Origin of the sequence: Rhodovarius crocodyli (genome assembly GCF_004005855.1) — a bacterium.
In the GTDB taxonomy this organism is placed as follows: Bacteria; Pseudomonadota; Alphaproteobacteria; order Acetobacterales; family Acetobacteraceae; genus Rhodovarius; species Rhodovarius crocodyli.
In genome coordinates, this window is record NZ_SACL01000002.1 from 276,095 (window position 1) to 331,038 (window position 54,944).

Sequence of the window (54,944 nt, forward strand, 5' to 3'; positions counted from 1 at the left end):
TCGTGGAGCTGGAGCTGCTGTACGCGCATCTGGCCGAGGGGCTGCATCCGCAGGGCAGTTTCGTCAGCTGCGACATGATGGGCCGCAACGGGCACATGCGCTGGCCGGAGGTGCTGCCGGCGGTCCGTGCCCTGTGGCAGCACCTGCCGGAGCGCTTTCGCCACGACCATGTCTGGCACCGGCCGATGCCGCATTTTCAGGATTGGGACTGCGCGATCGAGGGCTTCGAGGGCGTTCGCGCGCAGGAGGTGCTTCCCCTGCTGGCCGAGCGCTTCGTGCCCGCGCGTCTGGTCACGCGCGGCGCGGTGATGGAGGTATTCACCAGCGACCGCGTCGGGCCCGGCTTGGACCCTTTCACCTGCGAGGACGACCGGGTCTTCCTGGGCGCGCTGGCCGAGTGGGAGCGGGGGCTGCTCGCCCGGCGGGAGACGACGCCGACCGAATTCGTGGGCGAGTTCCGCCGCCGCGACAGCGGCTTCGTGCCGCCCGCCGAGATCGCGGAGGCGATGCGCCTGGCCCTGCGCCCGCCGGAGGAAGTTTTCCCCGCCGTGCCGGTGCCGGACCTCGCCCTGCCCTGGCCGGTTCAGCCCGGCGCCGCGCCCCTGCCGCTTCCGGTGGGCGAATTGAGCGCCTCCGAGGTGCAGGCATCCGGCGCGCTGGAGGATGGCTGGCTCATCCTCGACGACGGCGCCGTCTGGGCGATCGTGGAGGAGCAGGGGCTGGACCTGCGCTTTACCGGCCCCGTGGCCGCACTGCGCTTCGAGTTCTGGCACAACCAGCCCCAGGAGCGGGAACAGGCGATTACCGTTCTGCTCGACGGGCAGCCGGTGGCCTGCACCGGCGTGATGCCGAGCGGCGAGCTCAGCTTCCTGGACGTGCAGCACCCCGCGGGCGGTAGCAGCAGCTGGCCCCTGCGGCTGCGCTGTGCCACCTGGCGGCGCCCGGACCAGGATGGCGGGGAAGACAGGCGCCCGCTTTCCTACAGCCTGTTCCGGCTGCACGCGAAGCCGATGCCGGAGGCCGCCCAGTCCCATGGTGCCCAGTCCCATGGCACCCAGTCACAGGGCGCCCGACTGCCCCTGTGGCGCCGGGCGCTGCGGCGCCTGCTCAACCTTTCCTAAGGTTGTAGAACAGCGGCATGCCCTGCAGCATGCCGGTCACGTTCCGCCGATAGGCCGTCAGGTCCTTCCAGCGCCCGGTCGGGATATAGGCGACGTCCTGCAGGGCCTGTTCCTGGATCTGCCGCGCGAGCGCCTGGCGGGCCGGCTGGTCGGGCGCCTCCACCCAATGGTCACGCAGGGTTTCCAGCTGCGGGCTGGTCGGCCAGCCGGGCCAGGCGCTGAGCCCGTTGCCGCGCAGCGCCAGGTGCGAGGTCGGGTCCCACAGGTCGAGGCCCGGCAGCAGGGTGGTGGTGCAGCTCCAGCCGCCCTGGTCGAGCGGGGCGCGGCTGGCGCGGCGCTGCAGCCACACGCCGAAATCGACGGGGATGATCTCCACATTCATGCCCGCGCGCCGCATCTGGTCGGCCGCGACATCCACCTGCTGGCTCATGGTGTAGAAATTGGCGGCCGAGAGAAAACCGATCTTCTCCCCGTTGTATCCGGCCGCCGCCAGCTCCTGCCGGACCTTGGCGTAGTCGCGGGGCGCCGTCAGCACGGACATGCCGGCGTCGCTCGCCATGGGTGAGTTCGGGCAGAACACCCCCACCCCCGTGTCCCACAGGCTGCGGTCGGTGCCGGCGACCGCGGTCATGATCTCGCTCTGGTCGATGGCGCCCAGGATGGCGCGGCGGATGGCCGGCTTGTCGAAGGGTGGCTGCAGGTGGTTCAGCCGCAGGATGCCCATGTTGCCGGCCGGGTTGTAGCTGCCCAGCACCACGTTGCGGTCCCGCCGCAGCAGCGGCACCAGGTCGAGCAGCACATCCTCATACCAGTCGATCTCGCCGCTGATCACGGCGGCGGCGGCGGTGGGCGCGTCGGGGATGATGGTCCATTCCACGCGGTCCAGATGCGCGACCTTGGGGCCGGAGGTGAATTGCGGCGTGCCGTCCGGGCGCGGGACATAGCCGTCGAACTTCGCCCAGACGGAACGCGCGCCGTTCACGCGTTCATTGGCCAGGTAGCGGAACGGGCCGCTGCCCACCACCTCGGTCACCTGCTTCGTCGGGTCGGCCGCGATCAGGCGCTCAGGCATGATGACGGGGATGTAGCTGGTGGATTTGCCCAGCGCATTGGGCAGCAGCGGGAAGGGCCGCTTCAGCCGGAACACGATCTCCTTGTCCGAGGGCGCGGAGATCTCGTCCGTCACGGCCATCAGCAGCTGGCCCATCACGTCCACCCGGCCCCAGCGGCGGATGCTGGCCACGCAATCCCTGGCCAGCACCGGCGTGCCGTCATGGAAGCGCAGGCCGTCGCGCAGCGTGATGGTCCAGCGCCTGCCTTCATCGGCCACCACATGGCCGGCGGCCATCTGCGGGTGCGGGTTCAGGTTGTCGTCCAGGCCATAGAGCGTGTCGTAGCTCATCAGCGCCAGGTAGCGGGTGGAGAAGGCGGTGCTGAACACCGGGTCCAGGATGGTGGCATCCGCGTTGGGCTTGAACCTGAACACCCGGTTCGCCTGGGCCTGCCCCAGGGATGGGGCGGCGAAGGCTGCGGCACCGGTCGCCAGAACGTCTCTACGCTTCATGCTCAACCTCTCCTGGGTGGTGGGATGTGTCGGCCGGGGGCTACTTCCCCCAGGCCTCGGCCAGTTCCTTCGAGATCACGCCGTCTTCCAGATCGCGCTGGATCAGGGCCGCCGGGCGTTCGGCGGGCGCGCCGTAGCCGCCGCCGCCGCCCAGGCTGATGGTGACCACATCGCCCTTCAGCAGGTTGAAGGCCGCCTTGCTGGTCAGGCTGATGACCTGCCCGTCGCGCAGCACCTCGCACTTGCCCGAGGCGCCGGGACCGCCGCCGAAAATGCCCGAGGAATGGCCGGTGAAACGGTCCGAGTAGTAGGAGACCAGCGCCCCCTCGGTCAGGATCTCATAGCTGCGTGAGAAGCCCGTGCCGCCGCGCCTGGCACCCACCCCGCCGCTGTCGGTGCGCAGCGTGTAGTCGGTGACGCGGAAGAAGCTGAAATCCTGGTCCATCGCCTCGACCGGCGTGTTGGAGCAGTTGGAGAGCGGGTTATCGACCGCGTCGCAGCCGTCATTGCCGATGCCCGCGCCGTAGCCCCCGCCATACACCTCCAGATAGACCGACCACCCGGCAGGCCCGAGCCAGGAGAGGCAGAAGGCGGTGGTGGTGTCATAGCCCTGGGCGATCACCTTCTCGGGCGCCGCCTGGGAGACGGCCTGCATCACCGCGTTCCACGCGCGCGAACAGGACAGCATGCGCGCGCGCACCGGGGCCGGGTGGTTCGGGTTCAGCAGCGTGCCCTTGGGCGCCGTGACCGTGATGGGCCGCAGCGAGCCGTCATTGAACGGGATGTCCGGGCTGGTAAGCGCCGCCTTGAGGCAGGAGACGCTGGCCGAGATGACCGAGGCGAAGGGCGCGTTGATGTTGGTGCCCACCTGGGGCGCGGTGCCGGTGAAATCGACGGTGATGGAATCGCCCGCGATCGTCACCGCCGCGCGCACCGGCAGCGGCCCGCTGCCCAGCCCGTCGTCATCGAGGAAGGCCTCGCCGTGATAGGTGCCGTCCGGCACCTCGGCGATGGCGGCGCGCATCCGGCGCTCGGAATAATCCTGCAGGGCGGCCATGGTGGCCGTGACCTTGGCGCGGCCGTAGCGCGCGGCCAGTTCCTGGATGCGCAGCACGCCGATGTTGTTGGCTGCGATCTGCGCGTCGAAGTCGCCCATGGTCTGGGCGGGCACGCGCACATTGGCCCGCAGCAGCCGCTGGAAGCCGCCGCCATGCCAGTCGCGGTGGATGTTCACCTTCATGGGCGGGATGATCAGCCCTTCGGCATAGAGGTCCCGCGCGCCGGCATTCAGCCCCGGGCTGCCGCCGCCGAGGTCGAGGTGATGCGCGACGGAGGCCGCGAAGCCGATCACCTCGCCCTCGAAGAAGATCGGGTGGAAGAAGAACACGTCCTGCAGGTGCTGGCCGCCCGAATAGGGGTCGTTGATGACCAGGAAGTCGCCTTCCTCCAGCGTCTCCTTCGGGTAGAGCGCGGCACAGGGCTGGAAGATGCGCCCGATGCTGCCGAGTTGCATCGGGATCAGCTCCGCCTGGGCGACGGTGCCGCCATCGGCGTCCAGCAGCGCGGCGGAGCCGTCGCGCGCCTCACGCAGGATGGTGGAGTAGGCGGAGCGGATGAGCTTCGCGCCCATCTCGCGCGCCGCCGCGATCACGGATTGGCTGAGGATGGCATATTCGACGGGGTCCAGGGTCATGGTTCAGCCCTCCTTGCGCAGCAGCATGTTGCCGGCGGCATCCCGCGCGCCGGTCCAGCCCGGGGGTACCCAGGTGGTCGAGGAATAGCCCTCGATCAGCGCGGGGCCGGAGACGGCCTCGCCCACCGAGAGGCCCGCGGCATCGACCAGCTTCGCGGGCACCCCCATCACCTCGGCGCTCGGCGGGCGCGACAGCCCGCTGGCGCGTTCCTTCACCTCCGGCAGGGCGTCCAGCCGGCGGCGTACGCCGAAGCGCAGCCCCACCAGCTCGACCTTGCGGCCCGGCTCGCCGCCATGCAGGTAGACGCGCTGGTGGGCGGCGGCGAAACGCTCCGCCAGGTCCGCCGCCGTCAGCCCCGGCAGTTCGGCGGGGGCCACCGTGACCGGAATCTCGAAGGCCTGCCCGACGAAGCGCATGTCGAGCTCCAGGCTGTGTTCCAGCGGGCCGGTCAGGCCGAGGGCCGCGAACTCGCTTTCGGTCGCTTCCCGCAGACGGGCGCAATCGGCGGCGATGATGGCGGGCGTCTCGTCGCCGAGGCCGACCCGGCGGGTGATGCCGCGCAGCTTCACGTAATCGGCCGACAGCAGGCCGAGGGCCGAGATGACGCCCGGGTTGGGCGGCACCAGGATCTCGCGGATGCCCAGCTCCTCGGCGATCTCGGCGGCCAGCAGCGGGCCCGCGCCGCCGAAGGGCAGAAGCGCGTAGTCGCGCGGGTCGCGCCCACGCTCGGTCGAGACGAGCTGGATGGCGCGCACGATATTGGCGACCGCGAGCCTGATGGCGGCTGCCGCAGCGCCCTGCACATCCGTGCCCAGGCGTTTGGCCACATCCTCGAAGGCGCGATGGGCGGCCGCCGCGTCCAGGCTCATGCCGCCGCCCAGGAAGGCATCGGGGCGGATGGTGCCGCGCACCACATGGGCGTCGGTCACGGTGGGCTGCGTGCCGCCCTTGCCGTAGCAGGCCGGGCCCGGCTCCGCGCCCGCGCTGCGGGGGCCCACGCGCAGCATGCCGCCATCGTCGATCCAGACCAGGCTGCCGCCGCCGGCACCCACCGTCACGATATCGAGCACCGGGGTGCGGATGGGCAGCCCGTCCACTTCCGTCTCGGCGGCCAGCGACGCCTCGCCGTCCTGCACCAGCGCCACGTCGGTGGAGGTGCCGCCCATGTCGAAGGTGATGAGGTTGCCGCGATCAGAGCGCGCGGCCTGGCGGATGGCACCCACCACGCCGGCGGCGGGGCCCGACAGCAGCGCGGTGATGGCGTTCTTGCGCATGGCGATGGCCGGCATCCGCCCGCCATTGGACTGCATGACGCTGAAATGGCCGGTGAAGCCGGCCCCGGCCAGCGTGGCGCCGAACCGGTCGAGATAGCCGTCGATCACCGGCTGCACATAGGCCGACAGCGCGGTGGTGGAGGCGCGCTCGAACTCGCGGAATTCCGGGGCGACCTCGTGGCTGGCCGCGACCTTCAGGCCGGGCAGGGCGGCCTCGATCATCTCCTTCAGCCGCATCTCATGCGCGGGGGAGGCATAGGCCGAGAGCAGGCAGATCGCGACCGCCTGATAGCCGCCGGCAGCCAGAGCCGGGATCAGGTCGTGCGTCACGGCGGCCTCGTCCAGCGGCGCGATCACGCTGCCGTCGGGGGCGATGCGCTCGGGCACCTCGAAGCAGTCGCGCCGGCGCACCGGGGGCGCGGGCTTGGCGTAGTGCAGGTCATAGATGCTGCGGCGGTCGTGCCGCTGCATGAACAGGATGTCGCGAAAGCCCTTGGTGGCGACGAAGGCGATGTTGGCGCCACGCCGTTCCAGGATGGCGTTGGTCGCCACCGTGGAGCCATGCACCAGATCGGTCACGCTCTCGGGCGGAATGCCGGCCGCCCCCAGCGCGTTGAAGGCGCCGATATCCGGGCTGCGCGGGGTGGAAGGCACCTTGATGACCCGCACCTCTCCCTGATCGACCGCGACCAGGTCAGTGAAGGTTCCGCCCACCTCGATTCCAACACGCATGTTTTGCTTTCCGGCACTGTCTGGGGGTAGCTTACGCCGCCATCGCCCTTGTGCAACCAAATTGAAAATACCACGGTGATTTTTTCAATGAATGAGGAAGTGCCGGACAGCGTCACGGATAGCCCCACCCCGGTGCTGGGCCTCAGGCTGCGCGGCATGCGCCAGCGGCGCGACTGGACGCTGCAGGAACTCTCTGCCCGCAGCGGCCTGTCGGTGGGCATGCTGAGCCAGATCGAGCGCGGGATATCCTCGCCCTCCATCCGCTCCCTGCAGAAGCTGGCCGAGATCTTCGCCGTGCCGATCGGCTGGTTCTTCAGCGACGCGGGCGCCGCCGCCCAGGGCCCCGGCTGGGTGCTGCGCCGCGCCCAGCGCCGCGTGCTCGACCTCTCGGCCAAGGGCATCACCAAGGAATTGCTGGCCCCTGAAGGTGACGGCAGCATCGAGATGATGCTGATCACGGTCGAGCCCGGCGGCTCCACCGGCGAGGCCCCCTACAGCCACGCGGGCGAGGATGCGGGCACCGTCATCGAGGGCGTGCTCGGCCTGGAAGTGGACGGCACCACCAGCACCCTGCAGGCCGGCGACTCATTCCGCTTCGCCTCCACCCTGCCGCACCGCTTCTGGAACAACGGCCCGCTGCGCTGCGTCGTCGTCTGGGCCGTGACGCCGCCGCTGTACTGAGCGGGGGAAGTGGCTCTCCGGGGCGCTGCCCCGAACCCCGATCAGGGGCTTTGCCCCCGATACCCCCACCAAAGGCCGAAAGGCCTTTGGAAACCGGGAGCCGAAAGGTTGAGGAGGGGGCGGGTAGCGCTCGTCGGGCCAGGAAGGACACTCGGTGCCCCCTCCTCAACCTTTCGGATAACTCATGGGGGTCCAGGGGCCACAGGCTCCTGGCGGGTTCCAAGGGCGGCGCCCTTGGTGGGGTCCGGGGCAAGGCCCCGGCCTGCCTCACATCCCCAGCCGGTCCAGCACGCGGCCGCGCCAGACTTCGGCCCAGACGCCGAGTTTCCAGAAGCGGTGGAAGGCGATGGGTTTCAGCGGCAGGAAGGGCATGTCGAAGCCCGCCTTGTCGCCGGTGGCCAGGTGTTCGGCCAGGATGCGGCCCATGTGGCTGGACATGGCGACGCCGCGCCCGTTGTAGCCGACGCAGCTGATCAGGCCCGGCGCCAGCTCATGGATGTGCGGGTAGTGGTCCTGGGTGATGGCCACGCGGCCGTTCCAGGCCTTGGACCAGGTGGCGCCCTTCAGCTGCGGCCACAGCCGCTCGGTATGCGCGACCAGATAATCGAGCCCGGCGGTGCCCTGCAGTTCGCCCTGGGGCCCGCGCCCGCCCATCAGCAGGCGGTTTTCCTGATCGACGCGGTAATAGACGGTGATGCGCCCGGTTTCGAACACCGAGCCGCGCAGCGGCAGGATGGAGGCCGCGACGTCCGGGGCGAGGGGTTCCGTCGCGCGGATGGAGCTGAACACCGGCACCACGCTCTGTTCCAGCCCCGGCCACAGCGCGTCGGTATAGCCGTTGGTCGCCAGCAGCACCTGCCCGGCGCGGACCTTGCCGCGCGGGGTCTCGACCAGCCATCCGTCGCCCTGCGGCTTCAGGGCGGTCGCGGGCGTGTCGCCATGGATGCGCGCACCGAGGGCGAGTGCCGCGCGCGCCAGGCCGCGCGCATAGCTCAGCGGCTGCACATCGCCGCCGCGCGGGTCCAGGAAGCCGAGCTGGTAATAGCCGGTGCCAGTGGCCTGCTCCATCGCCGGGCCTTCCAGCAGGCGGGTGGGCATGCCGCGCTCGGCACAGACATCCGCCAGTTTGCGCAGCTCGGCCGCGGATTTCGCGCTGGTGGCCGCGCGCAGCGTGCCGCCCTGGCGGGCCTCGCAGCGGATCTGGTGGCGGCGGATCAGCTCGAACACATAGTCGGGGGCGGCGTGGCTGAAGGCCACCATGCGCCGGCCCAGCTCAGGGCCGAAATGGGCCTCCACCTCATCGGGGCGGTGCTTCAGCCCGGGGTTCACCTGCCCGCCATTGCGGCCTGAGGCACCCCAGCCCGGCTCATTGGCTTCCAGCACGATGCAGGAGACCCCGCGCTCGGCCAGGTGCAGGGCGGTGGAAAGTCCGGTGAAGCCCGCGCCGATGATGGCGACATCGGCCTGCGCATCACCCTCCAGCGGCGGGGTGTGGACGGCGGGGATGGCGGTGACGGCGTAGAGGCTGGGCGGCAGCGGGCGTGGCATGGCCGGAGTGTTCGCCCGCGCCGCCGCCCCGTCAAGGCGCTTCACCTGGGGTGAAAATCAGCGCGGCTTCTGGAAGCCGCCCACGATCATGTCGTGGAACTGTTCCACGATCTGCACGGCGGTCAGCGGCCCGCCGGGGCTGTACCAGCGCGTCAGCCAGTTGGTGGCGCTGCTGACCAGGCGGCCGGCCAGCGCGATGTCCAGGTCCTCGCGCATGTCGCCGTTCTCGACCGCGGCGCGCAGGATGTCGCGCAGCACGGCCTCGTATTTGTCGCGCCATTCCAGGCGCTGCTTGCGCCGGCGCACCTGCGGGTCGTTCCAGAACATCGCGGCACTGGCGAGCCACGCCCAGCGGAACTTCTCGAAGAAGCGAGCCGTCTCGACCATGAACACCTTCAGCCGGTCCATGGGCGGCAGGGCCGGATTGTCGTGCGCCGCGATGTGCAGATAGATCGACTTGGTGGTGCCCATGGAGACAAGCCGCAGGATCGCGTTCTTGTCCGGGAAGTGGTGATAGAGCGTGGCCTTGGAGATGCCGCACTCCTCCGCGATGTCGCGCATCGAGGCACCGTCGAAGCCCTTGGTGGCGAACAGCCGGCAGGCGACGGTCAGGATCTGCAGCTTGCGCTCGGAGGGTGGATGCTCCTCGTCGCCCAGTTCCAACAGTTCCGCCAGATCTCTCATTTCCGCCCCGATGCTTGCATGCAAGGCGCAAGCGCCTGCGATTATTCCGATCAGGCTGCCTTACCCGCCCAATGCATGCAACAGCACGGCCGCCGCGTTGGACACATTCAGGCTTTCGACCGGCCCGCGCGCGGGCAGCGTCACGCGCAGCGGGCAGGCGGCGATGGCGGCGGGGGTGGGGCCGTGTTCCTCATTGCCCAGCACCAGGGCGAAGGGCTTGCCGCGCGGCAGCTGGGCGGGGGGCACGCCATCGGCGGCGGTGGCCACCACCGGGGCCAGCCGGCCGGTCACCCGCCGCAGGAAGCCAGGCAGGTCCTCCACCCGGAATAGGTCCAGGTGTTCCAGCGCGCCCTCGCTGGTGCGGAACACCGCGTCAGAGAGGTCCGCCTGGCGCGGGTCGGCCGAGATGACGGCGGCCTTCGCGCCGAAGAACACCGCCGAGCGCAGGATGGCGCCCATGTTGTGCGGGTTGCCCACCCCGTCCAGCACCGGCAGCACCGCGGCGGACCACAGCACATCCGGCAGGCGTTCGGGCATGGGCAGGGCGCGGCGGGGGGCGGCGATGGCCACGATGCCGTTGTGGTGCGGCGTGCCCGCGATGCGGTCCAGCTCCTCGGACGGCACCATGCGATAGGGCAGGCGGTGGCGCGCCATGTAGCGCGCCAGCGGAATGGCGAACTGCTCCATCTCCGGCGTGTAGAACAGGCGGCCCACCTGCTCGGGGCGGCGCGTGAACAGGGCGCGGACCGCGTTGGGGCCGGTGATGCGCTGGGGGTCGGGGCTTCGCATCGGCGGCCGTTAGCGCGGCGCGGGCGCGGAAGCTAGCCCAGTATGACGTCGAAGCTCGCGCGCAGCCCATCGGCGGAGCGTGTGATCCGCGCCGTCAGCATCTCGCGCTCGGTGGGCGACAGGCCTGCCCAGACCGCGTCCTCGTCCTTGTTCGCGTCGTCGGGGAAGTAGATGGCCGTGGTCAGCGCGCGGGGCTGGCCGGGGGGGAAGATGCGCAGATGGATATGCCGCCCCCGGCCCGGAAACAGCCCCGGCACCAGCGTGGTGAAGGCATAGCGCCCGACGCCGTTGGTGGTGGTGCGGCCATAGCCCTGGAAGCCCAGATCCCTGCGGCCCAGATTGGGGTCGCGCGGGTTCATGTAGATGCCCGCGGCGTCGGGCTGCCAGATCTCCATCGCCGTGCCCGGCTGCGCCAGCCCACCGATCCGCCTGACCTGGCCCGTCAGCAGCAGGGGCGTGCCCTGGGCGGGCTGCGGGGCACCGGCCACATGCAGCAGGTCCGCATCGGCATCGCCCGGGATCTCACGCGGGTAGTAGGCGCCCTCGCGCAGCATGGGCGTGGTGCCGGCCACGGATTTGTATTCGGTGCAGCTGCCGACGGGCAGCAGCAGGCCGGCCATCATCAGGGCGCGGCGGGTGGCGAGAACGGGATCGGGCATCGGTGCCGGAATAAACGGCGGCACGCCGCCCTGCGAGTGACGAAGCGTGACGAAGCTTCACGCGCCGTGGTGTCACACCGTGAGGGCGCGGATCTTCTCCAGCAGGGCAGGGGGGATGGAAAGGCCCGCCGGCAGGGCGCCGTGGCGGGCACCGGGCAGGCGCACGCCCTCATCCTCCAGCATCGCGGCCACCAGGGTTTCCACCCGCGTGAGATAACCGGCCTCGCCTGCCAGGGCGCCGGGGTCGATCACCAGCAGCGCCTGGCCCAGGGCCGGGCGGTTGCCCTCATCCTGGAAGAAGCCGTCCGCCTCGAAGCCGAAGGCCGCACCGGTCAGCGCCACGCAGAGCAATTCGACCGCCAGCGCCAAGGCCGCGCCCTTGGGGCCGCCCAGCGCCAGCATGGCGCCGCCCATGGCGGCCTTGGGGTCGGTGGTGGGGCGGCCCTCCGCGTCCAGCGCCCAGCCTTCGGGAATGGCTTCCCCGCGCTGGGCGGCACCCGCGATCTTGGCGCGCGCCACCTGGCTGAGTGCCAGGTCGATCACCAGCGGCGCCGCATCCCGGCGGGGAAAGGCGGCGGCGACCGGGTTGGTGCCCAGCAGCGGGCGGCGCCCGCCCGGAACCGGCATGGCGAAGGGTGAGTTGGTGAAGGCCATGGCCACCAGCCCCTGCCGCGCCAGCCGCGCCACGGGCAGGCCCATGGCGCCCGCGTGGTGGCTGTTGGTGATGCCGATGAAGGCCACGCCATTGGCACGCGCGCGGGCGGCGCCCTCGGCCTCCGCCATCGCCAGTGCCGGATAGGCCAGCCCATGCCCCGCATCGATCAGCGCGGTGCCCGGGCGCTGCGCGATCACCTTCGGTTCCGCCGCGCCGTCCGCCCGGCCGTTGCGCAGGAAGGCCGCGTATTGCGGCACGCGCGACAGGCCGTGGCCCGGCTGGCCGATCGCCTCGCCGGCCACCAGCGCCTCCGCCGTCAGGGCCGCCATGCGCGGGTTGGCGCCGGCACGGGCCAGCGCGGTTTCGGCCAGGGCACGCAGGGTCTCGGTGGGGGTGGCATCGGTCATGGCGCGGAAACTGCCGTGATTCCGGCGCTTCGACCAGGGCTTGGCGCCGCCTGCCTTGCGGCCCATGCTGCCCGTCCAGGGAGTACCACCGCATGGACCACAGCAGGATCGACCGCATCGAGGCCATCATCCGCGCCCATATCGCGGAAGGCCGCCAGCACGGCGCGAGCTTCGCCATCGCCCACCGGGGCGGGGTCATCGCCCACCGGGTGCTGGGAGAGGCCCGCGCCGGCGCCCCGGCCGGCGACGACACGCTGTGGCTGCTCTATTCCAACACCAAGGTCATCACCGCCTGCGCGGTGTGGATGCTGGCCGAGGAAGGGCGCATCCGCTTCGAGGACCCGGTGGCGCTGCACATCCCCGGCTTCTCGAAATACGGCAAGGGCGGCATCACGATCATCCAGCTGCTGTCCCACCAGGGCGGCTTCCCGAACGCCGCCGTGCCGCCCGAGGCCTGGGAAGACCCGGCCCTGCTGGCGGAGGTGGTCTGCGACTTCACCCTGGAATTCACCCCCGGCAGCCGTGTGCATTACCACGCCGCCGCCGCGCATTGGGTGGCGGCCGTGCTGATCCGCCGCGTGACCGGCCAGGACCACCGCGACTTCATCCGTGAGCGCATCATCCGCCCGCTGGGGCTGGAGAAGGAGCTGTTCGTCGGCCTGCCCGACGCCGCTCACCCGCGCGCCTCGGACATGCACGACGTGACGGAGCTGGGCCTGGTGCCGCGCATGCCGGAATGCGGGCCGGCGCATCGGCGCGCCGGCGTGCCGGGCGGCGGCGGGTACGCCACCGCGCGCGCCATGGCGCTGTTCTATCAATCCCTGCTGGGGAACGGGCCGCGCCTCGTCTCCCGCCGGACCATTCAGTACGTGACCCGCAACTTCACCGGCGACAGGCCGGACCTGGCGCAGGGCGTGCCGATGCACCGGGGCCTGGGGCCGCATTCGCGCGGGGTGAGCGACACGATCCGGGGCCTGGGCACCATCGCGCATCCGCTGACCTTCGGGCATGGCGGTGTCGGCAGCAGCTATGTCTGGGGCGACCCTGACAGCGGGCTCAGCTTCGCCTTCCTGTCCAATGCGCGGCAGAGCGACGAAGACTGGCATGTGGCGCGGATGGATGTGCTCAGCAACCTGGCCCACGCGGCGCTGGGGTAGGGCGGGGGGCAAAGCCCCGGCCTTACCCTATCGCGTCGGCACCGGCGGGTTCTGGCTGTAGTCGTAGAAGCCCTTGCCGGACTTCCGGCCGTACCAGCCGGCTTCCACGTATTTCGCCAGCAGCGGGCAGGGGCGGTACTTGCTGTCGCCCATGCCGTCGTGCAGCACCTTCATGATGGCCAGGCAGGTATCCAGCCCGATCAGGTCCGCCAGTTCCAGCGGGCCCAGCGGGTGGTTGGCGCCCAGCTTCAGGCCGGTGTCGATCGAGACCACATCGCCCACGCCTTCATACAGCGCGTAGCAGGCCTCGTTGATCATCGGCACCAGGATGCGGTTGACGATGAAGGCCGGGAAATCCTCGGCGGTCGCGGTGGTCTTGCCCATCCGCTTCGCCAGCGCGTCGATGGCCTGATAGGTCGCGTCGCTGGTGGCGATGCCGCGGATGATCTCGACCAGCTTCATGACCGGCACCGGGTTCATGAAGTGCATGCCGATGAAGCGGTCCGGCCGGTCCGTGCCCGCCGCCAGCCGCGTGATGCTGATGGAGGAGGTGTTGGAGGCCAGCAGCGCCTCGGCCTTCAGGTGCGGCAGCAGCGCCTGGAAGATCTTGGCCTTGATCGCCTCGTTCTCGGTCGCGGCCTCGATCACGAGGTCCGCGTCGTTGAACAGGGCGTAGTCGGTGCCGGGCCTGATCCGCGCCAGGGCCGCGTCGCGGTCCTCGGCGGTGATCAGGCTGCGGCTGACCTGGCGGTCCATGTTCTTGGCGATGGTGGCCATCGCCTTGTCCAGGGCCTCGGCCTTGACGTCGAGCAGCACGACGTCGAGGCCGGCCAGCGCCGCCACATGGGCGATGCCGTTGCCCATCTGCCCCGCGCCGATCACGCCGAGCGACTTGATCTCCGGCACGGGGTTCGCGCTCACTTCTTGTCCAGCTCGGCTTCGAGCTCGGGGATCAGCTTGAACAGGTCACCCACCAGGCCGTAGTCGGCGACCTGGAAGATCGGTGCCTCCTCGTCCTTGTTGATGGCCACGATCACCTTGCTGTCCTTCATGCCGGCCAGGTGCTGGATGGCGCCCGAGATGCCGACGGCGATGTACAGTTCCGGCGCCACGATCTTGCCGGTCTGGCCCACCTGGAAGTCGTTGGGGGCATAGCCCGCATCGACCGCCGCACGGGACGCACCGACGGCGGCACCCAGCTTGTCGGCCACCTTCTCGATGATGGCGAAGTTCTCGGAGGAACCCATCGCGCGGCCGCCGGAGATGACGATGCGGGCGGCGGTCAGTTCCGGGCGCTCGCTCTTCTGCACCTCGGCGCCGACGAAGCTGGACAGGCCGGGGTCGGCGGCGGCCACGATCTTCTCGACCGGGGCGGAACCGCCGGTGGCGGGCACGGGGTCGAAGCTCGCGGCGCGGACCGTGATCACCTTCTTCGGGTCGGCGCTCTTCACCGTGGCCAGCGCGTTGCCGGCATAGATCGGGCGCACGAAGGTATCGGCATCCACCACGCCCGCGATGTCGCTGAGCGGCTGCACGTCGAGCAGGGCGGCCACGCGCGGCATCACGTTCTTGCCGGCGGCGGAGGCCGGGGCGAGCAGGTGGGAGTAGCTGCCGGCCATGGTCACCAGCAGGGCGGCGGTGGGCTCGGCCAGGCGCTTGGCCAGGCTCGCGTCCTCGGCCACCAGCACCTTCGCGACGGAGGGCAGCTGGGACGCGCTCTCGGCGGCGGCGGCGGCGCCCTCACCGATCAGCAGCAGGTGAACCTCGCCCAGCTTGGCGCCGGCGGCGATGGTGCTGCGGGTGGGCTGGGTGACGGCCGCGCCGTCATGGTCCGCAAGGATCAGGATGGTCATGGTTCAGATCACCTTGGCTTCGTTGCGCAGCTTGTCGACCAGCTCCGCGACGGAGCCGACCTTCACGCCGGCGGAACGCTTCGCCGGCTCCTCGACCTTCAGCACCGTCAGGCGCGGCGTGGGGTCCACGCCGAGGTCGGCGGGCTTCACCGTCTCGATCGGCTTCTTGCGGGCCTTCATGATGTTGGGCAGCGAGGCATAGCGCGGCTCGTTCAGGCGCAGGTCGGCCGTCACGATGGCGGGCAGCGTCAGCTTCACCGTCTCCAGGCCGCCGTCCACTTCGCGCGTCACGGTGGCGGAGCCGTCGGCCAGCTCGACCTTGGAGGCGAAGGTGCCCTGGGCCCAGCCCAGCAGCGCCGCCAGCATCTGGCCCGTGGCGTTCATGTCGTCGTCGATGGCCTGCTTGCCGAGGATGACCAGCTGCGGCTGCTCCTTCTCGACCAGCGCCTTCAGGATCTTGGCGACGGCGATGGGTTCCAGCGTGCCGTCATGCTCGACCAGGATGCCGCGGTCGGCGCCCATGGCCAGCGCGGTGCGGATCTGCTCCTGGCAGGCGGTCGGGCCGGCGGACACGGCGATGATCTCGGTGGCGACGCCCTTTTCCTTCAGGCGCACGGCTTCCTCGACCGCGATTTCGTCGAACGGGTTCATCGACATCTTCACATTGGCGGTTTCCACGCCAGTGCCGTCGGACTTCACCCGGACCTTCACGTTGTAGTCCACCACCCGCTTAACCGGGACCAGCAGCTTCATCGCCTGATTGCCTTCTGATGTGGCCAATTTTCGCGGTGCCGAACATACACACGGATCAGCCCGGGGCAAGTTGCCCGGCTTGGTTCGACGCCATTTAGCGCCATGCCGCCCGACCGGCCGGTAGAATCGGGGGCGCGGTTGCGGGATGCAACCGTTAGTAACAGGCCCTGATCATTGCGCCGTCGGGCCTTACATGTTCTTCATCCGGCAACGCCGGGACGCACCCCGCGTTGAGGAGCCGCATGCAAGGGGACGAGGACCAGGCAACCGCCGATCAGGGCGCCGTCATGGAGTCCGCTGAGGACACGCTGCGCTTTTCCGGGCCGTTGGGCACGGCGGAGGCTGCCTCCCTCTGGCCACGCGCCATGGAGGCCGCGCGCCGTGGCGTGCGCAGCATCGACGCGCGCGGGGTGGTCTCCCTCTCGGGCACGGGCGCCGTGCTGCTGGCCGAGGTCGCGCGGCACGCGGGCGACGCCCCGATCGAGCCCCCTGGAGAGCACAGCGCGGCCGAAACCCTGAAGCGTATGAGCGACGCGCTGGCCGCGGCGCCTGCTCCGCCGCCGCCGCCCCGCGTGGGGCTCGTCACCCGCACGGGCCAGCTCGCCATCGGCACGGTGAAGCAGTGCCAGACCCGTGTGGGCTTCCTGGGGGAGGTGATGCTGGGCTGGGCCGGGCTGCTGGCCCGCCCCTGGCGGCTGCGGATCTCGGAACTGTTCCGCCACCTGGACGAGGCCGGGACGCGGGGCTTCGCCCTGTGCATCCTGCTCGGCACGCTGATCGGCGTGATCCTGGCCTTCCAGTCGGCGATTCCCATGCGCAAGTTCGGCGCCGAAACCTTCGTGCCGCAGCTGGTCGGCATCTCCCTCGTGCGCGAATTGGGGCCGCTGATCGCGGCCATCGTGCTGGCGGGGCGCACCGCCAGCGCCTATGCGGCCGAGCTCGGCACCATGAAGGTGAATGAGGAGATCGACGCGCTGTCGGTCATGGGCATCGACCCCGTGGCCTGGCTGGTGCTGCCGCGAATCCTGGCGGCCGGGCTCGTGATGCCCGTGCTGGCGCTGGTGATGGACCTGACGGGGCTGGTCGGCATGGGCTTCGTCATGCAGGGCCTCGGCATCCCGCCCAGCATGGTGATGAATTCCCTGCAGGACTGGGTCTCGGTGGGTGATCTGTGGGGCGGGCTGTTCAAGGCGCTGATCTTCGGCCTGACCATCGGGCTGATCGGCTGCCGCTCGGGGCTCAAGACCGGGGGCGGGCCGCGCGCGGTGGGCGATGCCGCGACCTCGGCCGTGGTGGGCTCCCTGGTGGCGGTGGTGGTGCTGGACGGGCTGTTCGCGATCATCTTCTTCCGGCTGGGGTGGTAGCCATGGCGGACAACGTCATCGAGGTGGAGAAGCTGGCCGCCCGCTTCGGCAGCCGCACCGTCTTCCAGGACGTGACCTTCGAGGTGCGCCGGGGGGAGGTGTTCGTCATCCTCGGCGGATCGGGATGCGGCAAATCCACCCTGCTGAAGCTGCTGATCGGGCTGATTCCGCCCGCCGAGGGCGAGGCAAGGGTGCTGGGCAACCCGCTGAACCGGCTGCACGGCCGCCCGCGCCAGCAGGCGCTGGCCCGCATCGGGGTGATGTGGCAGCAGGGCGCGCTGCTGGGCAGCCTGAACCTGATGCAGAATGTCGCCGTGCCGCTGGAACAGCACACCAAGCTGCCGCGTGAGGCGCGCGAGGCGGTGGCGCGCGCGCGGCTGGGGCTGGTGGGGCTGGGCGATGCCGCCACTCGACTGCCGGCCGAGATCTCGGGCGGCATGCTCAAGCGCGCCGGCATCGCCCGCGCCATGGCGCTGGACCCTGAGATCCTGTTCCTGGACGAGCCAAGCGCCGGGCTCGATCCCATCACCTCGGCGGGGTTGGACGACCTGATCACGACACTGGCACGCGAGACCGGCACGACCTTCGTGGTGGTGACGCACGAACTGCAATCCATCCTGGCCATCGGGGACCGCTGCATCATGCTGGACAAGGATGCCAAGGGCATGATCGCCGAGGGCAACCCGCGCGAGCTGCGCGACAATGCAACCCACCCCAAGGTGCGCGCCTTCTTCCGGCGTGAGGTGCTGGAGCAGAAGGCATGAGGCGCAGTGCCTATTCCGTCGGCATCCTGGTGCTGACCGCCGTGGCCCTCGGCCTGGGCTTCCTGTTCTTCCTGACCGCCGACGCGTTCCGCGCGCGCGGCGGCGAGATGTACGAGACCTATTTCCGCGAATCCGTGCAGGGGCTGGATGTGGGCTCCACCGTGCGCTTCCGCGGCGTGCAGGTGGGCCGCGTGACGCAGATCGGCCTGGTCGCCGCCACCTATCGCAGCGCCGAGCGCCAGAATGAGGGCGCGGCCTTCCGGCTGGTGCTGGTGCGCTTCTCGCTGAACCGCGACCAGCTGGGGGCGGAGCTGTCGATCGAACGTTCGATCGCGAACGGGCTGCGGGCGCGGCTGTCCAGCCAGGGCATCACGGGCGTGTCCTATATCGAGCTCGATTTCGTCGATGCCCATCGCTATCCGGTCCGCGCCATCCCGTGGGAGGCCGAGTACCCGGTGATCCCGTCCATGCCCTCGACCACGGCCCAGGTGCAGTCGGCCGCCGAGGCGCTGATGACCCGGCTGGAGCAGATCGACCTGAACGGCATGCTGACCAATCTCAGCGGGCTGGTGACGGACCTGCGCACCCAGCTGGCGCCCACGGGCACGGGCGGGCAGGTGCTGACCGAGCTCGCGGTGCTGGCGCGCAGCCTGCGCCAGTCAGCCGAAGCCGCGGACCTGCCGGCACTGGCCAACGAGCTGCGCAGCACGGTCGCGGCCGCCCATGCCGTGATGGAAAGCCCCGAGCTGCGCCAGGCCCTGCGGGAAGGCAGTGCCGCCATGACCGCGCTGCGCCAGGCGTCCCAGCGGCTGCCCAACACGGTGGGGCAGCTGGAGACCGCCCTGCGCGGCGCGCGCGGCGCCACGCTGGACACCCAGGCCGAACTTGTGCCCCTGCTGCGCGACCTGCGCGCCGTGACCGGTAATCTGAGGGATGTGACCGAGATGCTTCGACGCTCGCCGAGCCAGACCTTGCTGGGCGCCCCGCCGCCGGCCGGGGGCGGCCGATGAACCGCCGCGCGATGCTGCTTGCGCTGGGCGTGCTGCCCGGCTGTTCCGTCCTGCCTGAGCGGCCCTATGTCGAGACCCGGCATTTCCCGCTGGAGCCGCGCCGCCCGGCCGGGGCACCCGCTGCCGCCGGCGGGCGGGTGCTGCTGCTGCGGGCGGTGCGCCCGGGGGCGGGGATGGACGGGCGTTCCCTGCGTTCCGTCCGCGCCGACGGCACGCTGGCGCTGGCGCCCTATGCCGAATGGGCGGCCCCGCCGGCCGAGGCGGTCGAATCGGCGCTGCGGCAGTGGCTGCAGGCCAGCGGCCTGTTCTCCGCCGTCACGGCCACCGGCAGCCGCCTGCCCAGCGACCTGGTGCTGGAGGTGGAGCTGACCGCGCTGGAAAGCCGGCCTGACCGCGCGGTGGCCGCGTTCTCCGCCCTGCTGGTGGAGGATGGGGGGCTGGTTTCCAGCCGCCTTCGCGGGCAATTCGCCCTGCGCGGAGAGGCGCCGATGCGCGGCGAAGGCGATGCCGCCGCGGCGGCCGCCATGACCGCGGCACTCGCCGCGGCCTTCACCGCGCTGGAGAGCGATATCGCCGGCGCGCTGCGGAGCCCCGCTCCCCGCCGCTGATTGTAGAAAAAATGAGACCAACGAGACGATAACCCCGCCTCGTTAACCTTTGGCTCATCATCTCCGCAGATTCTCATTTTCGAGACGAATGATCGTTTTCGGAGATGATGATGCGGGTGGCGATACACGAGAGACGGGACCTCTGGGAAGAGATCTGGCGCGAGTATGACGAAGGCCGCCCCGTCTCCCAGCCTGCACAGCCGGTTTCCGCCCCCGCCAGGCCCGCGCCGCGCCGCCGGTCGCGCCTGGTGCGGATCGCGGGGGCGTTGGGGCTGCTCGGGTTGCTCGGCACTTATCTGGCTGCGCCCTTCGTGGCGGCGGCGACACTGGGTGAGGCGCTGGCCAGGGGCGATGCCGCCCGGCTGGAGGCGCAGGTCGATTGGGCGCGGCTGGCGCCGCAATTCGCCGAAGGGCTCGGCAGCCAGCCCCTCTCGCCGCAGGCCGACCGCTTCCTGGCGGGCATGGCGCACGACGTCGCCCAGGGCATGGCCACGCCGGCGGGGCTGATTGGCGCGCTGCGGGACCGCCTGCCGCGCGATGCCGGCGGCTTCGGGATGATCGGCGCCGTGCGGCCGCTGGGCGCGAGGGAGTGGCAGGTCTCCCTGCATGCACCCGGCGAAGCCGAGCAGGCACTGAGCGTGACGCTGGCCCTGCAGGACCCGTGGCGGATGCAGTGGCAGGTGGTGGGGGTGCAGGTGGCGCCGCGCCGCGCCGATTGGGGCCTGTAACGAATCTCGCATAATTTCTTTGCATTCCCGCAGTGCGGCAGGCTTCGATGAGGGCCTCAGCCTCGGGAGACCGGCATGCGGCGCAGAAGCCTTCTTGCCTCCGGTGCGGTCCTGGCCTCGACGGGCCTGCGGGCCGAGCCCCTCGACGTGGATGTGGCGTTGGTGCTGGCTGTCGATGTCAGCCGTTCCATCGACCCGGACGAGGCGCGGCTGCAACGCGAAGGCTATCGCAACGCCCTGACGGATGAACGCGTGGTGCAGGCGATTTCACGCGGCAGCATCGGCGCGATCGGCCTGGCCTATGTCGAATGGGCGGGGGCCGAGTATCAGCGCCTGATCCTGCCCTGGACGCGCATCACCGGGGCTGCCGACACGGCCCGATGGGCGGATGCGCTGTCGGAGGCGCCGCGCGCCAGCCTCTCCTGGACCAGCGTATCGGGCGCCATCGACTTCTCCCGCCGGACCCTGGCGGATTGCCCCTTCGAGGCCACGCGGCGGGTGATCGACGTCTCGGGCGATGGGGTGAACAATTCCGGCCGCCCGGCCGAGATGGCGCGCGACGAGGCGGTGGCCGAGGGCATCGTCATCAACGGCCTGCCCATCGTGAACGACAAGCCCAATTTCGGCCGCCCGCCGCCCGTGCCGCTCGACCAGTATTTCCGCGACAGCGTGATCGGCGGGCCGGGCGCGTTCATGATCGTGGCCGAGGATTTCGAGGCGTTCGGGGGCGCTGTGCGGCGCAAGCTGATCCGGGAGATTGCGGGGGGTGGTGGGCCGATGAGAGGGTAGAAGTGATGTTCTTTTTTGTAAAAAAGAACCAAAGAACTTTTGATTATTTTTGCGTGTAATCATTAACACTAAAATTTACAAAAGTCTTTTTGCTTCTTTTTCTACAGAAAAAGAAGATTATATTGTTCCACTGGATTGAAGCCAGTTTGGGTGTTCGGGGCTTCACGCGCCCCCCGCCTCGCGCCAAGCTCCCCCCACCAACGGGAGAACATCCAATGAAGCGCCTTCAGGTCGGCGACGTGTCCATCACCTCCATCATCGAGCGCGACGGCCCCTGGCGCGTGGCCGAGACCATGTTCCCCGGCGCGCCCCCGGGCGCCGTGAACGCCCTGCTGCCGCAGATGGACCCCCGCACCTGGGAGGCTTCGACCAACAAGATGGTCATCACCTACCAGAGCTTCGTGCTGCGCACCCCGCACCACGTCATCCTGGTGGACACCTGCACCGGCGAGGACAAGGGCTATCCGGCGCCGATGGATTTCCCGAAGCAGCCCTGGCTGGACGGGCTGAAGGCCGAGGGGCTGACGGTGGAGGATGTGGACTATGTGTTCTGCACCCACCTGCACATCGACCATTGCGGCTGGAACACCGTGCTGCGCGACGGCAAATGGGTGCCGACCTTCCCCAACGCCAAATACGTGTTCCACAAGAAGGAATACGAATTCTGGGAAGCCCAGGCGAAGCTCGGCGACAGCGGCACCCATAAGCCCGAAGTGTTCCACATGAACTGCGAGCCCATCGTGGCGGCCGGCCAGGCGCTGCTGGTGGATGACGACTACTCGCTGGACGACACCATCACGCTGATCCCGACGCCGGGCCATTCGGCCTGCCACTGCTGCGTGAACATCTCCTCCAAGGGGCAGCGCGCGGTCATCACGGGCGACCTGATGCACCACCAGCTGCAGGTGAACGAGCCGAGCTGGTCCACCATCTTCTGCCACGACCCGCTGGCGGCGGCGGAATCGCGGCTGAAGATCTTCCGCGATACGGCGGATACGCCCGCGACCATCCTGCCCATCCACTTCCCGGCGCCGACGGCGGGGCGGCTGAAGCACACGGCGGATGGCTTCCGCTGGGCATTCGTCAACGATTGACGGCGCGTTCCAGGGGCGTTGTCCCCGGTCAGGGGCACCGCCCCTGACCGCCCTGATGGAAGTTCGGCGCCCACTCCCCGGGGGGGCAGGGCCGCCACGGTTCCGGCAGGGGATCGGGGGCGACGCCCTCGGGGCCGGAACCAACTTGACCGTACAGGCACCCCGGGACCATTCTCGCCCGACAGGTCACAAGGAAACGTCCCATGCTCGAAAGCAGCCGCAAGGAACTCCGCATCTCCTCGATGCGGGACAAGGTCAGCCCCGCCGAATGGCAGTGCCGCGTGGACACCGCCGCCGCCTATCGCCTGGTCGCGATGTACGGCATGGACGACATGGGGGCGAACCACATCTCCATGCGCATCCCGGGCGAGGGGCACAACTTCCTCATCAACCCGTACGGCATGCAGTATGAGGAGATCACCGCCTCCTCGCTGATCAAGATCGACGAGCACGGCAATGTACTGGCCAAGCCCGACTACGGCGATTTCGATTTCGGCATCAACCGCGCGGGCTTCGTCATCCACTCCGCGATCCATACGGCGCGTGAGGACGCGAACTGCGTCATCCACACCCATACCTGGCCGGGCATGGCGATCTCCTCGCTGGAATGCGGCCTGCTGCCGCTGACCCAGACGGCGATGCGCTTCCTCAAGATCGCGTATCACGACTTCAACGGCGTGGTGCTGGACATGTCCGAGCAGGAGCGCCTGGTGCGTGACCTGGGCACGGCGAACAGCATGATCCTGAAGAACCACGGCCTGCTGGTCACGGGCGCCACGGTGGGCGAGGCCTTCAACTGGCTGCACCGGCTGGAGAAGAGCTGCTTCGCGCAGCTGGCGGCGATGGCCTGCAACACGCCGCTGAACAAGGTGCCGGAACACGTGCTGGAGCAGACCTGGAACAACTACCAGCCCAAGACCCGCCGGCCCTTCGGCGTGATGGAATGGCCCGGCCTGCTGCGCAAGCTGGACCGGCAGAACCCCGGCTACGATACCTGAGAGAGACAACAGGGGCCCGGCATCGACCGGGCCCTTTTTCGTTCAGCCGCCCTTCTTGGCCAGCTCGGCCTTCAGCCGCGCCACCTCGGCCTTCAGCTCATCCACCTCGGAGCGCGCGCCGGTCACGCCGGCGAACGGGTTGAACATCCCCATGGCGCGCTCGATCATCGCCATGTTGTTGCGGCTGATCTCGGTGATGTCGAAGGGGTTGAAGCCGCCCATGGCGCTCTGCATCTGCTGGCGCCACTGGTCCTGCTGGCCGGTGAAGGCACCCATGGCCGCCTCCAGATAGCGCGGCACCAGCCCGCCCATCTGGTCGCCGTAGAACTGGATCAGCTGGCGCAGGAAGGGCTCGGGCAGGAGGGAGGTTCCCTTCGCCTCTTCCTCGACGATGATCTGCGTGAGGACGGACCGCGTGATGTCCTCCCCGGATTTCGCGTCATAGACCACGAAATCACGGCCCTGGCGGATCATCAGCGCCAGGTCCTCAAGCGTGACGTAGCTGCTGCTCTCGGTGTTGTAGAGGCGACGATTCGCGTATTTCTTCACCACCACAGGGGGGGTGGGAGTGTCCTTGCCCGTATCAGCCATGGAAGCAGCCTTGCCTTGTGCCATGTGTTGCCTCATCCCCCCAATTCGTTGCTGCGTGCAGGCTAGCACACGCGACGGGGTTCGTGTCATGCCCCGAAAGCCGCGCTATAAGGCCCTCTGACCCCGATTACACAGGCATGGATGACTTTCCCCCCCGATCTCGACAGCCTCGCCGAGGATTGGATCACGTTGTGGCAGAGCGAACTGGCGGCGCTGGCGACCGATCCCGAGCTGGCGGAGGCCTGGGCGGCCAGCGTTTCGCTGGCGGCGGCGTTCTGGCGCGCCCAGAGTGCGAAGGGGTTCCGGCCTGATGCCGCCGCATGGGCAGGGCTTTGGCCCGGCTTCCCCCCCGGTTTCAACCCAGGCTTTCCGGGCGCCGGGCAACCCGCCCCCGGGCCCGATGCTGCGCCGCGGCCCGCGCCCGCTCAGCCTGCACCTGATGGGCAGCATGATGCGCGCGATGGCGGCGATGCAGCCCGCCCAGGGAACGACATGGCTGACCGCCTCGCTGCCCTCGAACGCCGCCTGGCCGAGATCGAGGGCGGGGCGGGAGAAGCGGGCGGAGATCGCAAGCCGCCTCGCGGAACTCGGCGCAAGCCCTGAGGCCTTCCAGGCCGCGGTATTCGGCAAGCTGCTGGAACAGGACCGCGCGTTGCTCAAGGGCATCGCGGCCTATCGCCGTCACCCGCATGCCCGCACCCTGGCCGACCCGCCGGCCATCTGGGCCGAAGGTGCTGCCCGCATCCTGGATTTTGGCGGTACCGGAACGCCCGTGCTGTTCGTGCCGAGCCTGGTGAACCGCGCCCATGTGCTGGACCTGGATGAGGGCGCCAGCATGCTGCGCTTCCTGGCCGGGCAGGGGCTGCGGCCGCTGCTGCTGGACTGGGGCTGGCCGGGCCCCGCGGAGCGCCGCTTCACCCTGACCGACGTGGTGGCCGGCCGGCTGGAACGCGCGATCACGGCCATGCCCCAGCCCGTGGTGCTGGCCGGATACTGCATGGGCGGGCTGCTGGCGCTCGGCGCCGCATTGCGCCGGCCGGACCGCGTGCGTGCCCTCGCATTGCTCGCCACCCCCTGGGATTTCCACGCGGAGGACCCGGTGCGCGCCCGTGCGCTTGCCAGCCTGCTGCCGGGCTTCGAGCCGGTGATGGAGACCATGGGCGCGCTGCCGGTGGATGCGCTGCAGGTGCTGTTCGCGGCGCTGGAGCCCTTCGGCGTCGCGCAGAAATACCGCGCCTTCGCCCGGCTGGACCCTGACAGCGCCCGCGCGCGCCGCTTCGTCGCGCTGGAGGACTGGCTGAACGACGGCATCCCGCTGCCGGCACCCGTCGCGCGGGAGACCCTGGGCGGCTGGTATGGGCGCAACGACACCGCGCGCGGCGAATGGCTGCTCGCGGGCCTGCCGGTGCGGCCGCAATCCTGGGCGGGCCCGGCCTTCGTCGCGATCCCGGAGCGCGACCGCATCGTGCCGCCGGCGTCCTCCGCACCGCTCGCCGCGATGCCGGGCGCCACCCTTCATCGCGCGGCCTCGGGCCATATCGGCATGGTGGCCGGCGAGGGCGCGGAACGCGCCCTGTGGCGGCCCTTCCTGGACTGGGTGCGGGGGCTTTGACTGCCGCCCGCTCAGGCGCGACCTTAGCCTGACGGTCGATCGGCCCTAGGCCGCCGCTGCCTGCCTGCTGCCATGCACATGATAGCGCGACGGGTCCAGGATGCGCGTGCCCTCCGGGTTCGCATCCGAATACTCATAGACCGGGCCTTCCCAGGCGCCGAAATCGATCGGGCCGCCGCCGCCGTAGTGATAGATCTGCGTGTCGCGCGCCGCGATCACCTTGGCGCCGGTGGTCAGCGCCAGGTAGCCGCAGAAGCGTTTCCCGTCGCCCCAGGTGCCGACATTGCCGGCATAGGTATCGGCGGGCGCGCAGGCGAACAGCACGATCTCGTCCACCAGCCCCTTCCAGGTGCTGGTCAGGCCATAGTTGAACAGGTTCAGCCCCTCCCGCCCCAGCTGCAGGCCGAAGCCGCCATGGGCGGCGGGCACGCACATGCCGCTGCCCAGGTCCCAGTTGTTCTCGTAGCCGTGGCACAGGATATGCAGCTTGGTCAGCTTGCGCTTCTGCCGCGCGCGCCGGGCCACAGTCTCGGTGATGTGGCGGATGCCGGTTTGATTGTTCACCTGCATGACGAAACTGTACCAGGCGGGCGTGTCGCCGGTCAGTCGCCGGTCGTGGATCACCATCGTGGCCATGGATGTTTTCCTTTTGGACGGCGGATGCTTCACGCGCCTTCCCGGCCGAACAAAGAAGATTCGCGGTCCTCAAGCGGAGTTGATCCCCGACCGGCCGGCCCTACCTCAATTCGGATGAGAACCGGTGTGCTGGACGGCGCGCCCGCCCCAGAGCAGACTAGGCACCAGAGAAGGGAGACGCCCCCCATGACCGATATCGTGATCGCTTCCGCCGCCCGCACGCCCGTGGGCAGCTTCAACGGCGCCTTTGCCAGCCTGCCGGCCCACACGCTGGGCCAGGCGGCGATCGAGGCCGCGCTGACCCGCGCCGGCGTCGCCGCCAGTGAGGTGGACGAGGTTATCCTCGGCCAGATCCTGGCCGCGGGCGAAGGCCAGAATCCGGCCCGCCAGGCCGCGGTGCATGCGGGCATCCCGCATGAGGCCACCGCCTTCGGCATCAACCAGCTCTGCGGTTCCGGCCTGCGCGCCGTGGCCCTCGCGGCCCAGCAGATCCAGGCGGGCGACGCCACCATCGTGGTGGCCGGCGGCCAGGAGAGCATGACCCAGGCCCCGCACGCGGCCCAGATGCGCGCCGGCACCAAGATGGGCGGTCTGGAACTGACCGACACCATGCTGAAGGACGGTCTGTGGGACGCCTTCCACGGCTATCACATGGGCAACACCGCCGAGAACGTGGCCCAGAAGTACCAGATCAGCCGCGCCGAGCAGGACGAGTTCGCCGCCAACAGCCAGCGCAAGGCGGGCGAGGCCCAGAAGGCCGGCCGCTTCAAGGACGAGATCACCCCCGTCACCATCAAGACCCGCAAGGGCGACGTGGTGGTCGAGGCCGACGAGTATCCCCGCCCCGACACCACCATCGAGACCCTGGCCAAGCTGCGCCCCGCCTTCGACAAGAACGGCACCGTGACGGCCGGCAATGCCTCCGGCATCAATGACGGCGCCGCCGCCCTGGTGGTGATGAGCGCGGATGAGGCCAAGAAGCGCGGCATCACGCCGCTGGCCAGGATCGTCAGCTGGGCCACCGCCGGCGTGGACCCCGCCATCATGGGCACGGGCCCCATTCCCGCCAGCCGCAAGGCGCTGGAGAAGGCGGGCTGGACCGTGGCCGACCTCGACCTGATCGAGGCGAATGAGGCCTTCGCGGCCCAGGCCATCGCGGTGAACAAGGACCTGGGCCTGGACACCAGCAAGGTGAACGTGAACGGCGGCGCCATCGCGCTGGGCCACCCGATCGGCGCCTCGGGCGCGCGGGTGCTGACCACGCTGCTGTATGAAATGCAGCGCCGCGACGCGAAGAAGGGCCTGGCCACGCTGTGCATCGGCGGCGGCATGGGCGTGGCGATGTGCCTGGAGCGGGTGTGAGAAGGGGCTTCGCGCCCTAGACCGACCAGGGGGCATCGCCCCCTGGGCCTCCGGGAAGTCGGCGCCCGCTGCTCGGTAGCGGCGCGGGGGCAAAGCCCCCGAGACCTACCCGGCCGCGAACTCCTTCTGCTCCTTCACCACCGCCTCCGCCGCCGCCTCGGCCGCCTTGTGCAGCCAGCCCTTGGCCATGCGTTTGGCTTCCTCGCGCACGCCCGGCCAACGTTCCGCGTCGCCGGCCTGGCAATTGGCGATCTCGCGGCCCATGGCGGCCAGCATGCGCGCCTCCAGCAGCTGGGACGCGCTGTCTTTCACCTCGATCTTGCGGCTGTTGGGCGACAGGCGACGGGTGATGATCGCGCCGATCTGCCGGTAATACGGGTCCGGGGCGCGGAACCGGCCGGTGGCCACGGCCTGGGCGCTGATGGCGTCGTCTGTGGGCGCCTGGGCCAGGTTCCAGCCCGAGGGAACCAGCGCCTTCGATTCCCGCAGGACCAGCCCGCCACGCCAATCCGCCCGCGCGACGAAGCGCGGCCGCCCCAGGCTGCCGGTGCCTGCCGTGCGGGGCGAGAAGACAGGCACGCCATGGCCCGCCGGCAGCACGGCCAGCAGGGCCTGTTCATGCGCGGGCAGGGCAGGGGCGGCGGGCAGCGCCTCGAACTTCGCCCAGAAGGCGGCGCGGTCTTCCTCCGGCACCAGCACCGCCTTGCGCAGCCATTTCCAGTCCCGTTCCAGCACGATCGGGCAGGGTGCCTCCGCGCCGTCCAGGAAGCCGGACAGGATGGCATCGCAGCTCTCCCGCCCGCCGCCCGCCAGCAAGGCGCTCACGGCCAGCCGCAGGAGGTCGAGCGGCCAGGGCATGACGGCGGCCTCGTCGAAGTCGTTCACGCCCCAGACCAGGCGGCCCTCATCGTCGCGCCAGGTGCCGAAATTCTCCAGATGCACGTCCCCGACGGCGAGCACCGGGGGCGCGCCCATCAGCTCCGGGCAGAGCGTGGGGATGATCTCCGCCCAGCGCCAATAGGTGGCGCGCAGGAAGGCGAAGGGGGCGGCCCGCATCCGGCGGTGCTTCGCGTCCAGGTCCGCCGCGACGACGTCCGGGCCCAGGCGACCGCGCAACCACTCCTCGTAGCGCGCGGTCGAGGATGCGATCCTCACAGCCCCAGCGCTTCCTTGGCGGCTTGCCAGCTTGCGCGGTCCGGGGTGGCGATGATGCCGCCATAGGTTTCCAGCGGGGTATAGGCGCTGCCGTCGAAGCGCGCGGAATAGCCGCCGGCCTCCCGGTGCAGCAGCCAGCCGGGGGCGTGGTCCCAGGGCATCAGGCGATTATAGACCAGCAGCTGCAGGTTGCCCGCCGCCGCATGCCACCATTCATGCGCCGAGCAGCGCAGGTTCTGCGCGCCGCCCAGCACGCTGAGGCGCGGCAGCAGCCGGGCCTGCAGCTCACCCGACATGTAGTGCCAGGCGACCATGCCCACGGTGCGCGACAGCGGCTGCGCCGTGCCCACCCGCATGTCCCGCCGCAGCCCGTCGGGTGTTTCGGTGAAGGCGCCCTCACCGCGCAGCGCCATGGCGATGTCGCGGGTGATCGGGTCATAGATCCAGCTGGCGATGGTCTCGCCATGGCGGATGGCGGCGACCATCACGCCGAACAGCGGCAGGCCCGCGGCGAAATTGGCCGTGCCGTCCACCGGGTCCACCACGAAGGCCAGGGGCGCGTCGGCCAGCCGGGCCAGCAGCGCGGGATCGGCGGCGCAGCCTTCCTCACCCACCACCAGGCAGCCGGGGAAGATGCGGGCCAGCCCGGCGGCGATGATCTTCTCCGCTCCCTCGTCCGCGTCGGTCACCAGGTCCAGCGGGCCGGACTTGGCGCGGATGTCGGCGGGCAGCAGCTGGCGGAAGCGGGGCATGATCTCCCGCGACGCTGCCTCCTTCAGCAGCGCCGCGACATCCGCCTGCTGGGCGTGGGTGATGCTCACGGGTCGTTGGCCGAACCAGGGAGCGTTTCCTCGCCGACCGGCGGGATGCGCTCGAAGCGGGATTTCGCCGCCTCCGAGATCCGCACCCGGATCACCAGCACATCCTCCTCCGCCTCGGTCGACAGCACCTCCGCATGGCGGTGCAGCCAGGCGATGCGCGCGCCGTCCCCGGCGGGGATGTGGAATTCCGCCACCTGCTCGCTGGCGGACAGCCGGCGGTCGATCTCGGCGGTCAGCCGGTCGAGGCCTTCCTCGTTCAGCGCGGAGACCGCGATGCCCGGCAGATCGCGGCCGGGCAGCAGGTCGGCCTTGTTCAGCACCTCCAGGATGCGGTTCGGCCAATCCTCGTCCAGCGCGGCGTCGGGGCCTTCGGACATCTCCGTCAGCACCTTCAGCACATCGGCGCGCTGGGCGGCGCTGTCGGGGTGGGCCGCGTCGCGCACATGCAGGATCACGTCGGCGGCGGCCACCTCCTCCAGCGTCGCGCGGAAGGCCTCGACGAGCTGCGTCGGCAGTTCGCTGATGAAGCCCACCGTGTCGGACAGGATGGCGGTACGGCCGGAGGGCAGGCGGATCTGCCGCATGGTCGGGTCCAGCGTCGCGAACAGCTGGTTCTCGGCATAGACGCCGGCCCCGGTCAGCGCGTTGAACAGTGTGGACTTGCCGGCGTTGGTGTAGCCGACGAGGGCCACGACCGGGAACGGCACCTTCTCCCGCGCCTTGCGGTGCAGGCCGCGGGTGCGGCGCACCTGCTCCAGCTCCTTCTTCAGGCGGATGATGCGCTCGTCGATCAGCCGGCGGTCGATTTCCAGCTGCGATTCGCCAGGGCCGCCGAGGAAGCCGAAGCCGCCGCGCTGGCGCTCCAGGTGGGTCCAGGACCGCACGAGGCGCGTGCGCTGATAGGAGAGATGCGCGAGTTCGACCTGCAGCACGCCTTCGCGGGTGCGGGCGCGCTCGCCGAATATCTCCAGGATCAGGCCGGTGCGGTCGATGACCTTGGTGCCCCAGGCGCGTTCCAGGTTGCGCTGCTGCACGGGGGTCAGGGCGGCATCCACCACCACGAGGCCCACCTCCTGGTCCTCCATCGCCTGGCGCGCGGCCTCGACCTGGCCTTCGCCCATCAGGGTCGAGGGCCGGCGTTCACGCACCGGGTGGATGGCGGAATGCACGATGGTGACGCCGATGGAGGCGGCAAGGCCCACGGCTTCCGCCAGGCGGGCTTCCGCGGCGCGCACGGCGCCGGGATTGAACTCCACCACGCCGGACGGCTGCGCCGGGCGCATATAGGGCAGGATGACGGCCGCCCGGGTGGGCGGCGCGCCGGTATCAGTCGGTTGAGCCAGGAGACGTTTCCCTTGGGGTTATGGAGAGGGTCATGCGCCGGGGCGCGCCCTCCGCGGATTCGGCACCGGTCGCAGCGCCGGGCGCGGGCGCGGCCTGGCCGGCGGCGACGGGGTCGAACAGCATGATCGGCGCGCCCGGCATCACGGTGCTGATGGCGTGCTTATAGACCAGCTGGGTGTGCCCGTCGCGGCGCAGCAGCACGGAGAAGTTGTCGAACCAGGTGATGATGCCCTGCAGCTTCACGCCGTTGATCAGGAACACCGTCACGGGGGTCTTCGACTTGCGAACGTGGTTCAGGAACACGTCCTGCACGTTCTGGGATTTTTCGGCGGCCATATCGGCCTCCCTTCTTATTTTTGCCGGAAGAAGCTCGGCACCGGTCCACGGTCATGGCGTGGTCCGGTCGCTGCTTCCGGGCGTGGCTCTCCATCCGGCTTCTGAAATCCTAAGCCGGCATCATCCTATTTCGACCGAGCGGAGATACTCCGCAAGCGCCTTCGCATCTGCGAAATGCATATCCGGGTTGCAGGCGCTCAATCCGCCATCATGGGATGCATCGCCCAGCAGCACCGCGGTCACTCCCGCGTTGCGGGCGGCCACCATGTCCAGTGCGGTGTCGCCCACATACCAGGCATCGGGGCCGGGCCGCACCCCGCAGGCATCCAGCACGGCATGGATGGGCGCGGGGTCGGGCTTGTCGCTGGCCAGGTCACCGGCGCCCAGCGCCTTGTGGAAGAAGTCGTCCCAGCCGAGATGCGCGATTTCGGCGCGCAGCAGCGGGCCCTGCTTGTTGGACACGACGCCGAGCGGCGCAACATCCCGCGCCACGGCCAGCATGGCGGCCGTGCCGTCCAGCGGTCGCAGCACCTTCAGGTGCTCGGCGCGCACGGCCTGCATGAAATGGTCGCGCGCTTCCTCCCAGCGTTCCCCGAACAGGGTCGGGAAGCTCTCGCGCATGGATTTGCGGGTGTTGGCCAGCACTTCCGTCATGGTCCATTCGGGCATGGCGAAGTGCCGGAAGGCGGCGTTCAGCCCGGCCTGGATGGCGAGCCACCCGTCGGCCAGCGTGTTGTCCCAGTCGAAGACGACAGCTGTGGGGCGCAAGTCAGGCGCCCCGCTCATCCGCATGCACGCCCAGGAACTTCAGCTTGCGGTGCAGGGCGCTGCGCTCCATGCCGACGAAGGTGGCGGTGCGGCTGATATTGCCGCCGAAGCGCAGCAGCTGGGCTTCCAGGTACTGGCGCTCGAACAGCTCCCGCGCGTCGCGCAGGGGCAGGGTCATGATCTCGCTGCTGCGGTCGAGCTTCAGCATGGCGGGCGCCGCAGAGCCCACCTCGGGCGGCAGCATCTCGGACCGGATGGAGGAGCCGGCCTCGCCGGGGGCCATGATCAGCAGCCAGTCCACCAGGTTGCGCAGCTGGCGCACATTGCCGGGCCATTCATAGCTCTGCAGGGCGGCCATCGCGTCATCGCCGATCTCGCGCACCGGCATGCCGCTGGTTTCGCTGCTGCGGGCCATGAAGTGGCGCGCCAGGGCAGGGATGTCCTCACGCCGTTCCCGCAGGGCGGGCACGCGCAGGGGCACCACTGCCAGGCGATAGAACAGGTCCTCGCGGAAGCGGCCGGCCTGGATCTCGGTCTGCAGGTCGCGGTTGGTGGTGGCCAGCACGCGCACATCGACATTGATGCGGGAGGACCCGCCGATGCGCATGAAGCCCTGGTCCTGCAGCACGCGCACGATCTTGCCCTGGGTTTCGAGCGGCATGTCCGCCACCTCGTCCAGCAGCAGGGTGCCGTTATGGGCGCGTTCCAGCAGGCCCGGGCGACGGGGGGTGTCGGCGCTGGCCTCCAGGCCGAACAGCTCTTCCTCGATGCGGGCGGGGTTCATGGTCGCGCAGTTCAGCGCGACGAAGGGGGCATCGTTGCGGCGGGACCGCGAATGGATCATCCGCGCCACCACCTCCTTGCCGGCACCGGCCGGGCCCGAGATCAGCACGCGCGAACCCGTCGGCGCCACGCGGTCCACCGCCTGCTTCAGCTGGGCCACATGGCTCGAGATGCCGACAAGCTCGTTCTCGGCGCCGGCGCGCATGCGCAGCTCGCTCACCTCGCGCCGCAGCTTCGCGGCCTCCAGCGCGCGGGCGACGATCAGCAGCAGCCGGTCGGTCTTGAAGGGCTTCTCGATGAAGTCATAGGCGCCAAGCTGGATGGCCTGCACCGCCGTCTCGATGGTGCCGTGGCCCGAGATCATGACGCAGGGAAGCTCCGGGTCTTCCTTGACCATGGCCTTCAGGATGCCGAGCCCGTCGAGCTTCGACCCCTGCAGCCAGATGTCCAGGATGACCATGGACGGGCGCCGGGCATGGAAAGCGGCCAGCGCCTGGTCGCTGTTGCCTGCCTCACGCGTGTCGTAGCCCTCATCGGAGAGGATGCCCTGGATCAGCGCGCGGTTGTCCGGCTCATCGTCCACGATCAGGATGTCATGCGCCATCCCAGCTTCCCCTCACGCCCCTTTGCATCTCATCCCCGGGCATCTGCCCCGGGCGTCTCCTCCATGGCACGATCCCCGCTGTCGCGCCAGGGCAACACCAGTGATACCCGCGCACCACAGCCGCTGCCGTCCTCGGTGGGGGGGGCGTCCTCGATGACCAGGCGGCCGCCATGGTCTTCCATGATCTTCTTCACGATCGCGAGACCGAGGCCGGTGCCCTTCACCTTGTGCGTCACATAGGGCTCGGTCAGCCGGTCGCGCTCCTCGCCGCCCGGCAGGCCCACGCCGTCATCCGTGATGGCGATCACCGCCCATTCCCCCTGGCGGGAGACATCGACGCCGATGGCCCCCGGCCCCTCGCGCATCGCGATGGCGTCCGCTGCATTGGTCAGCAGGTTGGTCAGCGCCTGGCCGATCAGCCGGCGGTCGCAGGGGGCCAGGATGGGCTCCTCGGGCGAGGTCAGCGTGTAGCGGATGTGCTGGTGGGCCTCCCGCTGCAGCACCAGCGCTTCCTCGGCGATGCGGCGCAGGGGCTCGGGCCGGATCACGGGCTGGGGCATGCGCGCGAAGGCCGAGAACTCATCGACCATGCGCCCGATATCGCCCACCTGGCGCACGATGGTGTCGGTGCACTGGGTGAAGGTCTCGGGGTCCTCATGGATCTGCTTGAGGTAGCGGCGCTTCAGCCGTTCCGCCGAGAGCTGGATGGGCGTGAGCGGGTTCTTGATCTCATGCGCGATGCGGCGGGCCACATCGGCCCAGGCGGCCTGGCGCTGGGCGGTCAGCAGGGCGGTGATGTCGTCGAAGGTCAGCACATAGCCGCCCGTCGCCCCCTCCTCCTCGGTTTCCGGGGAGATACGGGCGAGCAGGGTGCGGCGTTCGCCCGGCGCGCCGATGCGGATCTCGGCGGTGGCGGTGCCGCGGCCGCGCAGGGCGGCGGCGAACAGGTCGGCGAATTCGGGCAGGACCTCGGGCAGGGGGCGGCCGGCCATGGGGTCCAGGTCGATGCCCAGCAACTCGCTCGCGCGGCGGTTGGGCAGGTGGATGGAACCATCGGCATCCAGCCCGATCACACCGGCCGAGACACCGCCCAGCACGCCCTCGGTGAAGCGCCGGCGCTCATCGTTCTGGCGATAGGCTTCCATCAGCTCATTGCGCTGGGCGGCCAGCTGGTTGGTCATGCGGTTGAAGGCGCGGGACAGGGTCTGCACCTCATCCTCGCTGGTGCCTTCCTCGACCCGCACCGACAGATCACCCGAGCGCACGCGCTCCGCAGCATGGATCAGCTTGCCGATCGGGCGCGCCAGCTGGTTGGCCAGCACCAGGCCGATCAGGATCGCGGCCAGCAGCACCAGCAGCGCCGCGATGGCGAAGATCATCACGAAGGTGATCTGCAGCCCTTCACGGTTGCGGTCGAGGTTCTGGTACGCTTCCACGGCACTTTCCGTGCGGCGCATGTGCTCGATCACCTGCGGGTCCACCGGCCGGCCGATCATCAGCAGCAGGCCGGTGGAGGGGGTGAGGGCCACCAGCGCGCGGGCGCGGTCGTTCTCGTCGCCCGTCAGCACCGCCACCTCGCCGCGCTGCGCATCCTCCACCGCCCAGGGGGGCGGGGGGTCGAGCAGGAAGGAGGTGGAGATGCCGGCATGGGCGATCACGCGGCCCAGCACCGGCTCGAACACCACGGCCTCCGTCAGGCCGCGCACGCCGGCCTGGTTGGCCAGCACGCGCGCGAAGGTCAGGGACTGGTCGGGCAGCAGCACCACGGCGCGGTTCAGGTCATTGGCCATCGCGAAGGCGTCGGCGCGGATGTTCTGCTGGTGCTCGGCCAGATAGGCGCGGGAGGCGGCGAGCGAGGCTTCGAGCGCGGTGCGCACGCGGTCGCTGAACCAGCTCTCGATGCCCAGGTTGAAGAACAGCGCGGCGAAGCCCGCCATCAGCATGGACGGCACCACCGCCACACCCGCGAACAGCAGCACCAGCCGCGTGTGCAGGCGGGAGCCGGCATAGCCGCGCCTGCGGTCCGCCCACATGCGCACCAGCCGCCCCGACAGCGCCACGAACAGCAGCAGGATCAGCGCCAGATTGCCGAAGGCCAGCGCCACGACCATGCCCGGCCGCGTGCCGCCGCCGAAGGGGCTGCCATCGGCCAGCACCACGAAGGTGCCGATGCCCATGGCCAGCGCGCCCAGCGCCAGGCTGAGCGTGACGAACTTGCCCAGCAGTATGTCGGTGATCCGGCGCAGCAAGGGGCGCCGGGGGCGAGTGCCCCCAGCCCCGGTCGCCGAGGCCGGGGCGTTCGCCATCAGCTGATGCCGCGCACCACGGGCAGGTCCAGCTCACGCAGCTTCTTGCGCAGCGTGTTGCGGTTCAGCCCGAGCATGGAGGCCGCCTTGATCTGGTTGCCCCGCGTGGCGGACAGCGCGAGCCGCAGCAGCGGGCGCTCCACCTCGGCCATCACGCGCTCATGCAGGTCGCGCACCGGCACGCCGTCCTTATGGGCGGCGACGAAGGCCTTCAGGTGGCGCTCGACGGCCTGTTCCAGCGTCTCCTGGCTGCGGGGGGCGCCATCGGGCGCCACCTCGGCCTCGGCCAGCTCCGCGGCCACCTGGGCGTCGTCCAGCGATTCCTGCGGATAGAGGGCCGCGAGGCGCCGCATCAGGTTTTCCAGCTCGCGCGCATTGCCGGGCCAGCCATGGCGCTTCAGGCGCTCGATCGCGCCCGGCGTCAGCTGCTTCAGCGGCAGGCCGGAGGCCTTGGCGCGCTCCAGGAAGTGCTTGGCCAGCAGGGGGATGTCCTCCACGCGCTCCCGCAGGGGCGGCAGGCGGATGGGCACCACGTTCAGGCGGTAGAACAGATCCTCGCGGAACAGCCCGCCGCGGATGGAGGCGCGCAGGTCGCGGTGGGTGGCGGCCACGATGCGCACATTGGCCTTGATGGGCGTGCGGCCGCCGACGGTGGTGAACTCGCCTTCCTGCAGCACGCGCAGCAGGCGGGTCTGGGCCTCGGGCGGCATGTCGCCGATCTCGTCCAGGAACAGCGTGCCGCCGGCCGCCTGCTCGAAACGGCCCACGCCGCGCGTCAGCGCGCCGGTGAAGGCGCCGCGCTCATGGCCGAACAGCTCGGATTCGATGAGCTCACGCGGGATGGCGGCCATGTTGATGGCCACGAACGGCCCCTGCCGGCGCTTGCCGTAATCGTGCAGGGCGCGCGCCACCAGCTCCTTGCCGGTGCCGCTCTCGCCCGTGATCATCACCGTCAGGTCGGTGGTCGTGAGGCGGGCGACGGTGCGGTAGATCTCCTGCATGGCCGGGCTGCGCCCGATCAGCGGCAGCTTCTCGGGCATGGCGCCGTCGGTGGCTTCTTCCTCCACCGCCTCGGCGGGCTTGGCCAGGGCGCGTTCCACCACGCCCAGCAGCTCCTTCAGGTCGAAGGGCTTGGGCAGGTATTCGAAGGCGCCGCGCTGGGCCGCCTTCACCGCGGTGGTGAAGGTGGATTGCGCGCTCATCACCAGCACGCGCAGCTCGGGGCGCACGCGCTTGATGCGGGGCAGCAGGTCCAGGCCGTTCTCGTCCGGCATCACCACATCGGTGATGACCAGGTCGCCCTCGCCATCCTCCACCCAGCGCCACAGCGTGCTGGCCGAGGAGGTGGCGCGCACCGCATAGCCAGCGCGCGACAGCGCCTGGGACAGCACGGTGCGGATGGCGCGGTCGTCATCCGCGATCAGGATGGATCGCGAGGTCGTATCGTTCATTCAACGTCACCGGCAGGGATTTCGCCCGGGGGAGGCACGGGCAGGGACAGGCGGAAGGAGGTGCGGCCCGGGCGGCTGTCGCATTCGATGAGCCCCCCATGGTTGGCCACCAGCTTGGCCACGAGCGCGAGGCCGAGGCCCTGGCCGCCGCGCTTGGTGGTGATGAAGGGCTCGAACAGGCTGGAACGCAGATGCTCGGGAATGCCGGGGCCGTTGTCGCGCACGATGATCTGCAGCGGCAGGTGCACCCGTTCCTGGGTGCCCGGCACCGCGATGCGCAGCCCGTGGTGATAGGCCGTGATCAGGTGGATCTCACCCACCGCGCCGCTGTGCCCGCCGGTGGAGACCGCCTCGGCCGCGTTCTTCACCAGGTTCAGCAGGATCTGGATCAGCATGTCGCGGTTGCCCCAGACCGGGGGCAGGGAGGGGTCGTATTCCTCGATGAAGCGCAGATGCGCCGCGAAGCCCGACTGCGCGATGCGCTTCACATGGTCCAGCACGCGGTGCGGGTTCACCGCCGTGCGCTCGATCGGCCGGTCGGAGAACATGTCCATCCGGTCGATCAGGTTGCGGATCCGGTCGGTTTCCTCCTGGATCAGCGTGGTCAGCTCGCGGTCTTCCTCGCTGGCGGATTGCTCCAGCAGCTGCGCCGCGCCCCTTATGCCCGAGAGCGGGTTCTTAATCTCATGTGCGAGCATCGAGGCCATGGCGGTGGCGCCGCGCGCCGCCCCCATGAAGTTCAGCTGGCGGTCCAGCATCTGCGCCTTGCTGCCGTCGGTCAGGGTCAGCACCACCGCACCCTGCATGTCCGCGAAGGGGGCCGCAGTGGCGGAAATGCCGGTGCGGTGCAGGCGGGGGCTTTCCAGCACCAGCTCATGGTCCGCCACGGGGGCATCCTGCAGCCGCACCTGCCGGATGACCGCGAACAGCCGCGTGTCGTTCGGCAGGAAATCGGACAGCGCCATGCCCGTCAGGTTCGCGGCCGAAAGCTGGAAGAACTGTTCCGCCGCGTGGTTCACGAAGCGGAAGCGGTCCTCTCCATCCAGCACCACGGTCGCCATGGGCAGGGCAGAGAGGATGGCCGCGGCATCGGGCGGCGGCAGGTCGGGGTTTTCGGGGATGCTGCCCCCTTTGCCGGGCAGCACCTTGCGGGCGAGGCTGGCGAGCCGGCCGCTCATGCCGCGAGCCTCTCGGCCGGGGTTTCGATCAGCGGTCGGTAGAAGCGTTCCATCATGGCCTCTGCCTGGGCGGGGTCATCCACCGTGTTGATGGCGGAGCGGAACTCGGCGCTGCCGGGCAGGCCCTTGGAATACCAGGCCAGATGCTTGCGGGCCATGCGCACGCCGCCCACCACGCCGTATTGCGCCAGCATGGCGCGGTAATGCGCCAGCATGATCGCGTATTGCTCGGCCAGCGACGGGTCGGGGATGATTTCCCCGGTCGCGAGGTAATGGGCCACCTGGCGCGGGAACCAGGGCCGGCCATAGCAGCCGCGCCCGATCATCACCCCATCGGCCCCCGAGCGTGCCAGCGCCTCGGCCGCGTTCTCCACCGTCACGATGTCGCCGTTCGCGATGACGGGCAGGCTGACGGCGGCCTTCACGCTGGCGATGAAGTCCCAGTTGGCGGTGCCGGTATAGAGCTGCTGGCGGGTGCGGCCATGCACCGTGATCAGCTTGATGCCGCATTCCTGCGCGATGCGCGCCAGCGTCGGCGCGTTCAGGCTGTTGTGGTCCCAGCCCATGCGCATCTTGAGCGTGACGGGCACCGAGACGGCCTTCACCGTCGCTTCCAGGATGCGGGCGGCCTTGATCTCATCCCGCATCAGGGCGGAGCCGGCCATCTGGCCGATCGCGACCTTCTTCACCGGGCAGCCGAAATTGATGTCGACGATGGCGGCACCGCGGTCGGCGACCAGCTTGGCGGCCTCGGCCATCACCTCGGGCTCGCAGCCGGCCAGCTGGACGGAGGAAGGCGCACCGTGGCCCTCAACCTCGGCCATCATCAGCGTGGCGCGGTTCTCCCGCACCATGGCCTGGCTGGCGATCATCTCGGAGACGACGAGGCCGGTGCCGAGCTCACGCGCGATGCGGCGGAAGGGCAGGTCGGTCACGCCGGACATCGGCGCGAGGATCACCGGCGTGTCGATCGTGACGCCCGGCGCGAGCGCGATCGGCTTCAGCGGCGCGGGCGAACGCGCGGAAAACGGCGGATTTGCTGGCGCTGACATCTTACCTGCAGGCGCTTCGGGGGGCGTTTCGCTGCACAACATGTGGGCATCCATATCAAGTGCGCGCAAATTGGGCAATATGCTGAAAGAGCGCGCCTGAATTATCGGCGGAAAACCGCGGTCTCACGCGGGGTTGGGCGCAATGCCCGGCCTGTGCGCCCCGCTATACCGCATGGCGTCGGTTTGGGCTATGCGGGGCGCCATGGATGTAGTCGCACTGTTGATGGCGGGCGGGCAGGGAACGCGCTTCGGCGCGCCGGAACCCAAGCAATACCTGCCCCTGGCGGGCCGGCCCGTGCTGCGCCACGCGGCCGAGGCCCTGCTGGCCGAGGGATTCGTGGCCGCGATCCAGCCCGTGGTGCCGGCGGGCGACGAAGCCCGCGTGGCCGCGATGCTGGAAGGGCTGCCCACCCTGCCGCCCGTGCCGGGCGGCGCCACCAGGGCCGAGTCGGTCCGCGCCGGGCTCGCGGCGGTGGCCGCGCGCGCGCCCGATGTGGTGCTGGTGCATGATGCCGCCCGCCCCGTGGTCCCGGCGGGCACCGTGCGCAATCTGCTGGCGGCGCTGGAAAGCCACCCGGGCGCCATTCCGGCCCAGCCTGTCTCCGATACGCTGAAGCGTGGGGAGGACGGCATGATCGCGGCCACCGTGCCCCGCGCCGGCCTGTTCCGCGCCCAGACCCCGCAGGCCTTCCGCCTTTCCGCCCTGCAGGCCGCCCATGCCGGCGGCGATGAGGGCACCGACGACGCCGAGCTGCTGGAACGCATCGGCCTGGCCGTGGCGCTGGTGCCCGGCGCCGAGAGCAACATCAAGATCACCTGGCCCGAGGATCTCACGCGCGTGACCATCGCTTCCCCGCTTCTGCTGCCGCGCGTCGGCACCGGTTATGACGTGCACCGGCTGGTGCCGAACCGTCCGCTGGTCCTGTGCGGCATCACCGTGCCCCACACGCTGGGGCTGGACGGCCATTCGGATGCCGATGTGGGCATCCATGCCCTGTGCGACGCGATCTACGGCGCGCTGGGCGAGGGCGACATCGGCGCCCATTTCCCGCCCAGCGAAATGAAGTGGAAGGACGCGGACAGCGCCCAGTTCCTGATCCACGCGGCCCAGCGCATCAAGGCGCGCGGCGGGCGGCTGATCAACGCCGACGTCACGCTGATCTGCGAGCGCCCGAAGATCCGCCCGCATGTCGAGACCATGCGCGCCCGCCTGGCGGAGCTGCTGGGTGTTGAGATCGGCCGCATCGGCGTGAAGGCCACGACCAGCGAGCGCCTGGGCTTCACCGGCCGCGAGGAAGGCATCGCCTGCCAGGCGGCGGTCAGCGTGCTGGTCGCGGAGTAGCTACCCCACCGCCGCCACGCATTCGATTTCCAGCAGGAATTCCGGCACCGGCAGCGCCACCACCACCGAGGTGGTGCGCGCCGGCAGAGCCTCGGCCGGGAAGGCCGCGCGATACAGGCGGTTCATCTCCGCCACGTCGCCCGCGCGGGTCAGCAGCACATTCACCTTCAGGATGCGCGTCATGTCGGTGCCGGCATCGGCCAGCACCAGCTTCAGGTTCGCGATCACCTGGGCGAACTGCGCGGCGAAATCGCCGGCAGCGATGTTGCCCGCCGTGTCCAGCGGCGCCAGGCCCGAGACATACAGCGTGTTGCCGTGGGCGACTGCCATTGAAAAGGGCGGAAAGGGCCTGGCATCGGCAGGCGTGGCATAGCGCGTGATTTTTTCCATGCCCGGCACGCTACACGCCGGGCGTGCGGCGCTGCAAACTGCCGCGCATGGCACAGATCGACACCGCCCGTTTCATCGCCGACCTGCAGGAGCTGCGGAAGATCGGCGAGTTCAAGACCGGGGTGCACCGCCCCACCTACACCCCGCAGGACATGGAGTCCCGCCGCTGGCTGATGGACCGCATGGCCGAGATCGGGCTGGAGCCCTCGATGGACGGCGTGGGCAACGTGCTGGGCAAGCACAAGGGGCCGGGCATCAAGCTGCTGGCGGGCAGCCATATCGAGACGCAGAACGAGGCCGGCTGGCTGGACGGCGCGTTGGGCGTGGTCGCGGGCCTGGCGCTCGCCCGCGCCGGGCTGCCGGTGGATGTCGTCGCCTGCGCCGATGAGGAAGGCCATTACGGCGGCTTCGTGGGCAGCCGCAGCCTGACCGGCATCCTGACCGAGGAGCAGATCGACGCGGCCAGCAACCGCACGACCGGGCAGACCCTGCGCGAGGCCCTGGCCGGCGCTGGGCTCGCGGGGCTGCCGCGCCCGCCGCTGGAGGCCAGCCGCTACAAGGGCTTCTTCGAGATGCATATCGAGCAGGGAACCCAGCTGGAGAATGCCGGCCTGCGCGCGGGCGTCGTCTCGGGCATCGTGGCGATCTGGCAGTGGAAGATCGTCATCGAGGGCAACCAGGACCACGCGGGCGGCACCACCATGGCCGAGCGCCGCGACGCGGGGCTTACCGCCGTGCGCCTGCTGGCCGCCATCGACCAGGAATTCCCCCGCCATGTGGGTGAGCGCACGACCTGGACCACGGGCCGCATCGCGCTGGAACCGGGCGCGCCCTCCATCATCCCCGGCCGCGCCGAGATCCTGTTCCAGTTCCGCGACATCAGCACCGAGAAGCTGGCCGAGCTGGAGACGGTGCTGCGCCGCCTGATCCAGGAGAGCAACCGGCGCGAGAAATGCCCCGCACGCCTTGAGGCGGTGTCGCTGTCCAAGCCCGCCATGTGCGACCACGCCATGATGGCCTGCCTGGCCGAGGCGGCCGAGGCCGTGCAGCCCGGCTGCTGGCAGAAGATGCCCTCGGGCGCCGGGCATGATTCGCAGTACATCGCCAGGCTGATGCCGGTGGCGATGCTGTTCACGCCCTCCATCGGCGGCATCAGCCACCACTGGAGCGAGGATACGAAGATCGAGGATCTGGAGCTGTGCATGCAGATCCTGGGCGGTGCCGCGGAGCGCTTTCTGGCGGTCTGATGAACTCTGCCGCCCCGGTCTTGTGGCCGGGGCTGGGGGCGGGCTAGGAAGAAGGCAGTGTCTCCGTAGCTCAGCAGGATAGAGCACAGGATTCCTAATCCTGGGGCCGTGGGTTCGAATCCCGCCGGGGACATACCTTCTTTCTGGTTGAAATTATTAAGTTTATTGGTTGTGCGCTCTACGCGATTCCCGCTGACCCTACGGCGCTGACCGGACATTGACCGGACGGGTGGTCCAGTTGCCGCCCTAAGGGCACGAATCGGTGGCGTCGTTCAGCTACCCACCAATGTCTCTCAGGAGCGCGCCGCCCGTCGCCCGATCAGCCGCAGTGATGAAGATCCAATCGTGCCTGTCCTGTGCGTCACGCCACTCCCCGCACAGACGTTCGTAGGTCGGCCAGCGCATCCACTTCGGCTTTGGAGGTGGGCTAGCATCAGCCCCCTGATACGGCGCCCCGAGACGGGCATAGATGCGCCTGAGCCGCCGGTGGCTTCGGTCGTTGGCATCCTCACCGCGGCTGTCGTGCATCAGGCGGTAGGCGCCCGCGCCACGTGAGGCGAAACGGGAGCCTCCGTTGGGCAGGATCAGCACTCCGCAGCGGCGATAGCTGAACGGGCAAGTCCACCACCATCTCCTACCGCCGAAGGGGCAGGGCGTGGTTTCAAGTCTTATGACCTGCTCCTGAGGCCCAGTGCGACCACAGGGCATATCGATGTCGAAGTGTAGGGTTACCTGTCCAGCCTCTCGCTCCATGGAGAAGTCGGCAAGCACCTGATGCCGTACGCCGCCTGAGCCCGAGTGAGGCCATCGCCATCCCGCCCTGAAGTTCAGGCGCTGCCCGTCTGCGAGCTGGGCGATCCGAGTTCGATGCTTCCGCGTGGCCTGGCATACCTCCAGGGTAAGGGAGGAGCAGCTTTCGATTGTGTTCCAGATCCTCGGCCTTCCACGGGCCATGTGTGTGCTCCTGAATTTCCAAATGGCGTCATCAATCAGCCAAGGCATCCATCGCCGCCGCATGCTCGAACACCGCCTGCTCTGTGGCTGCTTGGACCGTTTCCCAGAGCTGACTGTCCATCTCGAATGAGGCGATGTCCGGCCCTGCAGGGAATGGTTCTGCCTTTAGGCCTGCTTTACGGAGGCGGCGCACCAGGACTCGGAGACGGATCCCTCGCACCTCGACGGTGGCGATGACACGCGGGGTCCGGAAGTGACCCGGCGGGATGCTGATCTCTTTGACGATGGGGCGTTCATGATTGGGGGGGGCATGTCGTGATCTCCACGAAGGCGCCTTGGCGCAGATGGACAGGGGGATGGCATGGCCAGCATCGCCATCCGCGGGGTTCGTCGTTGGGCCTCCACCAGCGCCCTCCGGATCGGTCGAGCCGGCCACAACAGCGGCACCAGGCGCCGGGTGGGGGCTGGTCCATAGGAGCGCCGCCGGGCAAACGGGCCAGGGAGTAGGAGAACAACCCGTCCCGCAGAGGATCGGGATCACTCGGCACGTATGGCCTCGGGCTGGCCGGCTGGCCGTAGTGATCCGCCAGGGCCTCGCGTTCTGCGTCGTCATGCACGGACAACACCCCCGGACCGGTCGATTGGACTTCGGCCAGAACCCCCGAATGCATAGGGGTCATAGGGGTCATAGGGGTCTGGTTCGCGATCAGAAGCGCCGCGATGTCATCGCGATACCGTCGAAGGTCTGACAGGACGGCCTCGGGAGGCGGGGTGTCCGCCTCCATCCCGACAGTCCCGCCCGGCAGGAGCGTCAGTTTCACGCCGGCCGCCTGGGCTTGCTCCATGGCATGCGCGGCGCTCATAGAAGGCCACTCCACGGCTTGGCCTCGACCGGCGCTTCGGGTTGGCTGGTGACGGCGCTCTGCCCCACGGCCTGGCGGAGCGCGTACTTGTCGCCGCTCCACTTCCCCTCGGCCGCGCTATGGATCAGGACGAAGCCGGCCGCCCGGGTGCCGATCAGCGCCCGCACCCTAGCTTGGAGATACTGCCGGCCGCGGCTTGCCGGGTCCGCGACATCGCGCACAGCCTCCGCCAGGTCCTTCACGCCGATCGCGCTGGAGCCGTGCGCCTCCCACCAGGCGTTGAAGATCTCCGCCACGTTTTGCCTGCGAGGGTCACGAGCCTTAGCATCCGCCACGCGCGCAACCGGGTCCTGGCAGCCAAGGGCCAGCAGCGGGTCGCGGCACCAGCGCCCCCAATCGTTGAAGGATCCCAGAGCCCGGCCGGCTGGCAACTGACCATCCATCTGCCGGCCCCAGCGCCAGATCGTCAGGACATCCGTCAGCAATGCCTTTCGCTCGACCAGCGTGTCGCGCAGCAGGTCGCCGCGGAAGTCACGGGCCTCGGGGTCCTCCATGTTGGCGTCCAACTCCACCGTCAGGAAGCGACGCGCCATATCCTCCGACAGCAACAAGCCATTGCCAGTCGCCGCGACGAAGGCGGTCGGGTTGAGCTGGATTGTCGTGCTGCGCCCTAGGGGGCGCACAGCCGCCGGCCGTTCGGTGATGGCCGAGGCCAGCACGTCCGACTTGAGGGCCATGCCGTTCACGTTGTCGAGGAACAGCGTGGGGCCCGCCTCCATCAACGCGGCGGTGATGCGCTTGTCCAGTTCCTCCGGCGACGCGCCCGCCGTCATCGCCACCGGCCGGGCACCGAAGGCCACTGCGCAGATGGCGCGAACCAGCAGCCCTTTGCCGGTGCCGGCGCCGGAATACTCAGGCGCTCGCACCAGCAGGCCCGGCGCCAGCCACAGACAGGGTCGGCAAACCGCGGTCACTAACGCACAGAGAAACGCGCTCTCGTCGGCGCCAGGCGGCTTGCTGGTGTCCACCACCGTCACCACTGTCTCCGGCTCCTGGACGCGCTCGCTGTCTGCGAAGGCGAAGGTGCGGAACCAGCGGCGCAGCCGGTGCAAGGCGGCGGAGGCGTCGTCGCGGCTGGGCCGTTCCGGCACGTCCACGCTGGGAATGCGCTCGCACCACAGATGGGTTTCGGGATCGTAGCCCTCGACGGCGCGCAGTGAGCCGTCCGCATGCAACAGCGGCGCCGAGGTGATGCCGTCCAGCGGGCGAAGGCCCCAGCGGTCGCGGTCATCGAGGTAGAGTTTGGCGACGCGCTCGGAGAGGGTCACGTCGCGGCGCTCCGTGCTGCCGTCCTTGAGCCGCACCCATTGCCAGGGGCGGGCGATGCGATGGGCCTCCGTCACCACGCCGCTGTGTGTCAGCAGCTCGACCACGAAAGCATCGCGGGTGCGATCCCGCGCGACACGAGCCGGGCCGCCACGGTCGAACAGATGCGGCTGAGCTGCCAGCAGACCCGCCAACTCGCCCGCGGTGTCCGGGAGATCGGCGGCATCGACGAACAGGTCGGCACGCCCGCGGGGATCGACAGGCGGTTCGTCGTTCGGCCGTACTGCTCGTTCGGCTTCGCGCTTCTCGCGCAATGCCTCGGCCCGCAGCGCGTCAAACTCAGCGACCGGGACACGATGCTTGCGCGCTATCTCGAGGCGGGCGGCAAGCCAGTCCTCCCGTGGCATATCGGCAGCGCGCGCGACATCGGCACGGAGCGCGTCACCGGGGCTCTCGCACCGCGCCACCTCGGCCACCGCAGAAGCGAGCATGCCGATCACCATCTCGGCCGTCGTTCCCTCTGGGAGCGGGTCCGCAACATCCCACCTGGGTGGCCAGGCTTCGGGAACTGCGACAACACCAACACGGGCGGCACCGACAGCGGTGACTGCCTTCACCACCTCGGCCGCGGCCTTCCTGCCCGAAGGGTCGTTGTCCGGCCACACGGCCACGACACGGCCGCGCAGCGGGGACCAGTCGGCCTTGCCCACCGCGTTCGATCCGCCCTGCCAGCAGACGGCCACGAAGTCGGGGAACAGCGTGCCCGCGGCGTCTGCCGCCTTCTCGCCTTCGACCACCACCACCGGGGCGTGAGGCCGGGCGGCGAGGCGATCCAGCCCATAGAGGGGGCGGGGATCGGCGGGTGCCTTCCAGCGCCAGCCCTCGGAGCCGCAGGTCAGCGGCAGCACCTCTTTGCCGCCGTCCGCCAAGTCAAAACGGCAAACCGCAAACAGCAGGGCGCCATCATGATCGCGATAGCGCCAGGTCGCGGCGGGGGTGCCGTGCCGGCGGTGCCGAATGTTGTCGGGCGGCGGCTGCGCCGCAGGGCCGGCAGGCTCGGCGGGCAATTCCGGGGCATATACGACCGGACCTGCGTCGAGAGGGGCGAAGGGATCGTGAAGGCCATCAGCCATGTGCCGCATCCTCCATGCCCAGCATGCGGGCGAGGCGACGGGCCGCCTCATCCTGCGAGATACCGGCCACCGCCGCGGCCAGGCTGATCGGGTCGCCGCCCTTGTCGCCGGTCGCGAAGTCGCACCAAGCGCCGGCACGCTCACCGCGAAGGCGAACACGGAGGCTGTCCCCCGTGTCGCCGCGGAGGCTGCCAACGTGCCATTCGTTCCCGATGGGGCAGCCACCGGGAAGCAGTCGCGCCAGCACGTCCGGGAGGCGTGCCACGGCCGCGCGGTTGATCAGGCTGAAGTTCGGCCGGGCAGGGGCGTTGGCGATCCGGTCAATGGCCTCCACCTGACGCGGCGACAGCGGCCGGCGCTGGGCTTGGCGCTGGACGTCTTGCAGGAAGGCCCGCAGGCTGTGCGACAGGTCGGGCCGCGCCAACGCGGCGGCCAGGGCCTGGGAGTGCGTATTGTTCGGGTCCATCAATCCAGCCCCATCACGTCGATGCGGGCGCGCGCATTTAGCGCGTCCACGGGGTTCTGATAGGCGATGCCGATAGCCCCGCCTTCGGCCAGCGTGGCTTTGGCGATGCTGAGGCCCTTGGCGTCCAGCCACTTCAACGGGCGGTGGACCACCAGCAGCGCCGAGACGCCGCCGCCCATGAAGAGGGCAGGCAGGTCCGTTTTGTCGGGATCGTAGGAGGCCATGACCACATGGCTGTGCGTCGTCGGCAGATCAGGGAGGCTGACCAGGCTCCGCACGCGGGTGTGCAATTCGCTCACAGCGGCACCCCCACCCGGTGGGCCACGCGGTCCACGGCTTCACGCGCAAGGCCGAGGGCCACAGCGCGGCGAATGTCGATGTCCTGCACCTCGCCCATGAGATGCTGGCCGGCCCCCATCGCGGCGGCGTCACGCACGGCCTGGGGAGGCTCGTTGCGCAGGAGAGCCGCGGTGGCGGCCACCTCGGCGCCATACAGCGCATCCGCGAGCAGCGTGTTGATTTCCTGCGGCGGGTCGTTGAGTTCGGTCTCGTCCATCAGATGATGCCTTCCGCGCGGTAGGCCGCCGACATCGCCTTGTTGACGATGCGGCCGGCCACCAGCCCGATTTCGCGGGCGTCGTTGATGATGAAGCGCAACTCCGGGATGGCGGCCATCAAGCCACGTTCCAGAGAGAGCCCGTAAGATTCGCGGCCAGCCACAGAGGCGCGGACGGCGGCCTCGGCGGCTTGCGCAGCCCTGGCCTGTGCCTCGCGCAACTGCTTCGGCGTGATGTCGGGCGACGGCATCAGAAGGGGATGTCCATGGGGTCGTCGCTGCGCTCGCCCCACTGGGCTACCCAAGCAGCGCGGCTGGCCAGCGCATGCGCGATGGCGTCGAGTATCCCGGCATCGGCGGTTAGGCGCTCCAAGATTGCGCGCGCCTCCGCCGTTGCTTTCAGTTCCTCGTCCTCTTGGTCATCCGCAGAAAGGTCGGCCTTCTCGGCCGCCATCATGCGTTCCAGCGCCTTGTCGTAGGCGAGGGCCAGCATCGCACCGGCATCGTTCACACGGAGGGGCGTCACGTTGCTCATGCCACACCGTCCCGGCGGGCGAGCGCAGCCATCGTAGTGCCGACGAGCGCCAGCCAGGGGCGGCGCATATGCCCGGTGGCGGCGGCCATCACAGGCTCGCCGTCCGGGGTGGTGACGCCATGCAGATAGACCAGCCGGCGGGGCTCATCAGCCGCGCAGATGGGGGAGCGCATGGTGCTCTGGGTGATCTTCTGGGGGCCAGACGGAATCCGGGCGTCGAGCGTTTTTGCGGTCATTGGGGTTCTCCAAAATGCGGGAACCCGGCGGTTTGAGGCTTGAGCCTTAAGGCCTCAGGCGCTACATCAGGGATGTCGATTGCCCAGATGTTTTGCTAGAAGCCTTCCGTCCCGCCGGGCGGAGGGTTTCTTTTTGCTTACGGGTTTATGTTCTTGCCGTTTCGGATCGCGGGGGCAGCGTCGAGCTTCTGCTGAGCGAGCGCGAAGAGCTCTTTCGTCTCCACCACCGCCTTGCCGTTCACGCGCCGCCAGGTCAGGGGCCAAGCCTCGAGCGTACGTTTGCTGATGGGGAACATGTACTGCGTCAGCAGTGCCGCCCCCGCACGGCGGTCAACGCGGGGCGGGATCTTAGTGAAGTCGAGCAACGGAAACTCGGGGATCATTGGTAGCTCCTCGTCACGTTGCGGGACGTTGCTTCCCGCAGGGCTCCGTGGTGCCAGAAGAAACATGAGTCCACGAGCAATGCCGGTTCACCAAAACCCCAACCTGTTCAGTAAAACCCCTACTCGCCGTCCTTGCGTTGCGCTGTGTCGAACGCCGCAGCGATGTCGGCTCGAAGATCGCGTCTATGCGCCTTAGAGGCTTCAGGGTCGGCGGCGTCCTGAGCAGCAATAAGAAGGATTTCCCGCTCGCGCTGCTCTCGATACCGAATGTATCGAGGATCCTTCCTGGCTTGGCTGATCGCAGCCTTTGATTTCTGTGCGAGAGTCTTGGCCATGACGTGCTTACCCGTCGTGTTACTGAGCGCTTCCTGCTCAGCCAAAGGGAACCACCACGCAGGCATTCCAAGAGACAACCTGTTCTCGCGGACGCTCCCGCCGATTGCTGGTGCGTCGGGATCAACACGGGGTCGTCCATTTTTCTTCCCTGTGGGCCGATAGGGCATAGTCGCCTCCGCTGGGCGTCCGCATGTGTGGTTGGGGAAGGCTGCGCGGTGCGGAAGTCCGCGCGGGCTGGCCGGCCCTGCCTCCCCCAGCTCTCGGCTAGGCGTCGTGCTTCGGCGCCAGCGATGGGAAAAAGGAATGGATCGGCGGCTGGTCCGTGACTTGCAGGGTCAGGTTCAAGACTGCTCGCAGCAGAACCGCCACAAGCGCGTGTTCGGTCGTGTGCCCCGCTTGCAGGTCAAGCATTTCAGGCCGCCCCACCAGCACCGCATTCGCAAGCTGGAACAGCCCCAACAGCGACCACACGGGCCGATTAGCCAGCTCGCCAGCCACCTCCCGCTGTTCGGCCAGGACAGGCCCCAGCGCCGCCACCATGGCGTCGAAGTCCAGCTCGCTTTCCTCGATTTCGATTTGTCGAACGGCCAGCTCCCCGAAGCGTGCGGCGGTGCGGATCACCTCCGCATCCACGTCCATCGCGCCAGCACGATCGGCAAGGGTCTGCATCCATTGCGCCGTCTCGCGGCGAAGGGACACCATATCATCGGCCATTGGTGCGGCCCTCCATCTGCGCGGAAGGGGGCGACGCGGCGCTTGTTCTCACGCCTCGATTATCCACCATTTCGGCCCCGGGCTGCAACGATCTGTTCCCACCCTGTTCTGCCCCAGCGCGGCGGCCAGCTCGCGCAGCAGCATGCCCACCAGGCGCTCATCCTCGCAGCGCTCGGAACCTGCCGCGTCGTCCAGCAGGACTGGGCGCCAGGCGATCACGGCGGCTACGCGCGCCCACATGCCGGCGGCGGTGGCGGCCGGTGGCAGCGCCATCAGGGCGGCGCTCACCTCGGACAGCTCGGCCGACACCTCGTCGCCTACCCGCTCCATGTCATCGTCTGACAGGCCCTCAAGGTGCAGGTTCCAGAGGCGAGTGTTGAGGCGCTGAAACTCGTCGCACAGCGCCAACAGGGCCGCGTCAGGGCCGCCGGAGGCTTTCGGGGCGGCATGGGTAGCCGCCAGCGCCACAGAGGCGCCAGCGGCCACAGGAAGGGCCAGGACGGCCCTACGGTCCATGGAGGGGGTCATGCGGCCTCCACCGGCTGCGGGCTCATCGTGCCCAGCAGCGGGCACAGCTCGGGCGCCAGCCGGGCGAAGTCCCGGGCGAGGCTCTGCATCAGGCGTTCGGATGAACGGCCCATGGCCTCGATGTGGGGCAGCAGCGTGGCCGCCTTCGCCAGCAGGTCATCCCGCGTGATGGCGGGCGTCGCGGCCAGCTCATCAAGCGCCAGATGGGCGGCGTCGAGCGCGGCCAGGGCGGCGGGCGTCTCGCCTCTCTCATCCTCGAAGGGATGCACCGCCAGGACCGCAGCCTCAGCCGCCGCGCTGGCATGCGCGCGTTCCAGCACCAGGACGGTATAGCCGGGTGCGATGTTGGGCCGGGGGCTCATGCTTCATCCCCCAGGGCGAGGAACGGGTTCATGCGTTCCGGCATCAGGAAGCCAGCTACGGCAGGCGCCAGCACCTTGCCCGTGGATTGCTCCAGCGCATGGCGGGCGCTCCACAGGGCGCGGGCAATAGCTTGGACGTGCTGCTCGTCCTCAGGCGAGACGTAGATCTTAACCAGTTGCAGGCGGCTGAATGCCACACTGATGGCGAAGGCGGCGCCTTCTAGCGTCTCGGCCGGCCCCCAGGTCAGTTGATCTTCCAGGGCCAGGGCGCGGGATTGGATCGTGTCGTGCTTCGCGGTGGCGGCCACCTTGTCGGCGTGGCTCGCCCCACCGTGATGAGCGGAAAGCGCCGACAGCTCGGCGGCATGCTTCTTGGGCAGCAGGCGGGCCAGCTTGGCGCCCACCTCGGCCAAAGGGCAGGCGCGCCCCATATCCGGGTTCGCCAGCCGGCGGTGCAATTCGGGGCTCATGCCGCACCGCCTTTCACGCGGAGCACAGGCCCCTCATTCGTCGTGGGCCTACCCAACAAGGCATCCTCGGCCGTCTCGCCCGCGTGGGCGATCTCCACGACCAGGCGGCGCGTAATCCAGTCCTGGGCGTGCTCAACGCGGCCCATTTCAAGGCGGTCCTCGCCTGCGTGTTCGGTTTGGTAGTCAGCGAGGATGCGCAGCGCGCGAATGCCGCCCTCGCAATCCATGATCCGGGTCGAGACGTTACTCAGCCCTTTCCGCATGGCTTCATGCTCGGCGGCCATACGGCGGCCGAAAGCCTCGAAGTCACGGTAGACATTCACAGCTTCATCGCGCTGCGCCTGCATCGCGTCGCGCTCGGCCTGCATGGCATTGAAGGCGGCCAGGGTGGGGCGCGTGCGCTTGCGGGCAGCGCCGGGCGCGCATGATTCATCTTGGGGATTGCCCGGGCGCACCTCGGGCGTATAGGCGTGTTCAGCCATGACGTGCTGTTCCTTCAGCTCGTTGCGGTCAGGCCGGGTAGAGGGCTCCTAACCCCTCTGCTCGGCTGCAATTTCTTGCGCCGATATCGCAACAGGGTTACGATCCAACGTCAAGTGGAATCGTAACGTGGTTCAGAAACTTCTAGCTGTGCAATGCAAGATGGCCCGCGCTGCCACCGGCCTTGGTGTCCGTGAATTAGCCCGTTTGGCGGAAGTTTCGACGGATACGATTGCCCGCCTTGAACGCGGAGAGCTACTCAAGCCCGCAACCCTCGACGCCATCCGCACGGCCTTCGAAGAAGCTGGCGTGATTTTCGTGGATGAGAACGGGGAAGGGCCTGGGGTCAGGCTGAAGAAGGGCGGCAGTGCTTAGCTGCTCGTCAGCATCAACAGCACGACTGCAAGGGTTGCAGCGCAGGGTTTCACAGGCTCGGATTTTCTCTCCACCAAGAGAATCTGATCGAGAGAATGCGGCTTAAGGCCATCCCTCTCAAATGATCCTCGAACATCCAATGAATGTCAGGATTCTGGTTCTAATTGGCTTAATTGAGACGTTTTGCCTTGACGAATATTGCTGGTAGCAGGCGTTATCTCCGCTTATCGGAGGCCCATCATGAAGAAGCACATCCCCCTTCTGTCCCTCGCGGCCGCTGTTGCCGCGTTGCCGACGATTTCCGAGGCGTCCCGCACGCCGGAGTCTACATCTGATAGCACCGAGAGTCAGCGCTCTAGCTCGATGCGCATTATCCCAAATCAGATCGTTATGTCCGGGGACGATCTCTTTGGCTTCCTTGTGACAAGAGCCGAAGACGGCACGGTAATTGCTCAGCATTCGTCGCACGTCTCCCATAGTTCCCACGCGTCGCACCGCTCTCACTACTCTGGCAGGTAGTCTCAGAAATGCCTGAGGTTGTGGTAACATTTGCACCCGAGGCTCAGTCTGAAGGGGCCCTACGAGAAGCCGCTTATCGCGTGGCAGCGCTGGCTACCTGCCAAGTAGACTGGCATGACGGAAAGTGGATCTGTCGGCTTGAGGGGACAGCTCTAGGTCGCCGCAAGGGCCTCACGGATGAGACGTTGCGTGCGCATTTCTTGGCAGTGCTGAATGACGAAAACCTACGCGCTCGGATTGAGCGAGAAACGCAAGGTCTTCGCGATGTCATTGTTGCCCTAGCCTTCGGCGCCCTAGCGCGAGATGCAGGCGCCCTGACCGGCGACTAGTCCATTGCGCTTCTCGGAGAAGGACTGTCCAAGTGTCGCGTTTCCAGACCATAGATGCCTATGCTCCCCTAGATGGGCAGCTAGCGCTAATGCCTATACGCTTTGAGAGACTTTCCCCGGAGCGCGTAATTGTCGCTAATACCGTCGGTGATATCCTCGTTCTAACGCAAGTAGAGTTCGAACGTCTTATTGCGCTAGATTTGCGTCCCGGTGACGGCCTCTATGAGAGAGCTACCGAGCGTCTGCTCGTCGCTCGCGAGGGGGCCAGGGCGCCACTACAGCTTCTTGCACTTCGCCTTCGGAGCCGGATGGCATTCCTGAGGGATGCGACGGCCCTTCATATCCTGGTGGTCACGCTACGATGTGAGCATTCTTGCCCATACTGCCAGGTGTCTCGCCGAAACACCGGAGCTGAGCGCTATGACATGAGCGAGGAGACCGCTCTCCTTGCTCTCGAGGTCGCAATGTCCTCCCCGGCAAAAGCAATCAAGCTGGAGTTCCAAGGGGGCGAACCACTCTTGAACTTCCCCTTGATTGCTTTTGCCGTCGAGGCGGCGACGCGAATGGCAGAAGTTAAAGGCAAAGCCGTCGAGTTCGTTATCGCGACCAATCTTGCATTGCTCGATGACAAGATCCTGACCTTCTGCCAAAATCATCATATCCATCTATCGACCTCTCTCGATGGGCCTGCCGATTTGCATAACCGCAATCGTCCACGGCCAGGCGGGAATAGCCATGCGCTTGCCGCCGCAGGCATTCAGCGGGTGCAGGAATTTCTAGGGCGCGATCGCATCGGAGCGCTTATGACGACGACCGATGCCTCCCTGGATCGGGTCGAGGAGATCATTGAGGAGTATGTCCGTCTTGGACTCGACGGCATATTCCTGAGGCCCCTTTCACCGTATGGCTTCGCGATGAAGACCCGGTGGTACGATGGTTACGACAGCGATCGCTGGTTAACGTTCTATGAGCGGGGCCTTCGTCATATCCTTGATCTCAATCATAGGGGTATCAGATTCCCCGAATTCTATGCTTCCCTCCTACTCCAGCGTATCCTGACCGATCAGCCGATTGGCTATGTTGATCTGCGTAGTCCTGCGGGCATAGGTATCGGCGCCCTCGTCTACAACTACGACGGCAAGGTTTTCGCTTCCGACGAAGGTCGGATGCTGGCAGAGATGGGAGATCAGACCTTCGAACTGGGCACGCTCGGCAAGACTGACTACGCCTCCCTCGTCACCTCGGAACGGCTGATCGATTTGGTCGGGGGTACGCTGTCCCAAACATCACCCGAGTGCAGATCATGTGCCTATGAGGCCCATTGCGGCGCGGATCCCGTCTACCATCATGCGACGCAAGGCGATGCGGTCGGCATCAAGCCGCTATCAGGTTTCTGTTCCCGTCAGAAGGGCATCTTAAGGATCCTCATCGAGACACTTGAGCGGGGCGGTAGGGACGCAGCGGTTCTTCGGAGTTGGGTGTCTCGATGACGCCACTGGCACTTCACGGTACAGGACGAGCAACTGGTTTCAGCGAAGGTTCTGGTCGAACTTTGCTTCGCCTTCGTGACCCCGCCGATACGCCCTCCCATGCGGCCGACGCGGCGCTGATCCGCTCTACAGATCACGCTGTTATGGCCTTGTTGCAGGGTTTCGATACATTTGTCGCAATTGGTGATAGCGAACCTGGATCCGGCGCCAACGGGCGCCGGGTGTTACTGGATAACCGCTTCTCCCACCTCACCCCAGGTGACATCCTTGCGCTTGATGTTCCAACCAACCGGGTGCGAGTGTTGTGGCGCTCCGAGTCAAATCACAACTCTTTCCTTGTGACTGAGCGCTGTGACCACTTCTGCCTGATGTGTTCCCAACCACCACGCAATGTGGACGATGGCTGGATCATCGACGAAATCTACGAGTGCCTCCCTCTCATAGACCCCTCAACGAAGTCTGTTGGTTTTACCGGTGGTGAAACCCTCCTGGCCCCGGACCGGTTCATTCCGCTCCTAGGCGCGGTGGGACGCCTGCTGCCGCACGCTGGTGTCCACGTCTTGACCAACGGGCGTGCCTTTTCCCGAGCGGCGGTGGTCCGGAACTGGGCCGCGCTTCAGCACCCAGATCTGTGGGCGGGAATCCCGATCTACTCGGCAGTGGACACCATCCACGACTATGTTGTGCAGTCGAGGGGCGCGTTCGACGAAACGGTGCTCGGCGTGCTTCGGATGAAAGATGCAGGCCAGAGGGTAGAAATTCGCGTTGTACTACACGCGCTCACGGCGCCGCGGCTTGTTGAGACGTGCACTTGGCTCGCGCGGAATATGCCCTTCGTGGATCATGTTGCACTTATGGGGATGGAGGACACCGGCTTCGCGCTTGCAAATCATGCTGCTCTCTGGATGGATCCGCTCGATTACGGTCCCGCATTGACTGATGGCATCGCAGTCCTCTCCGAGGCCGGCATTCGTACCTCCATTTA

At 68.7% G+C, this 54,944-nt stretch carries 57 protein-coding genes and 1 tRNA gene (2 of these 58 running past the window's edge); 20 read left to right on the forward strand and 38 right to left on the reverse strand.

The genetic code is table 11. The features are described from left to right. A protein-coding gene (locus tag EOD42_RS07290; RefSeq protein ID WP_127786848.1) for a class I SAM-dependent methyltransferase crosses the window boundary here: on the forward strand, positions 1–1,121 show its 3' portion. 460 nt of this gene lie to the left of the window's left edge; 1,121 of the gene's 1,581 nt are visible here — the last part of the coding sequence; the start codon falls outside the window, past its left edge; it ends in the stop codon at positions 1,119–1,121. On the opposite strand, the gene EOD42_RS07295 is transcribed toward EOD42_RS07290, so the two are convergent. Genes EOD42_RS07295 through EOD42_RS07305 form a run of 3 tightly spaced genes read right to left on the reverse strand, consistent with a single transcriptional unit; the run spans position 1,108 to position 6,385 of the window. Further along, positions 1,108–2,685, reverse strand: a complete 1,578-nt coding sequence (locus EOD42_RS07295; protein ID WP_127786849.1) for an ABC transporter substrate-binding protein — start codon at positions 2,683–2,685, stop codon at positions 1,108–1,110. The two genes, EOD42_RS07290 and EOD42_RS07295, sit on opposite strands and share 14 nt — an antisense overlap. A 40-nt stretch (positions 2,686–2,725) precedes the next feature. Next, entirely contained in the window at positions 2,726–4,378 is a 1,653-nt protein-coding gene (locus EOD42_RS07300; protein WP_127786850.1) for a hydantoinase B/oxoprolinase family protein, read from the reverse strand. A gap of 3 nt (positions 4,379–4,381) precedes the next feature. After that, a complete protein-coding gene (locus EOD42_RS07305; RefSeq protein WP_127786851.1) occupies positions 4,382–6,385 on the reverse strand; it encodes a hydantoinase/oxoprolinase family protein in 2,004 nt (667 codons plus the stop codon). Between the two features lie 75 nt (positions 6,386–6,460). On the opposite strand from EOD42_RS07305, the gene EOD42_RS07310 reads away from it, so the two are divergent. Then, entirely contained in the window at positions 6,461–7,066 is a 606-nt protein-coding gene (locus tag EOD42_RS07310; RefSeq protein ID WP_127786852.1) for a helix-turn-helix domain-containing protein, read from the forward strand. 267 nt (positions 7,067–7,333) lie between these two features. Here EOD42_RS07310 and EOD42_RS07315 read toward each other — a convergent pair whose 3' ends face one another. The 5 genes from EOD42_RS07315 to EOD42_RS07335 form a co-directional block, all read right to left on the reverse strand. Then, entirely contained in the window at positions 7,334–8,614 is a 1,281-nt protein-coding gene (locus EOD42_RS07315; RefSeq protein WP_127786853.1) for an NAD(P)/FAD-dependent oxidoreductase, read from the reverse strand. A 57-nt stretch (positions 8,615–8,671) separates the two neighbouring features. Continuing rightward, on the reverse strand, positions 8,672–9,298 hold the full coding sequence (locus tag EOD42_RS07320) for a TetR/AcrR family transcriptional regulator (RefSeq protein ID WP_127786854.1): 627 nt from the start codon (positions 9,296–9,298) through the stop codon (positions 8,672–8,674). Between the two features lie 60 nt (positions 9,299–9,358). After that, the gene (locus EOD42_RS07325; protein WP_127786855.1) at positions 9,359–10,087 is read right to left on the reverse strand and encodes a TrmH family RNA methyltransferase; all 729 of its coding nucleotides are present in this window, start codon (positions 10,085–10,087) and stop codon (positions 9,359–9,361) included. 32 nt (positions 10,088–10,119) lie between these two features. Next, positions 10,120–10,746 (reverse strand): dioxygenase family protein, encoded by a 627-nt coding sequence (locus tag EOD42_RS07330; RefSeq protein ID WP_127786856.1) that lies wholly within the window; start codon positions 10,744–10,746, stop codon positions 10,120–10,122. A 72-nt stretch (positions 10,747–10,818) separates the two neighbouring features. After that, a complete protein-coding gene (locus EOD42_RS07335; RefSeq protein ID WP_240655033.1) occupies positions 10,819–11,874 on the reverse strand; it encodes an Ldh family oxidoreductase in 1,056 nt (351 codons plus the stop codon). Between the two features lie 26 nt (positions 11,875–11,900). On the opposite strand from EOD42_RS07335, the gene EOD42_RS07340 reads away from it, so the two are divergent. After that, on the forward strand, positions 11,901–12,965 hold the full coding sequence (locus EOD42_RS07340; protein WP_127786857.1) for a serine hydrolase domain-containing protein: 1,065 nt from the start codon (positions 11,901–11,903) through the stop codon (positions 12,963–12,965). A gap of 27 nt (positions 12,966–12,992) precedes the next feature. Here EOD42_RS07340 and EOD42_RS07345 read toward each other — a convergent pair whose 3' ends face one another. The 3 genes from EOD42_RS07345 to EOD42_RS07355 are packed head-to-tail and all read right to left on the reverse strand — an operon-like array spanning position 12,993 to position 15,571. Next, on the reverse strand, positions 12,993–13,886 hold the full coding sequence (locus EOD42_RS07345) for a 3-hydroxybutyryl-CoA dehydrogenase (protein WP_456308042.1): 894 nt from the start codon (positions 13,884–13,886) through the stop codon (positions 12,993–12,995). After that, entirely contained in the window at positions 13,883–14,818 is a 936-nt protein-coding gene (locus EOD42_RS07350) for an FAD-binding protein (protein WP_127786858.1), read from the reverse strand. Before EOD42_RS07350 ends, EOD42_RS07345 begins: the two co-directional genes overlap by 4 nt. A 3-nt stretch (positions 14,819–14,821) precedes the next feature. After that, positions 14,822–15,571 (reverse strand): electron transfer flavoprotein subunit beta/FixA family protein, encoded by a 750-nt coding sequence (locus EOD42_RS07355; RefSeq protein WP_127786859.1) that lies wholly within the window; start codon positions 15,569–15,571, stop codon positions 14,822–14,824. Positions 15,572–15,858: 287 nt separating this feature from the next. On the opposite strand from EOD42_RS07355, the gene EOD42_RS07360 reads away from it, so the two are divergent. The 8 genes from EOD42_RS07360 (at position 15,859) to EOD42_RS07395 (ending at position 22,926) form a co-directional block, all read left to right on the forward strand. Beyond that, positions 15,859–16,935, forward strand: a complete 1,077-nt coding sequence (locus EOD42_RS07360; protein ID WP_240655036.1) for an MlaE family ABC transporter permease — start codon at positions 15,859–15,861, stop codon at positions 16,933–16,935. 2 nt (positions 16,936–16,937) lie between these two features. Next, entirely contained in the window at positions 16,938–17,699 is a 762-nt protein-coding gene (locus EOD42_RS07365; protein ID WP_127786861.1) for an ABC transporter ATP-binding protein, read from the forward strand. Beyond that, complete coding sequence (locus EOD42_RS07370) at positions 17,696–18,709, forward strand: MlaD family protein (RefSeq protein WP_127786862.1); 1,014 nt, start codon at positions 17,696–17,698, stop codon at positions 18,707–18,709. Before EOD42_RS07365 ends, EOD42_RS07370 begins: the two co-directional genes overlap by 4 nt. Continuing rightward, positions 18,706–19,317: an ABC-type transport auxiliary lipoprotein family protein gene (locus tag EOD42_RS07375; protein ID WP_127786863.1), complete on the forward strand. Its 612-nt coding sequence runs from the start codon at positions 18,706–18,708 to the stop codon at positions 19,315–19,317. Before EOD42_RS07370 ends, EOD42_RS07375 begins: the two co-directional genes overlap by 4 nt. Before the next feature lie 116 nt (positions 19,318–19,433). Then, positions 19,434–20,045, forward strand: coding sequence for a DUF2939 domain-containing protein (locus EOD42_RS07380; RefSeq protein ID WP_164867820.1), 612 nt, complete (start codon positions 19,434–19,436; stop codon positions 20,043–20,045). A 75-nt stretch (positions 20,046–20,120) separates the two neighbouring features. Beyond that, positions 20,121–20,834 (forward strand): DUF1194 domain-containing protein, encoded by a 714-nt coding sequence (locus EOD42_RS07385; protein ID WP_127786865.1) that lies wholly within the window; start codon positions 20,121–20,123, stop codon positions 20,832–20,834. Between the two features lie 215 nt (positions 20,835–21,049). Next, a complete protein-coding gene (locus EOD42_RS07390; protein WP_127786866.1) occupies positions 21,050–21,928 on the forward strand; it encodes an MBL fold metallo-hydrolase in 879 nt (292 codons plus the stop codon). Between the two features lie 203 nt (positions 21,929–22,131). After that, positions 22,132–22,926: a class II aldolase/adducin family protein gene (locus EOD42_RS07395; protein ID WP_127786867.1), complete on the forward strand. Its 795-nt coding sequence runs from the start codon at positions 22,132–22,134 to the stop codon at positions 22,924–22,926. A 42-nt stretch (positions 22,927–22,968) separates the two neighbouring features. Here the strand turns inward: EOD42_RS07395 and phaR are convergent, their stop codons facing one another. Next, on the reverse strand, positions 22,969–23,517 hold the full coding sequence (gene phaR, locus EOD42_RS07400; protein WP_127786868.1) for a polyhydroxyalkanoate synthesis repressor PhaR: 549 nt from the start codon (positions 23,515–23,517) through the stop codon (positions 22,969–22,971). Between the two features lie 400 nt (positions 23,518–23,917). On the opposite strand from phaR, the gene EOD42_RS07405 reads away from it, so the two are divergent. Then, positions 23,918–25,129: an alpha/beta fold hydrolase gene (locus tag EOD42_RS07405; RefSeq protein ID WP_206020285.1), complete on the forward strand. Its 1,212-nt coding sequence runs from the start codon at positions 23,918–23,920 to the stop codon at positions 25,127–25,129. A gap of 45 nt (positions 25,130–25,174) precedes the next feature. Here EOD42_RS07405 and EOD42_RS07410 read toward each other — a convergent pair whose 3' ends face one another. Then, positions 25,175–25,765, reverse strand: a complete 591-nt coding sequence (locus EOD42_RS07410) for a DUF4347 domain-containing protein (protein ID WP_127786870.1) — start codon at positions 25,763–25,765, stop codon at positions 25,175–25,177. A gap of 186 nt (positions 25,766–25,951) precedes the next feature. On the opposite strand from EOD42_RS07410, the gene EOD42_RS07415 reads away from it, so the two are divergent. Then, positions 25,952–27,127 (forward strand): acetyl-CoA C-acetyltransferase, encoded by a 1,176-nt coding sequence (locus EOD42_RS07415; RefSeq protein WP_127786871.1) that lies wholly within the window; start codon positions 25,952–25,954, stop codon positions 27,125–27,127. Positions 27,128–27,232: 105 nt separating this feature from the next. Here the strand turns inward: EOD42_RS07415 and EOD42_RS07420 are convergent, their stop codons facing one another. The 10 genes from EOD42_RS07420 to dusB form a co-directional block, all read right to left on the reverse strand. Then, on the reverse strand, positions 27,233–28,282 hold the full coding sequence (locus EOD42_RS07420; RefSeq protein ID WP_206020286.1) for a DUF2252 family protein: 1,050 nt from the start codon (positions 28,280–28,282) through the stop codon (positions 27,233–27,235). Beyond that, positions 28,279–29,103 (reverse strand): inositol monophosphatase family protein, encoded by an 825-nt coding sequence (locus EOD42_RS07425; RefSeq protein ID WP_240655038.1) that lies wholly within the window; start codon positions 29,101–29,103, stop codon positions 28,279–28,281. Before EOD42_RS07425 ends, EOD42_RS07420 begins: the two co-directional genes overlap by 4 nt. Next, complete coding sequence (hflX, locus tag EOD42_RS07430; RefSeq protein ID WP_127786872.1) at positions 29,100–30,386, reverse strand: GTPase HflX; 1,287 nt, start codon at positions 30,384–30,386, stop codon at positions 29,100–29,102. Before hflX ends, EOD42_RS07425 begins: the two co-directional genes overlap by 4 nt. Positions 30,387–30,429: 43 nt before the next feature. Further along, positions 30,430–30,783, reverse strand: a complete 354-nt coding sequence (gene hfq / locus EOD42_RS07435) for an RNA chaperone Hfq (protein ID WP_240655040.1) — start codon at positions 30,781–30,783, stop codon at positions 30,430–30,432. Between the two features lie 120 nt (positions 30,784–30,903). Continuing rightward, positions 30,904–31,551, reverse strand: coding sequence for an HAD family hydrolase (locus EOD42_RS07440; RefSeq protein WP_240655042.1), 648 nt, complete (start codon positions 31,549–31,551; stop codon positions 30,904–30,906). A 1-nt stretch (position 31,552) separates the two neighbouring features. After that, positions 31,553–32,938, reverse strand: a complete 1,386-nt coding sequence (gene ntrX / locus EOD42_RS07445; protein ID WP_127786874.1) for a nitrogen assimilation response regulator NtrX — start codon at positions 32,936–32,938, stop codon at positions 31,553–31,555. Positions 32,939–32,967: 29 nt separating this feature from the next. Continuing rightward, positions 32,968–35,244: a sensor histidine kinase NtrY-like gene (locus EOD42_RS07450; RefSeq protein ID WP_127786875.1), complete on the reverse strand. Its 2,277-nt coding sequence runs from the start codon at positions 35,242–35,244 to the stop codon at positions 32,968–32,970. Beyond that, positions 35,244–36,695: a nitrogen regulation protein NR(I) gene (ntrC, locus tag EOD42_RS07455; protein WP_127786876.1), complete on the reverse strand. Its 1,452-nt coding sequence runs from the start codon at positions 36,693–36,695 to the stop codon at positions 35,244–35,246. The genes EOD42_RS07450 and ntrC overlap by 1 nt, the downstream gene beginning before the upstream one ends. Continuing rightward, positions 36,692–37,873 carry a two-component system sensor histidine kinase NtrB gene (locus tag EOD42_RS07460; RefSeq protein ID WP_127786877.1) on the reverse strand — a complete coding sequence of 394 codons (1,182 nt, stop codon included), beginning with the start codon at positions 37,871–37,873 and terminating at the stop codon, positions 36,692–36,694. Before EOD42_RS07460 ends, ntrC begins: the two co-directional genes overlap by 4 nt. Further along, entirely contained in the window at positions 37,870–38,925 is a 1,056-nt protein-coding gene (dusB, locus tag EOD42_RS07465) for a tRNA dihydrouridine synthase DusB (protein ID WP_127786878.1), read from the reverse strand. The genes EOD42_RS07460 and dusB overlap by 4 nt, the downstream gene beginning before the upstream one ends. 202 nt (positions 38,926–39,127) lie before the next feature. On the opposite strand from dusB, the gene ispD reads away from it, so the two are divergent. Next, complete coding sequence (gene ispD / locus EOD42_RS07470; RefSeq protein WP_127786879.1) at positions 39,128–40,267, forward strand: 2-C-methyl-D-erythritol 4-phosphate cytidylyltransferase; 1,140 nt, start codon at positions 39,128–39,130, stop codon at positions 40,265–40,267. On the opposite strand, the gene EOD42_RS07475 is transcribed toward ispD, so the two are convergent. Beyond that, positions 40,268–40,657, reverse strand: a complete 390-nt coding sequence (locus EOD42_RS07475) for a RidA family protein (RefSeq protein WP_127786880.1) — start codon at positions 40,655–40,657, stop codon at positions 40,268–40,270. A 47-nt stretch (positions 40,658–40,704) separates the two neighbouring features. Here EOD42_RS07475 and EOD42_RS07480 point away from each other — a divergent pair, with 47 nt between their 5' ends. After that, on the forward strand, positions 40,705–41,904 hold the full coding sequence (locus EOD42_RS07480; protein ID WP_127786881.1) for a Zn-dependent hydrolase: 1,200 nt from the start codon (positions 40,705–40,707) through the stop codon (positions 41,902–41,904). Between the two features lie 59 nt (positions 41,905–41,963). Then, positions 41,964–42,037: transfer RNA gene (locus EOD42_RS07485), tRNA-Arg, on the forward strand. 1,680 nt (positions 42,038–43,717) lie between these two features. Here EOD42_RS07485 and EOD42_RS07490 read toward each other — a convergent pair. The 14 genes from EOD42_RS07490 to EOD42_RS07560 form a co-directional block, all read right to left on the reverse strand. After that, positions 43,718–46,180 (reverse strand): hypothetical protein, encoded by a 2,463-nt coding sequence (locus EOD42_RS07490; RefSeq protein ID WP_127786882.1) that lies wholly within the window; start codon positions 46,178–46,180, stop codon positions 43,718–43,720. Continuing rightward, positions 46,173–46,646: a hypothetical protein gene (locus EOD42_RS07495; protein WP_240655044.1), complete on the reverse strand. Its 474-nt coding sequence runs from the start codon at positions 46,644–46,646 to the stop codon at positions 46,173–46,175. The genes EOD42_RS07490 and EOD42_RS07495 overlap by 8 nt, the downstream gene beginning before the upstream one ends. Continuing rightward, the gene (locus EOD42_RS07505; RefSeq protein WP_127786883.1) at positions 46,646–46,945 is read right to left on the reverse strand and encodes a hypothetical protein; all 300 of its coding nucleotides are present in this window, start codon (positions 46,943–46,945) and stop codon (positions 46,646–46,648) included. The genes EOD42_RS07495 and EOD42_RS07505 overlap by 1 nt, the downstream gene beginning before the upstream one ends. After that, entirely contained in the window at positions 46,942–47,202 is a 261-nt protein-coding gene (locus EOD42_RS07510) for a hypothetical protein (RefSeq protein ID WP_127786884.1), read from the reverse strand. The genes EOD42_RS07505 and EOD42_RS07510 overlap by 4 nt, the downstream gene beginning before the upstream one ends. After that, positions 47,202–47,453 carry a hypothetical protein gene (locus EOD42_RS07515; RefSeq protein WP_127786885.1) on the reverse strand — a complete coding sequence of 84 codons (252 nt, stop codon included), beginning with the start codon at positions 47,451–47,453 and terminating at the stop codon, positions 47,202–47,204. The genes EOD42_RS07510 and EOD42_RS07515 overlap by 1 nt, the downstream gene beginning before the upstream one ends. Next, entirely contained in the window at positions 47,453–47,737 is a 285-nt protein-coding gene (locus EOD42_RS07520; protein WP_127786886.1) for a hypothetical protein, read from the reverse strand. Before EOD42_RS07520 ends, EOD42_RS07515 begins: the two co-directional genes overlap by 1 nt. Continuing rightward, positions 47,734–47,973, reverse strand: a complete 240-nt coding sequence (locus tag EOD42_RS07525; RefSeq protein ID WP_127786887.1) for a hypothetical protein — start codon at positions 47,971–47,973, stop codon at positions 47,734–47,736. Before EOD42_RS07525 ends, EOD42_RS07520 begins: the two co-directional genes overlap by 4 nt. A gap of 137 nt (positions 47,974–48,110) precedes the next feature. Then, positions 48,111–48,356: a hypothetical protein gene (locus tag EOD42_RS07530; RefSeq protein WP_127786888.1), complete on the reverse strand. Its 246-nt coding sequence runs from the start codon at positions 48,354–48,356 to the stop codon at positions 48,111–48,113. A 119-nt stretch (positions 48,357–48,475) separates the two neighbouring features. Beyond that, a complete protein-coding gene (locus EOD42_RS07535; RefSeq protein ID WP_127786889.1) occupies positions 48,476–48,691 on the reverse strand; it encodes a hypothetical protein in 216 nt (71 codons plus the stop codon). Positions 48,692–48,956: 265 nt separating this feature from the next. Further along, a complete protein-coding gene (locus EOD42_RS07540) occupies positions 48,957–49,406 on the reverse strand; it encodes a hypothetical protein (RefSeq protein ID WP_127786890.1) in 450 nt (149 codons plus the stop codon). A 48-nt stretch (positions 49,407–49,454) separates the two neighbouring features. Continuing rightward, positions 49,455–49,922 (reverse strand): hypothetical protein, encoded by a 468-nt coding sequence (locus tag EOD42_RS07545; protein ID WP_127786891.1) that lies wholly within the window; start codon positions 49,920–49,922, stop codon positions 49,455–49,457. An 8-nt stretch (positions 49,923–49,930) separates the two neighbouring features. Further along, positions 49,931–50,296, reverse strand: coding sequence for a hypothetical protein (locus EOD42_RS07550; RefSeq protein WP_127786892.1), 366 nt, complete (start codon positions 50,294–50,296; stop codon positions 49,931–49,933). Then, entirely contained in the window at positions 50,293–50,766 is a 474-nt protein-coding gene (locus EOD42_RS07555; RefSeq protein WP_127786893.1) for a hypothetical protein, read from the reverse strand. Before EOD42_RS07555 ends, EOD42_RS07550 begins: the two co-directional genes overlap by 4 nt. Then, complete coding sequence (locus EOD42_RS07560; protein WP_127786894.1) at positions 50,763–51,248, reverse strand: hypothetical protein; 486 nt, start codon at positions 51,246–51,248, stop codon at positions 50,763–50,765. Before EOD42_RS07560 ends, EOD42_RS07555 begins: the two co-directional genes overlap by 4 nt. Positions 51,249–51,375: 127 nt before the next feature. On the opposite strand from EOD42_RS07560, the gene EOD42_RS07565 reads away from it, so the two are divergent. The 4 genes from EOD42_RS07565 to hxsC all read left to right on the forward strand — a co-directional run. Next, the gene (locus EOD42_RS07565) at positions 51,376–51,621 is read left to right on the forward strand and encodes a helix-turn-helix domain-containing protein (RefSeq protein WP_276318133.1); all 246 of its coding nucleotides are present in this window, start codon (positions 51,376–51,378) and stop codon (positions 51,619–51,621) included. A gap of 240 nt (positions 51,622–51,861) precedes the next feature. Next, positions 51,862–52,140, forward strand: a complete 279-nt coding sequence (gene hxsA2, locus EOD42_RS26630) for a His-Xaa-Ser repeat protein HxsA2 (RefSeq protein WP_206020287.1) — start codon at positions 51,862–51,864, stop codon at positions 52,138–52,140. 418 nt (positions 52,141–52,558) lie between these two features. After that, a complete protein-coding gene (gene hxsB / locus EOD42_RS07570) occupies positions 52,559–53,959 on the forward strand; it encodes a His-Xaa-Ser system radical SAM maturase HxsB (protein ID WP_127787203.1) in 1,401 nt (466 codons plus the stop codon). Beyond that, positions 53,956–54,944, forward strand: the 5' portion of a protein-coding gene (hxsC, locus tag EOD42_RS07575) for a His-Xaa-Ser system radical SAM maturase HxsC (protein ID WP_240655046.1). It continues 202 nt past the right edge of the window; 989 of the gene's 1,191 nt are visible here — the first part of the coding sequence; the start codon lies at positions 53,956–53,958; its stop codon lies off the right edge, out of view. The genes hxsB and hxsC overlap by 4 nt, the downstream gene beginning before the upstream one ends.

Bases quoted from the DNA above. Each gene is read 5' to 3' on its own strand.
- EOD42_RS07295 (WP_127786849.1), bottom strand. From the start codon at position 2,685: ATGAAGCGTAGAGACGTTCTGGCGACCGGTGCCGCAGCCTTCGCCGCC.
- EOD42_RS07300 (WP_127786850.1), bottom strand. From the start codon at position 4,378: ATGACCCTGGACCCCGTCGAATATGCCATCCTCAGCCAATCCGTGATC.
- EOD42_RS07305 (WP_127786851.1), bottom strand. From the start codon at position 6,385: ATGCGTGTTGGAATCGAGGTGGGCGGAACCTTCACTGACCTGGTCGCG.
- EOD42_RS07315 (WP_127786853.1), bottom strand. From the start codon at position 8,614: ATGCCACGCCCGCTGCCGCCCAGCCTCTACGCCGTCACCGCCATCCCC.
- EOD42_RS07320 (WP_127786854.1), bottom strand. From the start codon at position 9,298: ATGAGAGATCTGGCGGAACTGTTGGAACTGGGCGACGAGGAGCATCCA.
- EOD42_RS07325 (WP_127786855.1), bottom strand. From the start codon at position 10,087: ATGCGAAGCCCCGACCCCCAGCGCATCACCGGCCCCAACGCGGTCCGC.
- EOD42_RS07330 (WP_127786856.1), bottom strand. From the start codon at position 10,746: ATGCCCGATCCCGTTCTCGCCACCCGCCGCGCCCTGATGATGGCCGGC.
- EOD42_RS07335 (WP_240655033.1), bottom strand. From the start codon at position 11,874: ATGGGCCGCAAGGCAGGCGGCGCCAAGCCCTGGTCGAAGCGCCGGAAT.
- EOD42_RS07340 (WP_127786857.1), top strand. From the start codon at position 11,901: ATGGACCACAGCAGGATCGACCGCATCGAGGCCATCATCCGCGCCCAT.
- EOD42_RS07350 (WP_127786858.1), bottom strand. From the start codon at position 14,818: ATGACCATCCTGATCCTTGCGGACCATGACGGCGCGGCCGTCACCCAG.
- EOD42_RS07355 (WP_127786859.1), bottom strand. From the start codon at position 15,571: ATGAAGCTGCTGGTCCCGGTTAAGCGGGTGGTGGACTACAACGTGAAG.
- EOD42_RS07360 (WP_240655036.1), top strand. From the start codon at position 15,859: ATGGAGTCCGCTGAGGACACGCTGCGCTTTTCCGGGCCGTTGGGCACG.
- EOD42_RS07365 (WP_127786861.1), top strand. From the start codon at position 16,938: ATGGCGGACAACGTCATCGAGGTGGAGAAGCTGGCCGCCCGCTTCGGC.
- EOD42_RS07370 (WP_127786862.1), top strand. From the start codon at position 17,696: ATGAGGCGCAGTGCCTATTCCGTCGGCATCCTGGTGCTGACCGCCGTG.
- EOD42_RS07375 (WP_127786863.1), top strand. From the start codon at position 18,706: ATGAACCGCCGCGCGATGCTGCTTGCGCTGGGCGTGCTGCCCGGCTGT.
- EOD42_RS07385 (WP_127786865.1), top strand. From the start codon at position 20,121: ATGCGGCGCAGAAGCCTTCTTGCCTCCGGTGCGGTCCTGGCCTCGACG.
- EOD42_RS07390 (WP_127786866.1), top strand. From the start codon at position 21,050: ATGAAGCGCCTTCAGGTCGGCGACGTGTCCATCACCTCCATCATCGAG.
- EOD42_RS07395 (WP_127786867.1), top strand. From the start codon at position 22,132: ATGCTCGAAAGCAGCCGCAAGGAACTCCGCATCTCCTCGATGCGGGAC.
- phaR (WP_127786868.1), bottom strand. From the start codon at position 23,517: ATGGCTGATACGGGCAAGGACACTCCCACCCCCCCTGTGGTGGTGAAG.
- EOD42_RS07405 (WP_206020285.1), top strand. From the start codon at position 23,918: ATGCTGCGCCGCGGCCCGCGCCCGCTCAGCCTGCACCTGATGGGCAGC.
- EOD42_RS07410 (WP_127786870.1), bottom strand. From the start codon at position 25,765: ATGGCCACGATGGTGATCCACGACCGGCGACTGACCGGCGACACGCCC.
- EOD42_RS07415 (WP_127786871.1), top strand. From the start codon at position 25,952: ATGACCGATATCGTGATCGCTTCCGCCGCCCGCACGCCCGTGGGCAGC.
- hflX (WP_127786872.1), bottom strand. From the start codon at position 30,386: ATGCGCCCGGCGCAGCCGTCCGGCGTGGTGGAGTTCAATCCCGGCGCC.
- hfq (WP_240655040.1), bottom strand. From the start codon at position 30,783: ATGGCCGCCGAAAAATCCCAGAACGTGCAGGACGTGTTCCTGAACCAC.
- ntrX (WP_127786874.1), bottom strand. From the start codon at position 32,938: ATGGCGCATGACATCCTGATCGTGGACGATGAGCCGGACAACCGCGCG.
- EOD42_RS07450 (WP_127786875.1), bottom strand. From the start codon at position 35,244: ATGGCGAACGCCCCGGCCTCGGCGACCGGGGCTGGGGGCACTCGCCCC.
- ntrC (WP_127786876.1), bottom strand. From the start codon at position 36,695: ATGAACGATACGACCTCGCGATCCATCCTGATCGCGGATGACGACCGC.
- EOD42_RS07460 (WP_127786877.1), bottom strand. From the start codon at position 37,873: ATGAGCGGCCGGCTCGCCAGCCTCGCCCGCAAGGTGCTGCCCGGCAAA.
- dusB (WP_127786878.1), bottom strand. From the start codon at position 38,925: ATGTCAGCGCCAGCAAATCCGCCGTTTTCCGCGCGTTCGCCCGCGCCG.
- ispD (WP_127786879.1), top strand. From the start codon at position 39,128: ATGGATGTAGTCGCACTGTTGATGGCGGGCGGGCAGGGAACGCGCTTC.
- EOD42_RS07475 (WP_127786880.1), bottom strand. From the start codon at position 40,657: ATGGAAAAAATCACGCGCTATGCCACGCCTGCCGATGCCAGGCCCTTT.
- EOD42_RS07480 (WP_127786881.1), top strand. From the start codon at position 40,705: ATGGCACAGATCGACACCGCCCGTTTCATCGCCGACCTGCAGGAGCTG.
- EOD42_RS07490 (WP_127786882.1), bottom strand. From the start codon at position 46,180: ATGGCTGATGGCCTTCACGATCCCTTCGCCCCTCTCGACGCAGGTCCG.
- EOD42_RS07495 (WP_240655044.1), bottom strand. From the start codon at position 46,646: ATGGACCCGAACAATACGCACTCCCAGGCCCTGGCCGCCGCGTTGGCG.
- EOD42_RS07510 (WP_127786884.1), bottom strand. From the start codon at position 47,202: ATGGACGAGACCGAACTCAACGACCCGCCGCAGGAAATCAACACGCTG.
- EOD42_RS07515 (WP_127786885.1), bottom strand. From the start codon at position 47,453: ATGCCGTCGCCCGACATCACGCCGAAGCAGTTGCGCGAGGCACAGGCC.
- EOD42_RS07520 (WP_127786886.1), bottom strand. From the start codon at position 47,737: ATGAGCAACGTGACGCCCCTCCGTGTGAACGATGCCGGTGCGATGCTG.
- EOD42_RS07525 (WP_127786887.1), bottom strand. From the start codon at position 47,973: ATGACCGCAAAAACGCTCGACGCCCGGATTCCGTCTGGCCCCCAGAAG.
- EOD42_RS07530 (WP_127786888.1), bottom strand. From the start codon at position 48,356: ATGATCCCCGAGTTTCCGTTGCTCGACTTCACTAAGATCCCGCCCCGC.
- EOD42_RS07535 (WP_127786889.1), bottom strand. From the start codon at position 48,691: ATGGCCAAGACTCTCGCACAGAAATCAAAGGCTGCGATCAGCCAAGCC.
- EOD42_RS07540 (WP_127786890.1), bottom strand. From the start codon at position 49,406: ATGGCCGATGATATGGTGTCCCTTCGCCGCGAGACGGCGCAATGGATG.
- EOD42_RS07545 (WP_127786891.1), bottom strand. From the start codon at position 49,922: ATGGACCGTAGGGCCGTCCTGGCCCTTCCTGTGGCCGCTGGCGCCTCT.
- EOD42_RS07550 (WP_127786892.1), bottom strand. From the start codon at position 50,296: ATGAGCCCCCGGCCCAACATCGCACCCGGCTATACCGTCCTGGTGCTG.
- EOD42_RS07555 (WP_127786893.1), bottom strand. From the start codon at position 50,766: ATGAGCCCCGAATTGCACCGCCGGCTGGCGAACCCGGATATGGGGCGC.
- EOD42_RS07560 (WP_127786894.1), bottom strand. From the start codon at position 51,248: ATGGCTGAACACGCCTATACGCCCGAGGTGCGCCCGGGCAATCCCCAA.
- hxsA2 (WP_206020287.1), top strand. From the start codon at position 51,862: ATGAAGAAGCACATCCCCCTTCTGTCCCTCGCGGCCGCTGTTGCCGCG.
- hxsB (WP_127787203.1), top strand. From the start codon at position 52,559: ATGCCTATACGCTTTGAGAGACTTTCCCCGGAGCGCGTAATTGTCGCT.